This is a genomic window from Streptomyces sp. VTCC 41912 (assembly GCF_045799175.1).
Classification (GTDB): domain Bacteria; phylum Actinomycetota; class Actinomycetes; order Streptomycetales; family Streptomycetaceae; genus Streptomyces; species Streptomyces albulus_C.
The window spans coordinates 1-55,007 of record NZ_JBJMAB010000045.1 but is presented as its reverse complement, the minus strand read 5'-3'; the positions used below and the strand labels follow the sequence as shown (position 1 = coordinate 55,007).

The 55,007-nt window shown below is 70.2% G+C and carries 36 protein-coding genes and 3 pseudogenes; 28 read left to right on the top strand and 11 right to left on the bottom strand.

Annotated elements, in window-relative coordinates; translation table 11 throughout:
• The first annotated feature begins 638 nt into the window (after positions 1-638).
• Positions 639-941, top strand: coding sequence for a DUF4193 domain-containing protein (locus ACJ6WD_RS36370; RefSeq protein ID WP_016575747.1), 303 nt, complete (start codon positions 639-641; stop codon positions 939-941).
• Between the two features lie 98 nt (positions 942-1,039).
• On the top strand, positions 1,040-1,843 hold the full coding sequence (locus tag ACJ6WD_RS36365) for a hypothetical protein (RefSeq protein ID WP_308401830.1): 804 nt from the start codon (positions 1,040-1,042) through the stop codon (positions 1,841-1,843).
• Here ACJ6WD_RS36365 and ACJ6WD_RS36360 read toward each other — a convergent pair.
• Positions 1,762-2,226: a DUF3093 domain-containing protein gene (locus tag ACJ6WD_RS36360; RefSeq protein WP_233661940.1), complete on the bottom strand. Its 465-nt coding sequence runs from the start codon at positions 2,224-2,226 to the stop codon at positions 1,762-1,764. The two genes, ACJ6WD_RS36365 and ACJ6WD_RS36360, sit on opposite strands and share 82 nt — an antisense overlap.
• 58 nt (positions 2,227-2,284) lie before the next feature.
• On the opposite strand from ACJ6WD_RS36360, the gene ACJ6WD_RS36355 reads away from it, so the two are divergent.
• From ACJ6WD_RS36355 to ACJ6WD_RS36320, 8 genes are all read left to right on the top strand, one after another.
• On the top strand, positions 2,285-2,878 hold the full coding sequence (locus ACJ6WD_RS36355) for a PaaI family thioesterase (RefSeq protein WP_016575744.1): 594 nt from the start codon (positions 2,285-2,287) through the stop codon (positions 2,876-2,878).
• Positions 2,879-2,883: 5 nt separating this feature from the next.
• Positions 2,884-3,396: a dUTP diphosphatase gene (dut, locus tag ACJ6WD_RS36350; protein ID WP_174505053.1), complete on the top strand. Its 513-nt coding sequence runs from the start codon at positions 2,884-2,886 to the stop codon at positions 3,394-3,396.
• Position 3,397: 1 nt separating this feature from the next.
• Positions 3,398-4,156 (top strand): DUF3710 domain-containing protein, encoded by a 759-nt coding sequence (locus ACJ6WD_RS36345; protein ID WP_016575742.1) that lies wholly within the window; start codon positions 3,398-3,400, stop codon positions 4,154-4,156.
• A 327-nt stretch (positions 4,157-4,483) separates the two neighbouring features.
• Complete coding sequence (gene kdpF / locus ACJ6WD_RS36340; protein ID WP_016575741.1) at positions 4,484-4,573, top strand: K(+)-transporting ATPase subunit F; 90 nt, start codon at positions 4,484-4,486, stop codon at positions 4,571-4,573.
• Positions 4,574-4,604: 31 nt separating this feature from the next.
• Positions 4,605-6,281 carry a potassium-transporting ATPase subunit KdpA gene (kdpA, locus tag ACJ6WD_RS36335; protein WP_233661946.1) on the top strand — a complete coding sequence of 559 codons (1,677 nt, stop codon included), beginning with the start codon at positions 4,605-4,607 and terminating at the stop codon, positions 6,279-6,281.
• 32 nt (positions 6,282-6,313) lie between these two features.
• A complete protein-coding gene (gene kdpB / locus ACJ6WD_RS36330) occupies positions 6,314-8,419 on the top strand; it encodes a potassium-transporting ATPase subunit KdpB (RefSeq protein WP_233661947.1) in 2,106 nt (701 codons plus the stop codon).
• A gap of 5 nt (positions 8,420-8,424) precedes the next feature.
• Positions 8,425-9,087: a potassium-transporting ATPase subunit KdpC gene (gene kdpC, locus ACJ6WD_RS36325; protein WP_233661941.1), complete on the top strand. Its 663-nt coding sequence runs from the start codon at positions 8,425-8,427 to the stop codon at positions 9,085-9,087.
• A gap of 400 nt (positions 9,088-9,487) precedes the next feature.
• A complete protein-coding gene (locus tag ACJ6WD_RS36320) occupies positions 9,488-10,177 on the top strand; it encodes an ABC transporter ATP-binding protein (RefSeq protein WP_407617366.1) in 690 nt (229 codons plus the stop codon).
• Between the two features lie 109 nt (positions 10,178-10,286).
• On the opposite strand, the gene ACJ6WD_RS36315 is transcribed toward ACJ6WD_RS36320, so the two are convergent.
• Positions 10,287-10,874 carry a GNAT family N-acetyltransferase gene (locus tag ACJ6WD_RS36315; protein ID WP_376557739.1) on the bottom strand — a complete coding sequence of 196 codons (588 nt, stop codon included), beginning with the start codon at positions 10,872-10,874 and terminating at the stop codon, positions 10,287-10,289.
• Positions 10,875-11,232: 358 nt separating this feature from the next.
• Between ACJ6WD_RS36315 and ACJ6WD_RS36310 the strand changes: the two genes are divergently transcribed.
• The 4 genes from ACJ6WD_RS36310 to ACJ6WD_RS36295 all read left to right on the top strand — a co-directional run bounded on the left by ACJ6WD_RS36310 (position 11,233) and on the right by ACJ6WD_RS36295 (position 16,083).
• Positions 11,233-13,788, top strand: coding sequence for an ATP-binding protein (locus ACJ6WD_RS36310; RefSeq protein ID WP_376557737.1), 2,556 nt, complete (start codon positions 11,233-11,235; stop codon positions 13,786-13,788).
• A 193-nt stretch (positions 13,789-13,981) separates the two neighbouring features.
• Complete coding sequence (locus ACJ6WD_RS36305) at positions 13,982-14,665, top strand: response regulator (protein ID WP_016570936.1); 684 nt, start codon at positions 13,982-13,984, stop codon at positions 14,663-14,665.
• Between the two features lie 161 nt (positions 14,666-14,826).
• Complete coding sequence (locus ACJ6WD_RS36300) at positions 14,827-15,225, top strand: OB-fold nucleic acid binding domain-containing protein (protein WP_052286700.1); 399 nt, start codon at positions 14,827-14,829, stop codon at positions 15,223-15,225.
• 3 nt (positions 15,226-15,228) lie between these two features.
• The gene (locus ACJ6WD_RS36295) at positions 15,229-16,083 is read left to right on the top strand and encodes a DUF3159 domain-containing protein (protein WP_016574660.1); all 855 of its coding nucleotides are present in this window, start codon (positions 15,229-15,231) and stop codon (positions 16,081-16,083) included.
• A gap of 87 nt (positions 16,084-16,170) precedes the next feature.
• Here the strand turns inward: ACJ6WD_RS36295 and ACJ6WD_RS36290 are convergent, their stop codons facing one another.
• Both ACJ6WD_RS36290 and ACJ6WD_RS36285 read right to left on the bottom strand, forming a co-directional pair.
• Positions 16,171-16,842: a TrkA family potassium uptake protein gene (locus ACJ6WD_RS36290; protein ID WP_016574661.1), complete on the bottom strand. Its 672-nt coding sequence runs from the start codon at positions 16,840-16,842 to the stop codon at positions 16,171-16,173.
• On the bottom strand, positions 16,839-17,507 hold the full coding sequence (locus ACJ6WD_RS36285) for a TrkA family potassium uptake protein (RefSeq protein WP_016574662.1): 669 nt from the start codon (positions 17,505-17,507) through the stop codon (positions 16,839-16,841). The genes ACJ6WD_RS36290 and ACJ6WD_RS36285 overlap by 4 nt, the downstream gene beginning before the upstream one ends.
• Before the next feature lie 331 nt (positions 17,508-17,838).
• Between ACJ6WD_RS36285 and ACJ6WD_RS36280 the strand changes: the two genes are divergently transcribed.
• The 4 genes from ACJ6WD_RS36280 to ACJ6WD_RS36265 all read left to right on the top strand — a co-directional run bounded on the left by ACJ6WD_RS36280 (position 17,839) and on the right by ACJ6WD_RS36265 (position 26,521).
• A complete protein-coding gene (locus tag ACJ6WD_RS36280) occupies positions 17,839-19,827 on the top strand; it encodes an NAD-binding protein (protein WP_407617365.1) in 1,989 nt (662 codons plus the stop codon).
• A gap of 272 nt (positions 19,828-20,099) precedes the next feature.
• On the top strand, positions 20,100-22,151 hold the full coding sequence (locus tag ACJ6WD_RS36275) for an APC family permease (protein ID WP_233661945.1): 2,052 nt from the start codon (positions 20,100-20,102) through the stop codon (positions 22,149-22,151).
• Between the two features lie 108 nt (positions 22,152-22,259).
• Entirely contained in the window at positions 22,260-23,600 is a 1,341-nt protein-coding gene (locus tag ACJ6WD_RS36270) for a class I SAM-dependent RNA methyltransferase (protein ID WP_376557733.1), read from the top strand.
• An 803-nt stretch (positions 23,601-24,403) separates the two neighbouring features.
• A complete protein-coding gene (locus ACJ6WD_RS36265) occupies positions 24,404-26,521 on the top strand; it encodes a DUF2075 domain-containing protein (protein ID WP_366408576.1) in 2,118 nt (705 codons plus the stop codon).
• A 56-nt stretch (positions 26,522-26,577) separates the two neighbouring features.
• Here the strand turns inward: ACJ6WD_RS36265 and ACJ6WD_RS36260 are convergent, their stop codons facing one another.
• The 3 genes and pseudogenes from ACJ6WD_RS36260 to ACJ6WD_RS36250 form a co-directional block, all read right to left on the bottom strand.
• Positions 26,578-26,706: a DUF6408 family protein gene (locus tag ACJ6WD_RS36260; protein ID WP_222517947.1), complete on the bottom strand. Its 129-nt coding sequence runs from the start codon at positions 26,704-26,706 to the stop codon at positions 26,578-26,580.
• A 267-nt stretch (positions 26,707-26,973) separates the two neighbouring features.
• Complete coding sequence (locus ACJ6WD_RS36255; RefSeq protein WP_376557730.1) at positions 26,974-28,845, bottom strand: DNA/RNA helicase domain-containing protein; 1,872 nt, start codon at positions 28,843-28,845, stop codon at positions 26,974-26,976.
• 146 nt (positions 28,846-28,991) lie between these two features.
• A pseudogene (locus ACJ6WD_RS36250) lies at positions 28,992-29,564 on the bottom strand (ATP-dependent helicase); the annotation flags it as partial.
• 240 nt (positions 29,565-29,804) lie between these two features.
• Here ACJ6WD_RS36250 and ACJ6WD_RS36245 point away from each other — a divergent pair.
• The 4 genes and pseudogenes from ACJ6WD_RS36245 to ACJ6WD_RS36230 all read left to right on the top strand — a co-directional run bounded on the left by ACJ6WD_RS36245 (position 29,805) and on the right by ACJ6WD_RS36230 (position 37,981).
• Positions 29,805-31,367 (top strand): TIGR02677 family protein, encoded by a 1,563-nt coding sequence (locus tag ACJ6WD_RS36245; RefSeq protein WP_376557728.1) that lies wholly within the window; start codon positions 29,805-29,807, stop codon positions 31,365-31,367.
• Entirely contained in the window at positions 31,364-32,611 is a 1,248-nt protein-coding gene (locus tag ACJ6WD_RS36240; RefSeq protein ID WP_044379834.1) for a TIGR02678 family protein, read from the top strand. The genes ACJ6WD_RS36245 and ACJ6WD_RS36240 overlap by 4 nt, the downstream gene beginning before the upstream one ends.
• Before the next feature lie 83 nt (positions 32,612-32,694).
• Positions 32,695-36,752: pseudogene (locus tag ACJ6WD_RS36235) on the top strand (TIGR02680 family protein).
• The gene (locus tag ACJ6WD_RS36230) at positions 36,749-37,981 is read left to right on the top strand and encodes a TIGR02679 family protein (RefSeq protein ID WP_407617364.1); all 1,233 of its coding nucleotides are present in this window, start codon (positions 36,749-36,751) and stop codon (positions 37,979-37,981) included. The pseudogene ACJ6WD_RS36235 and the gene ACJ6WD_RS36230 overlap by 4 nt, the downstream one beginning before the upstream one ends.
• Positions 37,982-38,213: 232 nt before the next feature.
• Here the strand turns inward: ACJ6WD_RS36230 and ACJ6WD_RS36225 are convergent.
• From ACJ6WD_RS36225 to ACJ6WD_RS36215, 3 genes and pseudogenes are all read right to left on the bottom strand, one after another.
• Positions 38,214-39,182: pseudogene (locus ACJ6WD_RS36225) on the bottom strand (IS5 family transposase).
• 352 nt (positions 39,183-39,534) lie between these two features.
• Positions 39,535-39,771 carry a helix-turn-helix domain-containing protein gene (locus ACJ6WD_RS36220; protein ID WP_376558793.1) on the bottom strand — a complete coding sequence of 79 codons (237 nt, stop codon included), beginning with the start codon at positions 39,769-39,771 and terminating at the stop codon, positions 39,535-39,537.
• A gap of 35 nt (positions 39,772-39,806) precedes the next feature.
• Positions 39,807-40,493 (bottom strand): hypothetical protein, encoded by a 687-nt coding sequence (locus tag ACJ6WD_RS36215; protein WP_407617363.1) that lies wholly within the window; start codon positions 40,491-40,493, stop codon positions 39,807-39,809.
• Positions 40,494-41,325: 832 nt separating this feature from the next.
• On the opposite strand from ACJ6WD_RS36215, the gene ACJ6WD_RS36210 reads away from it, so the two are divergent.
• Positions 41,326-44,019 carry a tetratricopeptide repeat protein gene (locus tag ACJ6WD_RS36210; protein WP_407617362.1) on the top strand — a complete coding sequence of 898 codons (2,694 nt, stop codon included), beginning with the start codon at positions 41,326-41,328 and terminating at the stop codon, positions 44,017-44,019.
• Between the two features lie 30 nt (positions 44,020-44,049).
• On the opposite strand, the gene ACJ6WD_RS36205 is transcribed toward ACJ6WD_RS36210, so the two are convergent.
• A complete protein-coding gene (locus ACJ6WD_RS36205) occupies positions 44,050-44,952 on the bottom strand; it encodes a serine/threonine protein kinase (protein ID WP_376558799.1) in 903 nt (300 codons plus the stop codon).
• Positions 44,953-44,991: 39 nt separating this feature from the next.
• Here ACJ6WD_RS36205 and ACJ6WD_RS36200 point away from each other — a divergent pair, with 39 nt between their 5' ends.
• The 5 genes from ACJ6WD_RS36200 to ACJ6WD_RS36180 all read left to right on the top strand — a co-directional run bounded on the left by ACJ6WD_RS36200 (position 44,992) and on the right by ACJ6WD_RS36180 (position 54,390).
• Positions 44,992-46,557: a PD-(D/E)XK nuclease family protein gene (locus ACJ6WD_RS36200; RefSeq protein ID WP_376558801.1), complete on the top strand. Its 1,566-nt coding sequence runs from the start codon at positions 44,992-44,994 to the stop codon at positions 46,555-46,557.
• Positions 46,554-47,678, top strand: a complete 1,125-nt coding sequence (locus tag ACJ6WD_RS36195) for a hypothetical protein (RefSeq protein ID WP_407617361.1) — start codon at positions 46,554-46,556, stop codon at positions 47,676-47,678. Before ACJ6WD_RS36200 ends, ACJ6WD_RS36195 begins: the two co-directional genes overlap by 4 nt.
• Before the next feature lie 11 nt (positions 47,679-47,689).
• Positions 47,690-51,199, top strand: a complete 3,510-nt coding sequence (locus ACJ6WD_RS36190) for a hypothetical protein (protein ID WP_407617360.1) — start codon at positions 47,690-47,692, stop codon at positions 51,197-51,199.
• 32 nt (positions 51,200-51,231) lie between these two features.
• A complete protein-coding gene (locus tag ACJ6WD_RS36185; protein WP_407617359.1) occupies positions 51,232-53,982 on the top strand; it encodes a pPIWI_RE module domain-containing protein in 2,751 nt (916 codons plus the stop codon).
• A 240-nt stretch (positions 53,983-54,222) separates the two neighbouring features.
• Positions 54,223-54,390, top strand: coding sequence for a hypothetical protein (locus ACJ6WD_RS36180; RefSeq protein ID WP_407617358.1), 168 nt, complete (start codon positions 54,223-54,225; stop codon positions 54,388-54,390).
• Positions 54,391-55,007: the final 617 nt, after the last annotated feature.

The following is a 55,007-nucleotide window of genomic DNA, read 5'->3' as shown; positions in this document are numbered from 1 at the left end:
GTCCGCTCCGTGGTCCGCGCCCACGACGGCACCATCACCGCCGAACCCCGCGAGGGCGGCGGCCTGGACATGCGCGTCGTGCTCCCCCTCTGACACCCCCGTCGCGGCCCCTGTGCGGCTGCTGGAGGCGTCGCAGGGGTGGCCGGAGGGTTCCGGGCTACCGACGCGTACGGTCGCCCGCACGGCGGCCGTACGCCTCGATCCCGGCCGTTCCCGTCCGGCCTTTCGGTTTGACGGGACGGGGGGTCTCCGGGGATCCTTCGCCGAGTTCGCTTTGCGCTGAATTCGGCGGGTCCGCCCGCCGCCTTGATCGTGTGTGATCCCTCACAGGGGCCCCTTTCCGGCCATCTACCCTCCGTGATCGAAATGCCTGGTGGAAAGCCGGGAAAATCCGGGTTTCCCAAGGCCCTGATCACGGGAAGTACACGTGATGGGCTGCGCGAGGTGCGACATTCGGACCGTGTACGGTCCTGATCGCCATCCAAACCGATCACCTCTTCAGGGGTGCGGTTGGGTGTCGATTGAGTAACAGACCTTGATGTGAGGCAAAATCTCCGCCTCAGGTCGGGCACAAGTCCGGCCTCTCACGCGTTACGAGCGCTGAGACACCGCAGACACCCAGAGGGGGAGAGCGACAAATGGCTACGGATTACGACACTCCACGCAAGACCGATGACGACCTCAACGAGGACAGCATCGAGGAACTGAAGTCGCGGCGGAACGACAAGTCCGCCTCGGCCGTCGACGTCGACGAGTTCGAGCAGGCCGAGGGCCTGGAACTCCCCGGCGCCGACCTGTCCAACGAGGAACTCGCGGTCCGCGTCCTGCCCAAGCAGCAGGACGAGTTCACCTGCATGAGTTGCTTCCTGGTCCACCACCGCAGCCAGCTGGCTGCCGAGGACAAGAACGGCAACCCGATCTGCCGCGACTGCGCGGCCTGACCGGTTACGCCGTGCCAGGCGTGAACCCGTTCCGTAAGGGCCGCAAGGGCGGCCACGGTCCGGCGGCAGGCGCACGATCACGCGAGGAAACCGCGCCCGTGCCCGCCGACCCGACCGCCCTCCCCGAGGAACGGTCGACCGGTGCACCCCAGCGGCGTGGCCGCCCGGCCGCGCTCGCGGACGCGGCCGTCCGCGGCGCCAGGAAGGGCCGCGACGGCGTACGGTCCGCGCTCGGCGCGATCGCCGACCGGATCATCGCCACCGCCCCCAGGATCCCGGTGCGCGACCTCGCCACCCTGCGAGCGCACTTCCCCGGACTGACCGCCGAGGAGCTCGCCGACAAGCTGGTGGCGGGTGCCTGCACGGGGACCGCCACGGTGGGCGCCGGCGTCGGGGCGGCCGCCATGCTGCCCGCCCCGCCGGCCATGCCCGCCGAACTCGCGGCCGAGGTGGCGGGCGTCGCCTCGGTGGAGATCAAACTGATCGCCGAACTCCACGAGGTCTACGGCCTGCGGCCCCCCGGGAACCGCACCCAGCGCGCCACCGCCTACCTGACGTCCTGGACCCAGGAACGCGGCATCGACATCGCCAAACCCGCCTCGCTGAACGTCGCGCTCGGCGGTCCGATGCGGCGCGAACTACGCCAGCAGATCATGAAGCGCACGCTGCGCAACCTGCCCAACCTCACGCCGTTCCTGATCGGCGCCGCGGTCGGCGCGTTCCTCAACCGCCGCGACACCAGGAAACTCGCCGACAAGATCCGCGTGGACCTCCGGCGCCGCCAGATCCCCTGGGACACCCTTCCCGGCGCCCCGAGCGATCAGCCGCGCGCCGACGACGCCGCCGACGCCGCCGACGACAAGGCCGCCAGCAGCCGCTCCGGCTCGCGCGTCGACAAGTAGGCGTACGGCGTCGGGTCCTCGGGGTCGCTGATCTCCACCCGCACCGCCGTCGGCACGTAGCTCCGCAGCAGCATGAACGCGCGCGCATCGGCCTTGTGCGTCCGCCAGGCCATCGCCTCCGCCGCGTCCAGTGCCTGCGCCTCACCCAGCGCCGACACCGGGATCTTCGCCTCCCCGGCGATCAGCGCACCGCCCACCACCCGGATCCGCACCGAGCCGTACGAGCTCACCGCCACCGCGGACAGCGCCCCGCCGCCGATCAGCCCGCCGAGCATCGGGAGCGTCCCCAGGGGGAGCAGCATCAGGGCACAGGCGATGCCGATGAGCGCGGCGATCACCCACCAGGAGCGGGGCGCGGTGAGACGTTCTTCGTACGACTGCATGCCCCCAGCTTGGCACGGCGGCACTCGGCCCTTATCCGCGCGGGTAGGGTCTGCACTCGTGAGTGGAACTGACCAACCCAGGACGCGGCTGACGCCACCCGCGGACGCCACGGCCCCGGTCCGGCACCCGGACGCGCCGGCCCCCGGAGAACTGCTCGGCGCGCACTACGAACGGTGCTTCGGCTGCGGCACGGGCCAGCCCCACGGGCTGCACCTGGAGGCCCGGGCCGGCGACGGCGTGCGCGTCACCGCCGAGTTCACCGTCAAGGAGGCCCACCAGGGCGCCCCCGGTCTGGCGCACGGCGGAGTGCTGGCCACCGCGCTCGACGAGACGCTCGGCTCGCTGAACTGGCTGCTGCGGGTGATCGCGGTGACCGGACGGCTGGAGACCGACTTCGTCACGCCGGTGCCGCTGGGCACGGTGCTGCACCTGGAAGCGCAGGTCACCGCCGTGCACGGCCGGAAGATCTACTCGACCGCGGTCGGCCGGATAGGCGGGCCCGACGGCCCGGAGGCGGTCCGCGCCCGCGCCGTGTTCATCGAGGTCAAGGTCGACCACTTCATCGACAACGGAAGGACCGCGGAGATCGAGTCGGTGCTGGCCGACCCGGACCAGGTCAAGCGCGTGCGTGCCTTCGAGGTGAACCCGTGAGTCAGCTGCGGAATCCGGTCGACGTGCTGCTGCGCCGGCTCGACCCCGACGTCCCCGTCCCGTCCTACGCGCACCCGGGCGACGCCGGCGTCGACCTGGTGACCACCGAGGCCGCCGAACTGGCACCCGGCGAGCGCACCGTCCTGGCCACGGGAGTGTCGATCGCCCTCCCCGACGGCTACGCGGCGTTCGTGCACCCCCGCTCCGGGCTGGCGGCCCGTTGCGGACTGGCGCTGGTGAATGCCCCCGGGACGGTCGATGCCGGGTACCGTGGAGAGATCAAGGTGATCGTGGTCAATCTGGACCCGCGCGAGAGCGTGCGGTTCGAGAAGTACGACCGGATCGCCCAATTGGTCGTCCAGCAGGTCGAGAAGGTGCGCTTCCACGAGGTGGCGGAACTTCCCGGCTCGGCGCGGGCCGAGGGGGGATTCGGATCCACCGGCGGTCACGCGGCGGTGGACGGCTCCACGGGCGGGAATGAATACGCATCGGTCGGTCGCGACCGGGAAGGACAGTGACGTGTTCGGACGTCGCAAGAAGAACGAGGCTCCTGTAGAGCCGGCCGAGGACGCGGCGCTCGCCGACGAGGCGGAGACCGGCGAGGACGACGCGACGCAGCAGCGGCTCAATCTCCCGCCCGCGCCGCGCCCCGACGGTCCCTGGGACGTGTCGGAAGTCAAGGAGCCCGGCCAGGGCCGGGTGGACCTCGGCGGCCTCTACGTACCCGGTGTCGAGGGCATGGAACTGCGCGTCGAGGTCGCCGGTGACGCGATCGTCGCCGCGACGGTCGTCCTCCAGGACAGCGCCGTGCAGCTCCAGGCGTTCGCCGCCCCCAAGAACGAGGGCATCTGGGGCGAGGTCCGCGAGGAGATCGCCGCGGGCATCACCCAGCAGGGCGGCGTCATCGACGAGGTCGACGGCCCGCTGGGCTGGGAACTGCGCGCCCAGGTCCCCGTACAGCTCCCGGACGGCGCCAACGGCGTCCAGGTCGTGCGCTTCGTCGGCATCGACGGCCCGCGCTGGTTCCTGCGCGGGGTGATCTCCGGGCAGGGCGCCGTGCAGCCGCAGGCCGCGGGCGTGCTGGAGCACATCTTCCGGGACACCGTCATCGTCCGCGGCGAGGGCCCGATGGCGCCCCGCGACCCGATCGTCCTCAAGCTGCCCGACGACGCCCAGATGGTGCCCGACGGCGTGCAGCAGGACCAGGCCGGCGGGTCGCGCTTCGGCGGCGGCGTGGAGCGGCTGGAGCGCGGACCGGAGATCACCGAGATCCGCTGACCCACCGCGCAAGGCCGCACGGTGCAGAAACGCCGTTGCGGCGGCTCAAACGTGACGGTCACGAGGGGCCGTACTCCCGGACAGGGGGTACGGCCCCTCGTCGTTTATGCAGGTCAGGTCGGGAAGCGTAAGAAAACCGTCAACGGAACGCTAATGGCCGTAAGGGAGGCGTCAACAGCGTTCAAGCGACGGAAGAACGACGGTTTGCTCTAGGGGTCCCATTCCGTCTGCCCATCTAGGAGCAACGATGGCCGACGTGGCCTTCGTCGTCGTCACCCTCGCGGTCTTCGCCGCGGTGGCTCTCGTCGCCAAGGGGGTGACGAAGCTGTGACCATCGAGAACATCGTCGGCCTCATCGTGGCCGTCGCCCTCCTCGGCTACCTGGTCCTCGCCCTCGTCTTCCCGGAGAGGTTCTGAGGTGTCGACAGCTGCCACCGCAGCGGGCCACATGAGCCCCGCTCTCGCGGGCGTCCTCCAGCTCACAGCGCTCATCGCGGCGCTCGCCCTGGTCTACCGCCCCCTCGGCGACTACATGGCCGCCGTCTACAGCTCCCCGCGCCACCTGCGCGTGGAGAAGGTCATCTACCGCTGCATAGGCGCCAACGCAGACACCCAGATGCGCTGGCCCGCCTACCTCCGCGGCGTCCTGGCCTTCTCCCTCGCCGGGATGCTCTTCCTCTACCTCCTCCAGCGCCTCCAGGGACACCTACCGCTCTCCCTCGGATTCGCCTCCATCAGCCCCGACCAGGCCTTCAACACCGCCGCCTCGTTCGTCGCCAACACCAACTGGCAGTCGTACAGCGGCGAACAGGCCATGGGCCACGTCGTCCAGACCGCCGGCCTCGCGGTACAGAACTTCGTCTCCGCCGCCACCGGCATGGCCGTCGCCGTCGCCCTCGTCCGCGGCTTCGCCCGCTCCCGCACCGGCGAACTCGGCAACTTCTGGGCCGACCTCGTACGCGGCACCATCCGCGTCCTGATCCCCCTCGCCATCGTCGGCGCGGTCATCCTCGTCGCCTGCGGCGTCATCCAGAACTTCGCCGGCATCCACGAAGTCGGCCAGTTCATGGGCGGCGCACAACAGACCAACGGCGGCGCCGTCGCCTCCCAGGAAGTCATCAAGGAACTCGGCACCAACGGCGGCGGCTACTTCAACGCCAACTCCGCCCACCCCTTCGAGAACCCCACCGCCTTCACCAACCTCTTCGAGATCTTCCTGATCCTCGTCATCCCCTTCTCACTCACCCGCACCTTCGGCAAGCTCGTCGGGAACGTGAAGCAGGGCTACGCGATCCTCGCCACCATGGGCATCATCTGGCTCGGCTTCACCGCACTCATGCTGTGGACCGAATTCGCCCACGGCGGCCCCGCGCTCCAAGCCGCCGGCGCCGCCATGGAAGGCAAGGAAGACCGGTTCGGCATCGGCGGATCCGCCATCTTCTCCGTCGCCACCACCCTCACCTCGACCGGAGCCGTGGACTCCTTCCACGCCTCCTACACCGCATTCGGCGGCGGCCTCCAACTCCTCGGCATGATGCTCGGCGAAATCGCCCCCGGCGGCGTCGGATCCGGCCTCTACGGCATGCTCGTCATGGCCGTCATCTCCGTCTTCATCGCCGGCCTCATGGTCGGCCGCACCCCCGAATACCTCGGCAAGAAGATCGGCACCCGCCAGATCAAACTCGCCGCCTGCTACATCCTCATCACGCCCACCCTGGTACTCGGCTTCACCGCCGCCGCCATGGTGCTCCCCGACGCCCTGGGCTCCATGCTCAACACCAAGGCACTCGGCGCCGGACCGCACGGCTTCTCCGAAGTCCTCTACGCCTACACCTCCGGCGCCAACAACAACGGCTCCGCCTTCGCCGGACTCAACGCCAACACCCCCTGGTACAACACCACGATCGGCCTCGCCATGCTGCTCGGCCGCTTCCTCCCCATGGTGTTCGTGCTCGCCCTCGCCGGCTCGCTCGCCGAACAGCAGCCCGTCCCCGAGACCGCGGGCACCCTCCGCACCGAAAAGCCGCTCTTCGCGGGGCTGCTCGTCGGCACCATCCTGATCATCACCGGTCTGACCTACTTCCCGGCGCTCGCCCTCGGGCCGCTGGCGGAGGGCCTGTCATGACCGCCCCCGTGAAACCGGAGGAGCACGGCTCCATGTCCACCGCCACACCGACCCGCGCTCCAGAACAGGACGCCGACGGCGGCCAGCAGCCCGGCGGCGGCCGCGTGGGCGGCGGCCTCTTCGACCCCAGGCAACTGCTCACGTCGCTGCCCGACGCCCTGCGCAAGCTCGACCCGCGGGTGATGATCAAATCCCCCGTCATGTTCGTCGTCGAGGTCGGCTCCGTCCTCACCACGATATTCGCCTGCGCGGCACCCACCGACTGGTTCGGCTGGGCCATCGCCGTCTGGCTCTGGCTCACCGTCATCTTCGCCAACCTCGCCGAAGCCGTCGCCGAAGGCCGCGGCAAGGCACAGGCCGACACCCTCCGCAAGGCCAAGACCGACACCGTCGCCCGCCGCCTCAACGGCACCGACGAGGAACAGGTGCCCGGCACCGAACTCCGCGTCGGCGACCTCGTCGTCTGCGAGGCCGGCGACGTCATCCCCGGCGACGGCGACGTCGTCGAAGGCGTCGCCTCGGTCGACGAATCCGCGATCACCGGTGAATCCGCCCCCGTCATCCGGGAATCCGGCGGCGACCGCTGCGCCGTGACCGGCGGCACCAAGGTCCTCTCCGACCGCATCGTCATCAAGGTCACCACGAAGCCCGGCGAGACCTTCATCGACCGGATGATCAACCTCGTCGAAGGCGCCGCACGCCAGAAGACGCCCAACGAGATCGCGCTGAACATCCTCCTCGCGTCCCTCACCATCGTCTTCCTGCTCGCCGTCGTCACCCTCCAGCCGTTCGCCATCTACGCCGGCGCCGAACAGCCCATGATCGTGCTGCTCGCCCTGCTGGTGTGCCTCATCCCCACCACCATCGGCGCGCTCCTCTCCGCCATCGGCATCGCCGGCATGGACCGCCTCGTCCAACGCAACGTCCTCGCCATGTCCGGACGCGCCGTCGAAGCGGCGGGCGACGTATCGACATTGCTGCTCGACAAGACCGGCACCATCACCTACGGCAACCGCCGCGCAGCCGAGTTCGTGCCCGTCCACGACGCCACCGAAGAGGAACTCGCCGACGCCGCGCAGCTGTCCTCACTCGCCGACGAGACCCCCGAAGGGCGCTCCGTCGTCGAACTCGCCAAGGAGAAGTACGCACTGCGCGAGGGTGAGTTCAGCGCCGACACGTTGACGGGCGCCGAATGGATCCCGTTCACCGCGCAGACCCGCATGTCCGGCGTCGACGTCGACGGCCGCAAGATCCGCAAGGGCGCCACCGGATCCGTCCTCGCCTGGGTCCAGGAACGCGGCGGCAACGTCACCGACGACGCCCGGGAACTCGCCGACACCATCTCCCAGGCCGGCGGCACCCCGCTGCTCGTCGCCCTCGAGGACGAGCGCGGCCCCCGCGTCCTCGGCGTCATCCACCTCAAGGACGTCGTCAAGGACGGCATGCGCGAACGCTTCGTCGAGCTCCGCAAGATGGGCATCAAGACGGTCATGATCACGGGTGACAACCCGCTGACCGCCAAGGCCATCGCCGACGAGGCCGGCGTCGACGACTTCCTCGCCGAAGCCACCCCCGAAGACAAGATGGCCCTCATCAAGCGCGAACAGGCCGGCGGCAAACTCGTCGCCATGACCGGCGACGGCACCAACGACGCCCCCGCCCTCGCGCAGGCCGACGTGGGCGTGGCCATGAACACCGGCACCTCGGCCGCCAAGGAGGCCGGGAACATGGTGGACCTGGACTCCAACCCGACGAAGCTCATCGAGATCGTCGAGATCGGCAAGCAACTCCTCATCACCCGAGGCGCCCTGACGACCTTCTCCATCGCCAACGACGTCGCGAAGTACTTCGCGATCATCCCCGCGATGTTCGCCGTGGCCTACCCCGGCCTCGACACCCTCAACATCATGCGGTTGCACAGCTCCCAGACCGCGATCCTCTCCGCGATCATCTTCAACGCGCTGATCATCGTCGCCCTGGTGCCGCTGGCCCTCAAGGGCGTCCAGTACCGGCCCGTCAGCGCCGACAAGATGCTCCGCCGCAACCTCGCCGTCTACGGCCTCGGCGGCCTCATCGCGCCCTTCATCGGCATCAAAATCATCGACCTGCTCATCTCCCTCATCCCCGGAATCGGGTGACCGCCATGAACAACTCGGTACGCAACACCGCCCGGTTGCTGACGGCCGGCCTGCGCGCACTGCTCGTCCTGACCGTGGTCTGCGGCGTGATCTACCCCCTGGTGGTCACCGGCGTGGCCCAGGCAGCCTTCCCCGGCAAGGCCAACGGCTCCGAGGTCACCTCCCACGGCAAGGTCGTCGGCTCCTCCCTCCTCGGCCAGCGCTACGACAAGGGCACCGACAAGAAGGGCAACCCGATCCCCGACCTCCGCTACTTCCAGCCCCGCCCCTCGGCCGGCCTGGGCAGCAACCGCACCAACGGCGTCAACACCCAGTACGACCTCCAGGTCTCCGGCGCCTCCAACCTGGGAGCCACCAACACCGACCTCGTCAAGGCCGTCGAGGAACGCAAGCAGTGGGTCGCCACCACCTACGGCGTCCCCCAGTCACAGGTACCGGCCGACGCCGTCACCTCCTCCGGCTCCGGCCTCGACCCCGACATCTCACCCGCGTACGCGCTCCTCCAGGTCAACCGCGTCGCCAAGGAGAACCACCTCCCCGCCGACCAGGTCCAGCGACTCGTCGAAGACCGGATCCAGGGACGCCAACTGGGCTTCATGGGAGAGCCCCGGGTGAACGTCCTGGACCTCAACGTCGCGCTCCGGGACCTCGCACAGGCCCACCGGTGACGGACGACGACTTACCGAGACACCCGAGCGGTGCACCACCGCCACCCACGACGGCGGCCCCGGGGACGACCCTCCCCGGGGCCGCCCCTTTTGCCTGCCCCTTCTGCCTGCACCGCGCACCATCGGCAGGCCCGTTCCACGAGTTATCCACAGGCATTGCCGGCCCGAACGCCCGCTCCGCATACTGTTTCGCACCTGACACGCACCACACGCACAACGCCCACCGACCGCCCCTCGGGAAAGGACAACCAGAGCTCACCCCCACACAGCAAGTTGACGGGCCGAGCGGCCTCGACGCACGACCACACCGGGGGAACGCACCATGAACGGACAGCGCGAGCCGAACGACGGAACGACGACCACGGGCACCGCCGTCTCCGACGCCGCACCGGCGACGACGATGATCCGCGTCGAAAACCTGCACCGCAGCTACGGCACCGGAGCAGGAGCCGTACACGCCCTGCGCGGGGTCACCTGCAGCGTCCCGCGCGGCGAACTGGTCGCCCTCCGAGGCCGTTCCGGATCCGACAAGACCGCCCTCCTCAACCTCATCGGCGGCCTGGACACCCCCGACTCCGGGCGGATCACCGTCGACGGCACGCCCCTCGCCGACCTCACCGAGAACGAACTCCTCGCCACCCGCCGCGACCGCATCGGCTTCGTCTTCCAGTCCTTCGGACTGATACCGATACTCAGCGCCGCCGAGAACGTCGGAGTACCACTGAGGCTGCGGAAGGTCCCACCGCGGGAGCGCGAAGCGCGCGTCGCACTCCTGCTGTCCCTCGTGGGCCTCGCCGACCACGCCGCCCAGCGCCCCGGCGAGCTCTCCGGCGGCCAACAGCAGCGCGTCGCCCTCGCACGCGCCCTCGCCAACCGCCCCGCCCTGCTCCTCGCCGAGGAGCCCACGGGGCAACTGGACGCCGAAACCGGCCTGGAGGTGAGGGAACTGCTTCGCGCGGTCGTCCGCAGCGAGGGCGTGACAGCCCTGGTGGCCACGCACGACACCGCCCTGCTCACCCTCGCCGACCGGGTCCTGGAACTGGACGACGGGGTGGTCACGGAGGCGGGGGCGGAGCCGGGGGAGGGGTGACGGGAGGGGAGCGGGGCGGGGGAAAGCCCCCCAGGAAGCCGGGAGCAACAGCGCCCCACCTCGACCCACCTCCCCGCTCCCCAAGCCCCTCACCATGGATCCAGTCCCCTCACCAAGCATCCCCCTCACGCCAGTCGCACGTCAGCTCGCCGCCGAGGTCCAAGGTCGCGGAGGTGGCCAGTACGTAGAGGGAGCCGTCCTCGTCGGGTGTGCGGTGGATGCCGTGGGGGGTGAGGGCCGAGGAGGGGCCGCGCCAGGGTTGCCAGCCACGGGCGGCGTAGAAGGTGGCGGCGTCGTCGGCGGCGCCGAGTGCGCCGAGGTCGTACGCGTTGTGGATCACTCGTTCCAGGGCGGTCATCATCGCCGCGCCGTGGCCGCGTCCGCGGCGGTCCGCGCGGACGCCGACGCCCTCCACGTAGCCGCACCGCAGTGCCCGGCCGTTGTGCAGCAGTCGGCGTTGGACGACGGAGGCGTGTCCGATCAGTTCGCCGTCTTCGTGGACGAGGGCGTGCATGCCGCCGAGGGCGTGTTCCCAGTCTTCGGCGGTCATGTCGTCGAAGACGTCGTAGAGGAGGATCCGGGCGGCCGTGAGGGTGGCGGCGTCCAGGTCGGCGGTGTGGGCGAGGCGCACCTCGGCGGTGCCGGCGGGGTGTTCGGCGGGAGAGGGGGAGGGGGAGGGGGAGGGGGAGGGGGTCATGCGAGGCATCGTCGCAGGGCCCGTCGGTGGGGAGCGAGGGCTTTGTTTCGGCCAAGCGGAGACCGGGCCGCGGTCAAGGACCGGCCAAGAAGTGGTCGGATGGCGCGTCGCGCGCCGGTGTGGGCGGGGCGGTCCTGGCCGGGTCCGCGAGGCGTGCCGGCACGCCCGTGGGGTGGCCGTGGCGAGGCGTCGCGGGGTGGTTCGTGACGCCCGATCGGCCCCCTGTCGCGGCCTGTATCAGAGTCGCGTCAAGACCGGGCGGAAAGCCGCTACCTGGGCGTTTTTTGAGGTGAACGGTCGGTAGGGTCGCATCAGGTCAAGCCCGGTGGGGGCGACCTTCACGTAAGACAATGGGGCCATGGCACGCGGCAAGCTACGGATATATCTCGGCGCGGCACCGGGCGTCGGCAAGACGTACGCGATGCTGTCCGAGGCACATCGCCGTGTGGAGCGCGGTACGGACGTCGTGGTGGCGTTCGTCGAGCACCACGGCAGGCCCCGTACGGAAGTGATGCTCCACGGGCTGGAGCAGGTGCAGCGGCGGGAGCTGGAGTACCGCGGTTCGACGTTCACCGAGATGGACGTGGACGCGGTTCTGGAGCGCAAGCCGGAGGTGGCGCTGGTCGACGAGCTGGCGCACACCAACGTTCCGGGGTCCCGCAACGGCAAGCGGTGGCAGGACGTCGAAGAGTTGCTGGAAGCCGGGATCACGGTGATCTCGACGGTGAACATCCAGCATCTGGAGTCGCTCGGCGATGTCGTCGAGTCGATAACGGGGGTGCGGCAGCGGGAGACGGTGCCGGACGAGGTCGTGCGGCGGGCCGATCAGATCGAGCTGGTCGACATGTCCCCGCAGGCGATCCGGCGCCGGATGGCGCACGGCAACATCTACCAGTCGGACAAGGTCGATGCGGCGCTGTCGAACTACTTCCGGCCGGGCAACCTCACCGCGCTGCGGGAGCTGGCGCTGCTGTGGGTGGCCGACCGGGTGGACGAGTACCTCCAGGAGTACCGGGCGGAGCACTCGATCCGTTCGACGTGGCAGGCGCGCGAGCGGATCGTCGTCGGACTGACCGGTGGGCCGGAGGGGCGGACGTTGATCCGTCGGGCCGCCCGGATGGCGGCGAAGGGCTCGGGCAGTGAGGTGCTCGCCGTCTACATCGCGCGCAGCGACGGGCTGACGTCGGCGTCGCCGAAGGAGCTGGCCGACCAGCGGACGTTGGTGGAGGACCTGGGCGGGACGTTCCACCACGTCATCGGCGACGACATACCGGGTGCGCTGCTGGAGTTCGCGCGGGGGGTGAACGCCACCCAGATCGTGCTGGGGTCGAGCCGCCGCAAGACCTGGCAGTACGTCTTCGGGCCGGGTGTGGGGGCGACGGTGGCCCGCGAGTCGGGCCCGGACCTCGACGTGCACATCGTGACGCACGACGAGGTCGCCAAGGGCCGGGGGCTGCCGGTGGCGCGGGGGGCGCGGCTGGGGCGTTCGCGGATCATCGCCGGCTGGATGGTCGGCGTGGCGGGTCCGGTGTCGCTGTCGCTGTTCCTCACCAAGCTGTCGAACGGTCCTGGGCTGGCCAACGACGTCCTGCTGTTCCTGTTCCTGACGGTGCTGGCGGCGCTGCTCGGTGGGCAGTTGCCGGCGCTGGCGTCGGCGGCGGTCGGCTCGCTGTTGTTGAACTTCTACTTCACGCCGCCCACCCACACGCTCACGGTCAGCGACCCGAAGAACATCGTGGCGATCGCGATCTTCTTCGCGGTGGCGGTGTCGGTGGCGTCGGTGGTGGACCTGGCCGCCCGGCGGACGCACCAGGCGGCGCGGTTGCGGGCGGAGTCGGAGATCCTGTCGTTCCTGGCGGGGAGCGTGCTGCGGGGCGAGACCACGTTGGACGCGCTGCTGGAGCGGGTGCGGGAGACGTTCGGGATGGACACCGTGGCGTTGCTGGAGCGGCGCAGCGACGTGGATCCGTGGACGTGTGCCGGTCGGGCGGGCGGTGGTGACAACACGCCGCCGCTGGCGCGCCCGGAGGACGCGGACGTCGACATGCCCGTGGGGGACCACATGGCGCTGGCGTTGACCGGTCGGGTGCTGCCCGCGGAGGACCGTCGGGTGCTGGCGGCGTTCGCCGCGCAGGCCGCGGTGGTGCTGGATCGTCAGCGGTTGGTGGGGGAGGCCGAGCGGGCGCGGGAGCTGGCGGAGGGCAACCGGATCCGGACGGCGTTGCTGGCGGCCGTCAGCCATGACCTGCGGACGCCGTTGGCGAGCATCAAGGCGTCGGTGACGTCGCTGCGGTCGGACGACGTGGCCTGGTCGGAGGAGGACGAGGCGGAGCTGCTGGAGGGCATCGAGGCGGGCGCCGACCGGCTCGACCATCTGGTGGGGAACCTGCTGGACATGTCCCGGTTGCAGACCGGGACGGTGACGCCGTTGATCCGGGAGATCGACCTCGACGAGGTGGTGCCGATGGCGCTGGGCGGGGTCCCGGAGGGCAGCGTCACGTTGGACATCCCGGAGGAGCTGCCGATGGTGGCGGTGGATCCGGGGCTGCTGGAGCGGTCGGTGGCCAATCTGGTGGAGAACGCCGTGAAGTACAGCCCGGACGGCGAGGTGGTGCTGGTCTCGGCCAGTGCGCTCGGCGACCGGGTGGAGCTGCGGGTCGCGGACCGGGGCCCCGGGGTGCCGGACAGTGCCAAGGACCGGATCTTCGAGCCGTTCCAGCGGTACGGGGATGCCCCGCGGGGCGCCGGGGTGGGGCTGGGGTTGGCCGTGGCCCGTGGTTTCGCGGAGGCGGTCGGCGGGACGTTGGCTGCGGAGGACACTCCGGGGGGCGGCATGACGATGGTGCTGACGATGCCGGCCGCCGCGGGGCTGCCGCCGGTCCGTCCTGATCTGCCGGCGCAGGCGACGACGTGAGGCGGGACCCTGGCAGACGTGGCTGCGGCGGGTCGCGGCCGTGCTCCGGTGACGGTGCGGTCCCGCCGCGTGGCCCGGGAGGGGGCCGTGGTCCGGGAGCGGGCCGTTGCACCGGCCGGCCGGCACCGGCCGCACTCTTGACTTGGTCGGCGGGCTTCTCCCGTCGGCGACCGACACCGCGAGGAGAACGCCAGTGAACCGGGTGCTTGTGGTTGATGACGAGCCGCAGATCGTTCGCGCCCTTGTGATCAACCTGAAGGCGCGCAAGTACGAGGTGGACGCGGCCCCGGACGGGGCCACGGCCCTGAAGCTCGCCGCGGCCCGCCACCCCGACGTGGTGGTCCTGGACCTGGGACTGCCCGACATGGACGGTGTGGAGGTCATCAAGGGGCTGCGCGGCTGGTCGCGGGTGCCGATCCTGGTGCTGTCCGCGCGGCAGACCTCGGACGAGAAGGTGGAGGCGCTGGACGCGGGTGCCGACGACTACGTGACGAAGCCGTTCGGGATGGACGAGCTGCTGGCGCGGTTGCGGGCGGCCGTGCGCCGGGCGGAGCCGACCGGGCCGGCGGACGACGAGGTGATCGTGGAGACCGAGGGCTTCACGGTCGACCTGGCGGCGAAGAAGGTCAACCGGGGCGGTCGGGACATCCGTCTGACGCCGACGGAGTGGCACCTGCTGGAGGTGCTGGTCCGCAACCAGGGGCGGTTGGTCAGCCAGAAGCAGCTGCTGCAGGAGGTGTGGGGTCCGTCGTACGGGACGGAGACCAACTACCTGCGCGTCTACATGGCGCAGCTGCGGCGGAAGCTGGAGGGTGACCCGTCGCACCCGCGGCACTTCATCACGGAGCCGGGAATGGGATATCGGTTCGAGGGGTGAACGCGGACCGGTCGTGAGCCGGCTGCCCGTGGGGGTTGTCCTGGGGGACGGCGCGGGGGGACGGGGCGGTGGCGGGGTGTCGCTTCGAGGGGTGAACGCGGGCGTCGGGGTGCTGGTACGGGGTGCGGGGGAGGCCGTGCGGGCCCCGGTACGCTGGGGTTATGAGTGCTGGGACCCGACCCGAGAAGCCGGCCGGCCGGTTTCGCCGGATGCTCGACAGGCTGTCGTCCTCCGAGGAGGAGCTGCAGTCCGCCGAGCTGCAGGAGGACGCGCAGGCGACCGGGTGTACGCGGATATGCGACTGCGACGACCGTCAGATAGTGAAGGTCTCCGGCACCCTGCGGCACGTCACGCTGCGGCCGCGTGCCGGTGTGCCCGCGCTGGAAGCGGAGCTGTTCGACGGCTCCGCGGCGCTCGACGTGGTGTGGCTGGGTCGCCGTTCCATCGTCGGCATCGAGCCGGGCCGTAAGCTCATCGCCTCGGGCCGGATCTCCTTGAGTCACGGGCGCCGGGTGCTCTTCAATCCCAAGTACGAACTGCGACCGCTCGGACAGGAGTAGCCGGTGACGTCGTACGACCGACCGACCACTGACCCTGAGGCTTCCGCTTCCCCGCACCGTCCGGCGGGCGTTGCGGCGGCCGCCGGTGCCCCGCTGGAGTCCGGTACGGGCTCCACCGCCGACGGCAGGGAGGTGACGGAAGCGGCGCTGTTCGAGGCGTTCGGCGGCGTGCGCGGCATGGTGGAGACGGTGCTGCCGGGTCTGCTGTTCGTCGCGATCTTCACGGTCAACAAGGACCTGCACGTGTCGGCCATCGCGGCGCTCGCGGTGTCGCTGGTGTTGTGCGCGGTGCGGTTGGTGCGCAAGGACACCGTCAAGCACGCCTTCAGCGGGGTGTTCGGGGTCGCCTTCGGCGTGGTCTTCGCGATGATGACCGGCAACGCCAAGGACTTCTACCTGCCGGGGATGCTGTACACGCTGGGGCTGGCGCTGGCGTACATCATCACGACGCTGGCCGGGGTCCCGTTGATCGGGTTGATCCTGGGGCCGGTGTTCAAGGAGAACCTGTCGTGGCGGACGCGTAATCCGGGCCGCAAGAAGGCGTACGCGAAGGCCAGCTGGGCGTGGGGGCTGATCCTGCTCGCCAAGTGCATGATCTTGTTCCCGCTGTACTGGTGGGCGGACACCACGCAGCTGGGCTGGGTGCTGGTGGCCCTGAAGATCCCGCCGTTCCTGTTGGCGCTGTACCTGACCTGGATGTTCCTGGTGAAGGCCCCGGCGCCGATCGACGTCTTCGCGGAGATGGAGGCGCAGGAGAAGGCGGAGGAGGCCGAGCGGGAGCGGCAGCGCGGGCAGTCGGCGGCGCCGGACGCGGCGGCCGCGGACGCTCCGCACGAGGGGCCGCGACACCGCCGCTGACCTGCGATGCGAGCGGTGACGGAGGACAAGAAGGAAGGGCCCGGGAGCTGATGGCTCCCGGGCCCTTCGTGCGCCGTGCCGGCGGTGTCAGCCTTCGCTGCGGCGGACCGACAGCAGGTCTTCCAACTGCTCCTCACGGGACTGGGCGGCGACGAAGAGCAGTTCGTCGCCGGCTTCGAGGGCGTCGTCCTTGTTGGGGGTGAGGACCCGGGTGCCGCGGATGATCGTCACCAGCGAGGTGTCCTCGGGCCAGTCGACGTCGCCGACCCGGGTGCCGGCCAGGGCGGCCTCCGGGGGGAGGGTCAGCTCGACGAGGTTGGCGTCGCCGTGGCTGAAGCGCAGCAGCCGCACCAGGTCGCCGACGCTGACCGCCTCTTCGACCAGGGCGGACATCAGCCGCGGGGTGGAGACGGCGACATCGACGCCCCACGCCTCGTTGAACAGCCACTCGTTCTTGGGGTTGTTGACCCGGGCGACGACCCGCGGCACGCCGTACTCCGTCTTGGCGAGCAGGGAGACGACGAGGTTGACCTTGTCGTCGCCGGTGGCGGCGATGACGACGTTGCAGCGCTGGAGCGCGGCCTCGTCGAGCGAGGTGATCTCACAGGCGTCGGCGAGCAGCCATTCGGCGAGCGGGACCCGTTCGACGGAGATGGCGGTGGGCGCCTTGTCGATGAGCAGGATCTCGTGACCGTTTTCGAGCAGTTCACCGGCGATGGAGCGGCCGACCGCTCCCGCGCCCGCAATGGCGACCCTCATGCGTGCGCCTCCTCGGGACCCTGGGCGAATGCCGCCTCGACCTTCTCGACTTCGTCGGTGCGCATCATCACGTGCACCAGGTCGCCTTCCTGGAGGACCGTCTGGGAGGTGGGCAACATGGCCTCGCCCAGGCGGGTGAGGAACGCGACGCGGACGCCCGTCTCCTCCTGCAGCTTGCTGATCTTGTGGCCGACCCAGGAGGGGGCGGTGTGGACCTCGGCGAGTTGGACGCCGCCGCTGGGGTCCCGCCAGAGGGGTTCGGCACCGGAGGGGAGGAGCCGGCGCAGCATCTGGTCGGCGGTCCAGCGGACGGTGGCGACGGTGGGGATGCCGAGGCGCTGGTAGACCTCGGCGCGGCGCGGGTCGTAGATCCGGGCCGCGACGTTCTCGACGCCGAACATCTCGCGGGCGACACGGGCGGCGATGATGTTGGAGTTGTCGCCGCTGGAGACGGCGGCGAAGGCCCCGGCCTCCTCGATGCCGGCTTCGCGGAGGGTGTCCTGGTCGAAGCCGACGCCGGTGACCCGGCGGCCGCCGAAGGCGGAGCCGAGGCGGCGGAACGCGGTCGGGTCCTGGTCGATCACCGCGATGGAGTGGCCCTGGCCCTCCAGGGTCTGCGCGAGCGCGGAGCCCACGCGGCCGCATCCCATGATGACGATGTGCATGCTGATTACCCCGTGCCCTGTACTAGCGCGCTGACCTGCCCAAACACCCTGCTCACTACTTTCTTCTCCGACGTACCGGCGACACGGAGCCGCTGTCCGTGACAGCGGCCCGGTGCGTCAGACGGGAGCGCCGACCGCACCGTGGTCCGGTACAACCGTAGCCGTAATGGCGTGCCCGGTAGGGGGCGCGGTGGGTGCCGGACCGTTGTGGGCGGATGTCGTGCGGGAGCGGGATCGCGCGCTCTGCTGCGTGGGGGCGGCCGAGTAGGGCACGCTACAACGTGTGCCACAACTGCCACATCAGCCCCAACAGGCTTCTCTCCTGCCGCACATGGTGGTGTGCGGCGACGACGCACTGGCCCACCGGCTCGCCGCCGAGCTCCGTGACGTCTACGGCGAACGGGTGACGCTGATCGTGCCGTCCGCGCAGGAGCCGCACCGCCCCCGCGTCCCCTCGCCCTCCCGCGGCTTGGGACGGGCCACCACCGCGCTGCTCGGCCGGGTCTCGGCGGCGGTGGCGCGCGGCGGGCCCGGCGCCCCGCCCGCGCCGCCGTTGCCCGCGGCGGCGCGCGAGGACGGCGGGTCGCCGCCGGAGGCCCTACGGGTCCTGATCGCGGCGCAGGTCGACGACGCGGCCTTGACCGAGGCGGGGATCGCGGAGGCGGGCGCGCTGGCGCTGGTCCACGACGACGACGATCTCAACATCCACGCCGCGCTGCGGGCCCGCCGCCTCAATCCCCGGTTGCGGCTGGTCATCCGGCTCTACAACCGCAAACTCGGCCAGCACTTGGAGGAGTTGCTGGACCAGGCCGCGGCGGTCGCCGCGAGCGGCGGGGCGGACGGGGCGCAGCCGCCGCGGGCCGACGCCTCCACCACGGTGCTCTCCGACGCCGACACCGTCGCCCCGGCGTTGGTGGCCACGGCGGTCGCCGGCACCAGCAAGGTCATCGAGGCGGACGGGCTGATGCTGCGGGCCGTGGAGCGCGCGCCGGGGCAGTCCGGTCCGGCGGGGGCGCGGCGGCTGTGCACGCTGGCGCTGCTGCCGCCGTCACCCGGGGACGTGCCCGCCGGGGCAGCCGGCGAACCGCCCGCAGGCGCCGCCGGGGTGCCGGACGACGACGGGCCGTTGCTCCTGCCGGACGACGTCACCGCCGCGGAGTCCACCGGCTGCGGCCGGATCGTGCTGGAGACCGTCGCCTATACGGGGCGGACGGTGCGACCGCGCCGGCTGCGCGGCCGGGGCGCGCCGCTGGCCTCCCTCTTCTCCCGGCGGCTGCGCTGGTCGCTGGCCGGCTTCGTCGGGGCGGTGCTGGCGCTGGCCGTCGCCGAGTCCCTGATCACCCGGGAGCCGCCGTTGCACGCGGCGTACCTCACGCTGCTGGACCTGTTCGCGATCAACGAACCGGCGCTCAACGACCCGTTGGCGCGCAAGGTGCTCCAGTTGCTGTCCGGCTTGGTGGGGCTGTTGTTGCTGCCGGTGCTGGTGGCGGCGGCGTTCGAGGGGCTGGGCACGTTCCGGAGCGCCTCGGCGCTGCGGCGTCCGCCGCGCGGGCTGTCCGGGCACGTGGTTCTGCTGGGCCTGGGCAAGATCGGGACGCGGGTGCTGGCGCGGCTGCACGAGATGCGCATCCCGGTGGTGTGCATCGAGGCCGATCCGGAGGCGCGCGGGGTCGCGCTGGCGCGCCGGCTGCGGGTGCCGACGGTCGTCGGCGACGTGACGCAGGAGGGGGTGCTGGAGGCCGCGTTGGCCGACCGGGCCCGCACCCTGCTGGCGCTGACGAGCGAGGACACCACCAACCTGGAGGCGGCGCTCTACGCCCGGTCGGTCAACCCCCGCCTGCGGGTGACGCTGCGGCTCTTCGACGACGGGTTCGCCACCGCCGTCTACCGGACGCTGCGCGCGGCGCACCCGGCCGCGCGGACCCGAAGCCGCAGCGTGTCGTTCCTGGCCGCGCCGGCCTTCGCCGGGGCGATGATGGGCCGCGAGATCCTCGGAGCGATCCCGGTGGAGCGGCGGGTGCTGCTGGTGGCCCGGGTGGAGGTGCGCGGCCACGCCGCCCTGGAGGGACGGAAGGTCGGCGAGGTGCTCCGTCCGGGCCGGCTGCGGGTGCTCGCCGTGGACAACTCCGCGCCCGACGAACCCGCCGACCCTACGACGGGCGCGCCGCAGCCGGACGAGGACCCCGCGCCGGCGCAGCTCGCCGACGTACTGGACGACCACGTCCTGCGCCCGCAGGACGTGGTGCTGCTGGCGGTGACCCGGGAGGGACTCGGCGAACTGCTCTCCCGTCGGCCGCGCCCGGCAGCGCAGGGGGAGTGAGCCGGCGCACCCGCGACGCACCGGGCGGCGCACGCCGCGCGCCTCCGTGCTCCCACGACACGCCCGGGCGTCGTGACATCGACCACGACGTGCGGGCCCGTGGAGTTCCCTGCATCGACGGCGCCGCCGTGCGCTTATCGTGCAGATGCTGTAGAGGTCCCGCGTAGTGGATGCGTAGTCGGGTCGCTATGTGCATGGTGGCGCATTCGCGCGCTCGCACCCGTCCGGGTGGCGGGTGGGCGGGGACCTTGACGAAGGCTTAGCATCCTCTGGTGTCCAAACTGACCGACGTGCCCAAACGGATCTTGATCGGGCGCGCACTGCGCAGCGACAGGCTCGGGGAGACCCTTCTCCCCAAGCGCATCGCACTCCCCGTCTTCGCCTCCGACCCGCTCTCCTCCGTGGCCTACGCGCCCGGCGAGGTGCTGCTGGTCCTGTCCGTGGCAGGGGTCTCCGCGTACAGCTTCAGCCCGTGGATCGCGGTCGCGGTCGTGGTGCTGATGTTCACCGTCGTCGCGTCGTACCGGCAGAACGTGCACGCCTACCCGAGCGGCGGTGGTGACTACGAGGTCGCCACCACCAACCTCGGGCCCAAGGCGGGCCTGACCGTCGCCAGCGCCCTGCTGGTCGACTACGTCCTGACCGTCGCGGTCTCCATCTCCTCCGGCGTGGAGAACCTCGGCTCCGCCGTCCCCTTCGTCGTCGAGCACAAGACGTTCTGCGCCATCGCCATCATCGTGCTGCTGACGCTGATGAACCTGCGCGGCGTCAAGGAGTCCGGCAAGCTCTTCGCGATCCCCACGTACGTCTTCGTGGCCGGCGTCTTCATCATGATCTTCTGGGGCGCGATCCGCGGACTGCTCCTCGGCGACACCATGAAGGCCCCGACCGCCGGCTACACCATCCACGCCGAGCAGGGCGGCCTCGCCGGCTTCGCCCTGATCTTCCTGCTGCTGCGTGCCTTCTCCTCCGGCTGCGCCGCGCTCACCGGCGTCGAGGCGATCTCCAACGGCGTGCCCGCCTTCCGCAAGCCGAAGTCGAAGAACGCCGCGACCACCCTCGCCCTCATGGGCGGGCTGGCCGTCACCATGTTCTGCGGCATCATCGCGCTGGCCATGACCACCCACGTGCGGATGGCGGAGAACCCGGCCACCGACCTGTTGAACAACGGCAAGCCGCTGGGCTCCGGCTACACCCAGAACCCGGTCATCTCGCAGGTCGCCGAGGCCGTCTTCGGCAAGGGCAGCTTCCTCTTCGTCGTCCTGGCAGCGGCCACCGCGCTGGTCCTGTTCCTGGCCGCCAACACCGCCTACAACGGCTTCCCGCTGCTCGGCTCGATCCTCGCCCAGGACCGCTACCTCCCGCGCCAGCTGCACACCCGCGGCGACCGCCTGGCCTTCTCCAACGGCATCGTCCTGCTGGCCGGCGCGGCCACCGTCCTCGTCTACCTCTACGGCGCGGACTCCACCCGCCTGATCCAGCTCTACATCGTCGGCGTCTTCGTCTCCTTCACGCTCAGCCAGATCGGCATGGTCCGGCACTGGAACCGCCACCTGGTCAGCGAGAAGGACCCCGCCAAGCGCCGCAAGATGCAGCGCTCCCGCGCCATCAACGCCTTCGGCGCCTTCTTCACCGGCCTGGTCCTCGTCGTCGTCCTCCTGACGAAGTTCACCCACGGCGCCTGGGTCGCCCTCCTCGGCATGGTCATCTTCTTCGTGACGATGACCGCGATCCGCCGCCACTACGACCGGGTCGCCGACGAGATCGCCGCCCCGGACACCCCCGACGACGACGTGGTCCGCCCCTCCCGCGTCCACGCCATCGTCCTGGTCTCCAAGCTCCACAAGCCCACCCTGCGGGCCCTGAACTACGCCAAGCTGATGCGCTCGGGCACCCTCGAAGCCGTCAGCGTCGACGTCGACCAGGCCGACACCCGGGCCCTGCGCGCCGAGTGGGAGCGCCGCGGCATCGAGGTCCCGCTGAAGGTCCTCGCCTCCCCCTACCGCGAGATCACCCGGCCGATCATCGACTACGTCAAGTCGCTGCGCCGGGAGAGCCCCCGCGACGCCGTCTCCGTCTACATCCCCGAGTACGTCGTCGGCCACTGGTACGAGCACCTGCTCCACAACCAGTCCGCACTGCGCCTCAAGGGACGCCTCCTCTTCACCCCCGGGGTCATGGTCACCTCCGTCCCCTGGCAGCTGGACTCCTCCGAGGCCGCCAAGAAGCGCGCCCGCAAGCGCGCCGAATGGAACGCCCCCGGCTCGGTCCGGCGCGGCCCGGTCTCCGCACCCAAGAAGGAATCCGCGGCCACCAAGAAGTGATCGTGGCGGCCGTCGCACGGCACCGCACCCCGTAGAATGGACGGCTGGCCTCCACCCGGAGACCAGCCGTCACGGTTTCCACCCACCTCTCCCCAGGAGCTCCTCGCCATGCAGCCGGACACGCCGCCGGAATCCAGGAAGTCGCTGGTCGGCGAGGAGTACGAAGTCGAGATCGGCCCGGTCGCGCACGGCGGCCACTGCATCGCCCGCACCGACGCCGGCCAGGTCCTCTTCGTCCGGCACGCGCTGCCCGGCGAGCAGGTGCGCGTGCGCGTCACCGACGGCGAGGAGGGCGCCCGCTTCCTGCGCGCCGACGCCGTCGAGATCCTCAGCCCCTCCAAGGACCGCGTCGAGGCCCCCTGCCCGTTCGCCGGCCCCGGCCGCTGCGGCGGCTGCGACTGGCAGCACGCCGCGCCCGGCGCCCAGCGCCGCCTCAAGGCCGCGGTCATCAGCGAGCAGCTGGCCCGCCTCGCCGACCTCACCCCCGAGCGGGCCGGTTGGGACGGCACCGTCGAACCGGCCCCCGGTGACAAGGTCGCCAAGGGCGAGGTCCCGGCCTGGCGCACTCGCGTCCAGTACGCCGTGGACGCCGAAGGCCGCCCGGGCCTGCGCAAGCACCGCTCGCACGACGTCGAACCGGTCACCCACTGCATGATCGCCGCCCCGGGCGTCTCCGAACTCGGCATCGAGAAGCGCACCTGGCCGCAGATCGCCACCGTCGAGGCGATCGCCGCCACCGGCTCCCACGACCGTCAGGTGATCCTCACCCCGAGCCCCGGCGGCCGCCTCCCCCTCGTCGAACTCGACAAGCCGGTCTCCGTCCTCCGCGTCGGCGAGAAGGACGGTGGCGTCCACCGCGTGCACGGCCGCCCCTTCGTCCGCGAACGCGCCGCCGGCCGCACCTGGCGGGTCGGCAACGGCGGCTTCTGGCAGGTCCACCCGAAGGCCGCCGACCTCCTCGTCGAGGCCGTCATGCAGGGTCTGATGCCCAAGAAGGGCGACATGGCCCTCGACCTCTACTGCGGTGTCGGCCTCTTCGCCGGGGCCCTCGCCGAACGCGTCGGCGACAAGGGCGCGGTCCTCGGTATCGAATCCAGCAAGCGCGCCGTCGAGGACGCCCAGCACAACCTCGCCGACCTCGACCGGGTCCGCATCGAACAGGGCAAGGTCGAGCAGATCCTGCCCCGCACCGGCATCACCGACGTCGACCTCGTCGTCCTCGACCCGCCCCGCGCCGGCGCCGGCAAGGCCACCGTCCACCACCTCGCCTCCCTCACCCCCCGCCGCATCGCCTACGTCGCCTGCGACCCGGCCGCCCTCGCCCGCGACCTGGCCTACTTCCACCAGGCCGGCTACGCCCCCCGCCGCATGCGAGCCTTCGACCTGTTCCCGATGACCCACCATGTCGAGTGCGTGGCGATCCTGGAGCCGGTGAAGAAGGACGCCTGACCTGGGATTTCCTGGTCTTCGTGAGCTGCTCGACCTGTTTCCGGGCCAGCAACGCGTGAAGGCGCGTCGGTGCTGCTGAAGCAACCTGACCTGCAGTTTCAGTACGGGACGTCGCGGTCCTAGCTAGCGGCATCAGGGCTCTCCTCGGGCTGCTGACGCTCAATTGACGCACGTTCTGAAGCCCCATCACGTTGGCCCGGCCGCGTCCACGGACGCGACCGGGCCAACGGCTTGGTCGCCGACCCGCAAGCCGCTGGCCTTATGACATCGCGAATGCCAAGCCTGACTTTTGGCTAATGACACTCACTCGTTGCCGGGTGGCGCCCCAGTAGCGGTTTCTCAGCGTCACTGACCGCAGCCGTTCTCGACGAGCGGCTGCTGGACTTCGAGGTCCTGTCCGTTAAGGCGTTGCTCGCTGGCTTCAGGACTTGCGGCCCGTGGCCCGAGAACATGCCGCCGTCGGACTGGTGGGCGGATCTCTGACTGCCCGCGACAGGGTCGACGGAGCCCACCGGGAACAGCGGTGGGCAGCTGGCGGCGGTCGCCCGGGAGTTTCCGGCCCGCGCAGTCGGCGCCCCGAGAATGAGCTGACAGTTGCCGGCTCGAGATCTAGGGTCCATGACCCGTACTGCGTGATCCAGCCATGATCGACGCAGTTCTCGCCGACAGCCGAGGTGTCGTTCTTCGGCAGGTCGGGCCTTACTAGGATTACTCCAACCGATTGCGGCCCGACGGGCTTCCTGAACAGGACATGCCCCCACCCGCACGAGTCACTCGTGCCCTGGGGGAACCACCTCGTGTCCATGCTCCTGCTGAAACTGTCGGCGGAGGACCTGCTCACTCTGAATTCGCGTCGCAGAATGGTTCCGCACCTTGCTGCCCGATGGCGCCACTTCAGGGGCGCGGACGCCTCGTTGTCGGAACGTTCCGCGTGGGCGGAAAGCCTGGTGAGCCTGGCGAACGACCTGGTCGCGGCGGAGCGCGGCAACGTGGAGATGATCGTCGAATGTGCCGCCACGCTCGACGAGGTGAACCGTTCCGAGAACCCACGCCTCATCGACGTCGTTCTGGTGGGCCGACACCCGGAACGCAACGTGCCGTCGGTCCAGTTGGTCGAGCTGAAGCGCTGGTCGACGGTGACCAGGGTGGAGCAGGCCACGGCAGACCTGCTCTACGTGCCGGCCATGGACGAGGTGAAGCAGCACCCGGCACTGCAATTGCGCTCGTATTACGAGGCGTTCACGAGTGACAGGGGCCCCTTCCGGCGCTCGGACTTCGAATGCGGAGGTTTCGCCTACCTGCACAACGCCGCGGATGATTCGGTTCGGCCCTTGATCGACGTGGATGCGCCGACAGGTGCCTACGCCCGCGTGTACACGAGCGACCGGCGCGCACAATTGCTGTCCGACCTCCAGCGGCACTTCGCCGTTGAAGGCGCGGCCTCAGAGGCCGAGAGGATGCTGCAGAACATGGGGTTGCGCAACACTCCGCTGCTCGACGCGATGATCTGGTCCCGCGGGGCCGACACCGTCTTCACCCTCCGTGGGCGCCAGAAGGCAGTGGCCGACCAGGTCCTGGAATCGGCCGCCAAGGTTCTACCGGATCCCGAGCGTCCCACCTTGGTCCCGGACGAACAACGGGTGATCTTCCTGGTGACCGGTGGCGCCGGAACGGGAAAGAGCGCGATCGGACTGCAGATCAAAGCGGAGCTGGAGGCACAGGGCCGCACGGTCAACTACGCCAGCGGAAGCAGGGCGTTCAACGGCGCGCTCCAAGAGCACGTCGGATACGGAGACCGGGAGTTCAGGGAGTCGTTCACGTACTTCAGCAATTTCGTCAAACCACCGGAGCCACCCCTGGACGTGTTGATCTGCGATGAGGCACACCGGCTTCGCGACCGCTCGACGAATCGATTCTGGAAGCCCGAGGACTGGGGTACGGGCCCGCAGGTGGACGAGCTCCTCGCCGCTTCGCGACTGACGGTCTTCTTCATGGATGAAGGGCAGTCGGTGAGGCCGAACGAGGTCGGTACCGTGCAGCTGATCAAGGAGGCTGCTGCCCGCCACGATGCCCGCCTCGTTGAGGTCGGGCTTCGCGAGCAGTTCCGCTGTGGCGGCAGCGACGCCTACCCCCGTTGGGTGCGCGCCGTGCTCGGTGTGACGGACGAGGAGACCGAGTGCTGGCGCCCGGACGGCCTGATGCACGTCGAAGTGGCGGACACCCCTGAGGAACTCGAACGGATCATCCGTGCCGAAGCGCTGGCCGGTGCGTCTGCGCGCATGGTCGCCGGCTATTGCTGGCCCTGGACCAAGCCACTCGGCAAGGAGAGGCGGCTGGAGGCCGATGTGCGCATCGGCGACTGGCACCGGCCGTGGAACGCGGACAGCGACACCTTCTGCGCTGACGACGTACCCCCGTCCAGGATATGGTCCGTGCACGAGAACGGCCTCGGCCAGATCGGTTGTGTCTATACGGCGCAGGGCCTCGAATGGGACTGGTGCGGCGTCATCATGGGCGAGGACATGGTGCGCCGAGACGGCCAATGGGTGTTCCGTCGGGGCAAGGAGCGCAAGGACGAGGAGTCCGACACCAAGCGAGTGGCTCGCCCCGGCTCGTTCGACCCGAAGGTGAAGGCGGGCAGTGTCGACGACGAGGAATTCGCCCGACTCGTCCGCCACGCCTATCACGTGCTGATGACCCGGGCCAGCCGGGCAACAGTGCTCTACTCCACAGACGAGGAGACCCGGACCTACCTCAAGGAACTCGTCGGACCGGTCGAGCTCCACGCATTGCGTCCTACGTGGGAGAATCTGCCCGCGGAGGCGCGCAAGCCGCACCTGCCCCGACCCAGCAGGGGAAGACGCGGCAAGAGGAATCGGAAGGCGCGCAAGTCGCAGGGGCCCGATCTGACGCTGTTCTGACACGCTTTCGCGTTCGGTGTGAGTGGCGGGCTCACCGGGCCCGCCACCCGCCCGCTCTAGAAGAGCAGACCCGCAATCGACAGCAAGGCCGTCACCACAAGATTGGTGACGACTCCGACGGCGATTTCGATCAGGATCTCGCGGATCCGTTCACGACGCGCAGGCTTGTACTCGACCGAGGTCATGGCCGCTCCAATGCAGTGAGATCGGAATGGCAGGGGGACGCCCTGCGGGCATCCACGCTCGCGTCGTGTGTCGCCACACGACGGGCACAACCGTTCGTCGCTCACGGGTCATTGGGGCAGGCGTACCGACCCTTGCCTCGTACCCTCCGGGAAGGTGCGCAGCGCGATCATGCTATCTCGCGGCCCGGCCCGCGCGTCGTGGTTTTCGCAGTGCTCCAGTGGCCGAGAGCGCCCTGATCTCCGCGGCGCCTCGAATGCGGTTGGTGCTCAAGGCGTCGGAGGGATCAGCGTGCGGAGCTTCTCGCGGGTCTCGGGATCCGTCGAATAGACGACCGTCCCGATCATGCCCCGGGTGAGAAGCACCTTGTACGTATTGCGCACGAGGCGATCCACGTCGTCATCCGATGTCGCCTTCGTGAACGAGGGATCCTTCGACGCTGTGCGGTCCACCACCCAGCGGTCGATCCGCCAGACGAGGTCCGGGCCCATGATGACACCCGACCAGTCGTACTCGAAGCCCTGCGCGGTGTACACACATCCGACCTGCCCGAACCCCTCGGGGGCGGTGGCCCACAGTGGCGCCGGCGGTGCGCCGAGCAGGGCTCGGTCACCGTAGAGGTTCCATGGCCTCGCCCAGTCACCGATGACCACGTCGGTGGGCAGCGCATTCATACTGGAAGTGATCTTCGTCGTCCACTTCCAGCAGTAGCCCGCGGACATGCGGGCGCTGTAGCCTTGCGCCCGTTGAGCGGCCAAGAAGTCTTCGAGCTCCTGCGGGGTGTCGACGGTCATCAAACGGACTTTGTCGTCGGGCTCCCACACGGTGGGAGCTCGACCTTCGAGCCCCAGAAGGTCAACGACCCACCGCAGGTATGCGTCGCTGCCACCGCATCGGAACTGACTGTCCAGTTCCACCACGGTGCATGCGAGCCCCAATGCGGCGGCTGCTTCCCGAATCTGCTCCTCCGTCCCCATCTCGCCCGGTCGGACCACTTGGTGCTGGTCCAGCAGGAAGACCGGAACCCGAGCCGCTGCCATCAGCTCCGCCACCTGCGGTCGGCCCGTGCGGAGCGTCGCCTTCGTGTAGCGGTTGGCGGAGGTCTTGCGCAAGCGGTGCGCCTCGTCGCAGACAAGGACGTCGAGATCGTTGGGCTCAGCCTCCATGAAGCTGTTGAAATAGCGGAAGAGCCGCTGCACTTCGGGCTTGCGGGTGCCGGCGATCTTGCGCATCGTCTTGGTGAACGACTGCGAGCCGGTGGCGTGCAGGGCGGGCACCCCGCGCCGGTAGAGGTCTCCGAGGAGAGACAAGGCGATCACACTCTTGCCGGAGCCCGGCCCCCCGGTCACCACGACGACCTGTTTGTGATCCGCTTGTCGCGCCCGCCGCACTGCGGCCATGACCGTCTCGTAGGCGAGCCGCTGTTCATCGAGCAGGATGAACTGTTCCCGGTCGCGCACCTCTGCGGCAGCAACGGCCATCAGCTGCCTCGACGGCCTGACCTTGGCCTGCAGCAAGGCATCGGCCGCATCCGCACCGGGTTTCGCGGCCAGGCGTGAACGCAGGTAGTTCAGGAAGGCGCCGCGCTGATCACCGGTGAACATCCGGCCGCGATCGCCTTCTGCGACATGGCGCAGGCCCGCCACTTTGGCCTCCGTCGCGTTGTGCAGGTATGCCACGCCGACGACCGACTTCGGACTGTTCTCCAGAGCCCCATTGAACGAGACCAGGTAGTCGCAGTAGCCGCGCACCTGCTCGATCGGATTGAGGGTCGGATGGTCGTAGGCGTCGATATGGCAGAGCAGCGGATCCTCCGGCTCGGGGTGGGCTTCGCTCCACTGCTTCAGTTCGACCACCACGTACGACGCCTCACCGGTGGCTGGATGTACCCCGGCCAATATCACGTCAGCGCGCTTGCTGGTCAGCGGCAGCCCGTACTCCAGCAGCATTTCGACCTCGCCGAGTCCGGCTTCCACGAGCACGTTGGTGAGTGCCGGAATGCTGTGCTCCCACGCCCGAACCTCCGCCGGCTGGGGTCGATGACGGTGTTGGTGCAGGAAGTTCTCGGTCAGGAGCCGCGCCAACCGACCCTCGACGTGGGTGCGGGTGGCCAGTGACGCCGCAGACTCACGGAACAGCAAGAGAATGCCCCCAGGCAGCACGAAGTAGCTCGTGCGGGTGGGGGCATGTCCTGGTTCCGCAGATGCGGAGCGGAAGCCTGTCGGGCCGCTGAGTCTGTCGCGGCCATTCTAGAACAGGCAGTGGATCAAGAGCCTGGCCTCACGTTTCAACTGGTGGACGCGGTGTGGAACCGTACGGTGTCGTGCAAGGCCGCTCGCGCGCCGTCGAAGTCGGCCAGTCGCGCGGCAACGGTGGCCACCGCGAGACGCTGGGGGAGCGCTGCTGAGAACTTCAGGCCGTGTACGGCTCGGTGATCGACATCAGGCAACACCAGCGCGTTTCCGCCGTCGGCATCCGCACGCGCCACTCGCCACATGTCGGGTGTCAGGTCTTCCCTCAGCCGCACGTAGCAGTCCGTCGGTCGTTGAACGGGATCACTGATCGACGGAAGGGTGGCGGCCAGTGTCGCGTTCGCTCGGTAGCCGGCCCACGTCCACCAACGCACATCCGTTCCCAGGCGGGTGATCAGGGAGCCGTCAGCATCCGTGATCTGTGGAGCTTCCTCACGCCACTCGGTCAGGCACGCCTCGGCCCGACGGGTCAGAGAAACCAGGGGGTCTGCTCCGAGAAGTACGTCGCGCATCGAGCGGGTCAAGGCGTACGAGAGACCGGCGAGGGAACCGCCCGTCCATTTGGCGACGCCACCACCGTCGGCCGGCTCGACGAAGGCCCGCTTGCGGCCCCCGCTTCGTCGCTGCGTGCTGAAGAGCTGATTGACTCGGCCATCCGGCGGTAGACAAAGCTCTTGGGAGATCCTAACGGTGGGGCCTTGACATCAGGGGCACCTGCGACGAAGCGGGCAGCGCCCGGGCTTGCGGATGCCGCGAGTGCAGGGCAGGCGCGATCAAGAGCGGTGCGAATCGGTCAAGTACTTAAGTCCCTGCCGATCTCGGAGAACGGTCCGGGAGGATTGCAGGCGATGGACATGACTTCTTCCCGGCCGGAGGGCCCTCCAGCCGGCTACGGGCCCTTCGCGCATCTCACCGCCCCGAACGTGCTGCTCTACCGCTCGGTGATGCGCGCCTTCCTCGTGGCCAAGGAGCGGTTCGCCGTACACCTGCGGCCCGAGGACGTCTACGCCGGGCTGCCCGCCGCCGTACGGCCCGGCGAGTTGGAGGGTGTCGTCGGCGTACTGGACAAGCTGGTCGAGTGGGGGAACCTGCGCGCCGACCCGGACACCGGGCGGGTCACGGCCGTCGAGGACTTCTACCGCAAGCGGTACATCTACCAGCTCACCCGGGAGGGCGAGGCGGCCGAGGAGGCCCTGTCCGCCTACGACGAGGCGCTCGGGCGGCGGGGTGCGCTCCAGGCCGTCGCGCTGCACGACATCGTCACCCAGCTCCGCGCCCTCCTTGTGCTGGCGGCCGAGGAAGCGCCGGATCCGGCCAAGACGCATCTCGCGCTGGACGGGCTCGCCAGTCGGTTCGGGGCGCTGGCCGACAACGCCCGGGCCTTCATGGGGTCCCTGCAGCGGACCATCGACCTCCACGACGTGGCGGAGGAGGTCTTCCTCGCCTACAAGGACCAGCTCATCCAGTACCTGGAGCGGTTCATCCAGGACCTCATCACCCTCGGCGGCCGCATCGCCCGGCTGATCCTGGAGCTGGAGGAGGGTGGCAGCATCGAGGCGCTGCTGTGGGCCGCTGCCGCCCGTGAGGCCGCCGATGCCACCCCGCAGGAGGCCGCATACGCCGAGCAGGCCGCGTACGAGCGGTGGGCCGGCCGGTGGGCCGGGCTGGCGGCCTGGTTCCTCAGCCGGGACGGCCGGGAATCGCAGGCCCGGCTGCTGCGCGGCCGTGCGCTCGGGGCCGTACCCCAGCTGCTGGCCGTCGTACGGTCGCTGAACGAGCGCCGAGCCGGGCGTTCCGATCGCTCCGCCGACTTCCGTACGCTCGCCCGCTGGTTCGCCGAGGCTCCCGACGACGACGCCCGGCACCGGCTTTGGCGCACCGCCTTCGGGCTGTACCCGGCCCGGCACCTCACGGTCGACGCCGAGACGCTGGCCGCCCGCGCCGCCCGTCCCGATCCGGCGTCCACCCCATGGGCCGACGCCGAGCCGCTGCGCATCAGCCCGCAGCTGCGCCGTACCGGCAGCTACGAGCGGCGCGGCAAGCCCCGCAAGGTGGAGGACCGGCAAGAAGCGCGCCGCAGGCTCACCGAGGTGGCCGTCAAGCAGGCCGCGGAGATCGCGGCCGCGCGGGCCCGGCTCGTCACCGACGGCATCACCCGCCTGTCCGGGCTCGGCGAGCTCGACCCCGTCAGCTTCCGGCTCTTCCTCCAGCTCCTCGGGGACGCCCTGGCCACCTGGCGGCCCGGTATGACGCACACGGTGGCCACCAGCAACGACGGGTCCATGGAGATCCGACTCACCGCCTTGGCCGATGGATCCGCGGCCGAGGTCCGCACGCCGGGCGGCGTCTTTCGCGGCCCTGACCACACCATCGAGATCATCGATCTGGCGGAAGGAGACGACGGACTGTGAGTACTCCGCTCGCCGAAGTGCTGGACGGGCAGCATGCCGCGGAACTGCGCAAGGCCGCCCGCGCTCTGCTGAAGCAGCCTCTGCTGCTCGCCGTCGGCGCGTACGCCGACGAGTTCCGTCTCGTCCGGCGGCACGCCTCCGACCTGCGCGAGTGGTTCGACCGCAACACTGGCTGGTCCCTCCAGGTCGACGCCGAGACCGCCCGGCTGGGCAAGATCCCGGCCCACCTCGCCGATGCCACCCACCCCGCCCGCGAGGCCACGCGCAGCGCCGCCCCCTTCCCCCGCCGCCGGTACGTCCTGCTCTGCCTCGCCCTCGCCGCGCTCGAACGCGGCGAGGCGCAGATCGCGCTCGGCCGCCTCGCCGACCAGGTCGTCCTCGACGCCACTGATCCGCAGCTGGCCGCGACGGGCATCCAGTTCACCCTGGACCGCCGCGACGAGCGCCTCGACCTCGCCGCCGTCGTACGCCTCCTGCTCAGCCTCGGAGTGCTGCGGCGCGTCGCCGGCGACGAAGAGGCGTACGTCAGCGGCGCCGGAGACGTCCTGTACGACGTCGAACGGCGGGTGCTCGCCGGGCTGCTCGCGACCCGACGCGGCCCGTCCACCATCCGGGCCGCCACCCTGGACGAGCGGCTCGTCGGGCTCACCGCCGAAACGGCCCTCGACAGTGACGAACTCCGGTTCCGGGCTATGCGCCGCTCGCTGACCCGCCGACTGCTGGACGACCCCGTGCTCTACTACGACGAACTGACCGACGCCGAGCTGGGCTACCTCACGCGGCAGCGCGGTTTCCTCACCGCACGCATCACCGAACTGACGGGCCTGGTGGCCGAGGTCAGGGCCGAAGGCATCGCCATGGTCGACCCCGACGACGACCTCACCGACCTCCGCATGCCGGAATCCGGCACCCACGGTCACGTCACCCTGCTGCTCGCCGAGTACCTCACGAGTGCCGAAGGTCCGGTCGTCTCCACAGCAGACCTTGAACGCCGTGTTGCCGCACTGGCCGCCGAACACGGAGGCTTTTGGGCGAAGTCGGCGCGTGAGCCGGGAGCCGAGGGGGAGCTCGTAGAGCAGGCCGTCAGTCGGCTCGCCGCCCTCGGCCTGGTCTCCCGTACTCCTGACGGGGTGGTGCCACGCCCGGCGCTCGCCCGGTACGCGGTCGGCGAGACCGTCGTACTCGAACCCCGCACAGTCGGCACCGCTCAGGTGCCCGCGCAGCGAAAGGCTCATCAGCGTTGACCCCCCGTGCCGTACTCCCGGTCCCCGCGCGCGCCCGCTGGCAGCCCCTGCGGATCGGTCTCGTCGATCTTTTCCACTACGACGTGGAGGAATTCCACTTCCGCGACGGGCGGCTGCTGCTCCGGGGGAACAACGGCACAGGCAAATCCAAGGTGCTCGCCCTGACCCTGCCCTTCCTCCTGGACGGGGACCTCAGCGCGCGCCGGGTGGAGCCCGACGGAGACGCCGGAAAGAGGATGGAGTGGAATCTGCTGCTCGGCGGAGAGCACCCCTACTCCGAACGGCTCGGCTACACCTGGGTGGAGTTCGGCCGCCGCGACGAGGTGAGCGGCGAGGAGCAGTTCCGTACGCTTCTCTGCGGGCTCAAGGCCGTCAGCGGGCGCGGCATCGCCCGGCACTGGTGGGCGGTGACCGCCCAGCGGATCGACCACGCACCGGCCGGGGCGGTGTCGGAGGGGTCGCTCAGCCTCCTCGACACCACCGGCACGGTGTTGTCCCGGGACCGGCTCATCGAGGCGGTCGCGGGACACGGAATGGTCTACGACCAGGCCAAGACCTATCGCCGGGCCGTCGACGAGGCGCTCTTCGGGCTCGGGGAGCAGCGCTACGGCGCCCTCGTGGACCTGCTCATCCAGCTGCGCCAGCCCCAACTGTCCAAACGCCCCAACGAAGCCGCCCTCTCCCGCGCGCTCACCGAAGCGCTTCCGCCCATAGACCAGGCCGTCATCGCGGACGTGGCCGAGGCATTCCGCTCCCTGGACGAGGAGAAGGAGGAGCTACGGGCCGCCGGCGCGGCCGAGCGCGCGGCCTCTGCGTTCCTCGACCACTACCGGCGCTATGCCCGCATCGCCTCCCGCCGGCGCGCACGCCTCCCGCGCAGCGAGCACTCGAAGTACGAGCACCTGCTGCGCGACCTCGCCGAGGCACAGGCCGAGAAGGCCGCGGCCGAGGAGGAGCGGGCGGCGGCCGACGAGCGGATCGCCGCGCTCACCGAGACACAGGCCCGACTGGAGGCCGTCGACGCAGCCCTGCGTGAGGGCCCGGAAATGCGCAGCGCTCATGAACTGGAGCGGGCCGCCAAGGCGTTGGAACGGTGCGGGCAGGACAGCGCACGCGCACGCGCCGACCGGGAGGAGGCCGCGCTGCTGCACACACGGGCGCTCGGCCGCCTCACGGCGGCGGAGAACCGGTTCCAGGCCGCCGGGCACCGAGTCGAGGACACGCTTCGCCTCGCGCGGGAAACCGCCGAGGCGGCCCGGCTGGACCTGCCCGGGGACGAGGGGCTGACGGCGGCCGAACTGCGTGCCGCTGTGACCGAGGCGACCGACCGCCGACACCGCACCCTCGCGCACGTCGAGGAGCTCGCGGACCGCGCCGAGGCGGCGGCGTCCGAGCGCCGGGCCGCCGCACTGCGGCTCGACGAGACGGAAACCGACCTGGCGCACGCCGCCGAGGAACAGGGCGCGGCCGACGAGACGGTGACGGCCGCGGGCCGGGCCCTGGTGGACGCCGTGCGCGAGCACGCGGGCCGGTGCGAGGAGCTCGCGTACGCCGACCCGGTCGGACTGTTGGACGAGCTCCAGGAGTGGACCCGGCACCAGGACGGGCCCTACCCGGCACGCCGGCATGGATCGGACGCGCACAGCGCCACGGCAGCGGTACTCGCCGACCAGGCTGCGCAATCAGCGCAGCGCGGGGCGGCCCTGGCGGCCCGTGCCCGAGACGCGGAACAGGAACTCGCCGAGCTGGAGGCCGGCGGCCGCCGTGGACCGCAGGCCCCGTACACCCGGAACCCCGGTCTGCGCGATCAGGCGCCCGGCGCCCCACTGTGGCGGCTGGTCGACTTCCGGGACGAGGTCGCGGACCGGGAGCGCGCCGGCCTGGAGGCGGCCCTGGAGGCGGCCGGGCTGCTGGACGCTTGGGTGCGCCCCGACGGCGCGGCCCTGGCAGCGGACGGTCACGACGTACTCCTCGACGCGCGGACGGGTCCGGTCGACGGGCCGTCGCTCGCCGACGTGCTGCGCCCGGCCGTCGACTACGGCGATGCCCAGGCGACCCACGTGGGTGAAGAGACAGTGGGCCGACTCCTCTCGGCGATCGGCCTGGGCGCGGTCGCTGGGGACGCGGAGGCGGGTGCCGGGCCAGGGGGCACCGAGCCGACAGCCGGCACATGGGCGGCTCCGGACGGCCGCTACCGCGTAGGCGTCCTCATCGGTCGGTGGGCCAAACCTGCGGCCGAGTACATCGGCGCGGGCGCCCGGGAAGCCGCGCGGCGCAGCCGTATCACCACCTTGCGCGCCGAACTCTCCCTTCTCCAGGGAGAGGAGGCAGCCGAGGCCGTGCACGCGCAGGCTCTGGAGACCCGGCGCCGTACGCTCGACGCCGAACTGGCCGCGGTGCCCGACGACGGGCCGCTGACCCGGGCGCACGCCCGCGCGGCGGCTGCCGCCGACACCGCGCGCCGGGCCAGGTCCCGTCGTGAGGGACGGGCCGCCGACGCGCTGGCCGCAGCCGAGCGGTCGGAGCTGGCGAGCGCCGAGCTACAGGAGGCCGCCGCCGATCTGGGGCTGCCCCGGACCGGCCGGCGCTGGCCGTCGTACGGCAGGCCCTCGTCGAACTCGCGGCCGTCCTGGCCGCACTCTGGCCCGCCCTGCGCGAACGAACCGAAGCGGCACGGCAGGCACAGGAGGAGCGTGAGGAAACCGGCCGGGCAGGGGAGCGCACCGCCGAAATCGCCCTGCGCGCGGAGGAGGCCGCCCGCGAGGCGGCAGCCGCGGACGAGCGGCTCACCACGCTGCGCTCGACCGTGGGCGCGGCCGTGGCCGAGCTGGAACGGCGGCTGGCGGAGACCGCGGAGGCCCTGCGCGGCTGCGCTGCCGATCAGCGGTTGTCCCAGGACCGCCGCACGGAGGCGGACCGGCGGGCCAACCGGGCCGAAGGCCGGATCGAACAGCTGGAGAAGGCCGTCACCGAGGCTGCCTCCGCGCGCTCCGAGGCCATCGCCGCGCTCCAGCGCTTCACCGCCACCGGGCTGATCACGGTCGCGCTTCCCGAACTTGCCGTACCGGCCGCCGCCGACGGCCCGTGGGCGGCCACCCCGGCCATCGCCCTCGCCCGTTCCCTCGAAGCGGAGTTGTCGACGACGGACGACTCGGACGGTGCTTGGGAGCGCGTACAGCGGCGTCTGAGCGAAGAGCTCAAAACCCTTCAGGACGCGCTGTCCCGGCACGGCCATACCGCCTCGGCCCGGATGGTCGAGGACGGGATGATCGTCGACATCGTCTACCAGGGCCGCGAACGCGCCGTACCCGAACTCGCCGAGGCGCTGGCGGTCGAGGTCGGCGAACTCACCCGCATCCTCTCCGCGAATGAACGCGAAATCCTTGAAACCCACCTCATCACCGAGGTCGCGGGCACTCTTCAGGAGCTGATCGCGACCGCCGAACGGCACGTGCTCGCCATGAACGCCGAGCTGGAGGACCGTCCGACCTCCACCGGCATGACCCTGCGCCTGGTGTGGCGGGCCTCCCGCAAGGCACCTGCCGGCCTTGCCCAGGCCCGTGGCCGACTGCTCCAGACCGCCGACGCCTGGACTCCCGAGGACCGGGCCGCGGTCGGGGAGTTCCTGCAGACGCAGATCGCCCGCCAGCAGACCGAGGACGCGGCCGGCAGCTGGCTGGAACACCTCACGGCGGCGCTCGACTACCGTTCCTGGCACGAGTTCGCCGTCGAGCGGCAGCAGCACGGTCGCTGGGTGCCTGCCACCGGTCCCGCGTCCGGAGGCGAACGCGTCCTGGCGGTCTCCGTGCCCTTGTTCGCCGTGGCCTCCTCGCACTACGCGAGCGCGGCCAGCCCGTACGCACCACGACTCGTCACCCTGGACGAGGCGTTCGCGGGCGTCGACGACGACTCGCGCGCCAAGTGCCTCGGCCTCCTGCACGCCTTCGACCTGGATGTGGTCATGACCAGTGAACGGGAATGGGCCTGCTATCCGCAGGTACCGGGCATCGCCATCGCCCAGCTGTCCCGGGTCGACGAGGTGGCCGCCGTTCTGGTCACCCGCTGGGAATGGGACGGCACGGCTCGTACCCGTCACGAGGACCCGGTGCGCACGCCGGACCCGGAGCCCCTGTGGACGTGAACAGGACTCCGGTTGACGAAGCCCGCCTGCGCCGCCTCCTCGGCGGGCCCGATCTGGCCTGGCTGCTGGAGCGCGTACGCCGTCGGCTGGAGCGCGGACAGTCCCTCACCGGACCCGTCTCCCTGGCCGCGCCGACCCCGGCCCAACGGGCCGCGGCCGAGCGGCTGCTGGGCCGGGCCCCGGGTGATGGCAAGGCGCTGACGGTCCGGCTCGACGCCGTGGACGCCGTGCTGGTCAGATCAGGCGTCAGCCCCGAGGGCCTGACGGTGGCCGTGACGGCGCTCACCGGGCCCGTCGTCCCTCTCGAAGAGGTCCGCCGGAGTGAGGACCAGGCCTGGGCGGAGGCCTACGCTCCGCTCACCGGGCTCGCCGGAGAGGTTCCGTCCCTCGAGGAATGGGTCGGCCGGGTACGCGAAGACGGCCTTGTGCGGCGTCTCGCCCGTACGCCTGAGGCCGCCCGACCGCTGCTCGATCAGGTGGCTCGCGTCCTGCGGGAACTGCCGGCCGAGCCGCCGCGCTCCCTCTCCGTGTTCGCCGCGGACATCCTGGGCAGCGCCCACGCACTGGACGACGGCACACCCCCGGCGACGCTCTGCCTCTCCGGCATCCGTGCCCTCACGGGACATCCGGACGGGGCGGGCGCAGCCTGGCGACGGGCCGCCTGGGCCTCCGCCGGCCTTCTCCGTGACGACGTCTCTTCCACGGTCCTCACCCTCAACCTCCGGGGGACCCCCGCTCTGGACTGGATGGCTGACATGGGGGAACCGTGCGTACTCACCCTTCGCCAGCTCGCCCACCGTCCGCTCCGGACCACACCGCCGGTGGTCCACATCTGTGAGAATCCCGCCGTCCTGTCGGCCGCGGCCGACACCTACGGCCCGGATGCCCTCCCGCTGGTCTGCCTCCAGGGCCAGCCGTCGGCTGCCGCCCTGGCCCTCCTGGCGCACCTCCACGAGCTCCGTGCCGAATTCCGCTACCACGGCGACTTCGACTGGGGCGGCCTGCGCATCGCCACGACGCTGCACCAGCACGTGCCGTGGCAGCCATGGCGCTACACAGCCGAGGAATACCGTGCGGCGGTAGCCGCTGCCGGTTCTGCTCCCCGGCCTCTGACCGGGATGTCGGCTCTGTCGCCATGGGATCCGGATCTGGCGACTGCCCTCGCTGAGCACGGTGTGCGTATAGAGGAGGAGGCTGTTCTGTACTCGTTGCTGGCAGACCTCGGGTAGGACGTGCGGCTGATGAGACATGCGACGTGCCGAGACCGGGACCGACGCCAGGACCAGTGACGCTCGTTTGACGCACGGACCCTCACGAGGGGCTGTGAATGGCGATCCATGTGGCCTTTGACCTGCTGCTTTGCTGGCCGGCCTCGATTCGTACGTGCTCTCGATGACGCATCACGTGGAGTGTGTGCTGATCCTGGAGCGGGTTAAGTAGGGCTTCTGGCCTGCGGTTTGCCTAGGGCGTTTCTGATGGCTCTTGGACGGTGTCGCGGAGCCAGATGACGATCGCTGCGACGGCGAGGGTGCCGTTGAAGATGTAGTCACGTTTGTCGTACCTGCTGGCCACTGCGCGGTACTGCTTCCATTTGCTGACGCACCGCTCGACGGCACTGCGGTGGCGGTACTGGGTCTTGTCGAAGGCCGGAGGGTGTTCGCCGGCCCGGCCCTTGCGCTGGCGGTTGGCCCGCTGGTCCTCGGGCTGGGCAATGGTCGCCTTGATGCCCCGTCGTCGCAGGTAAGCACGGTTGTCGTAGCTGGAGTACGCCTTGTCACCGCGGACACGATCCGGTCGACTGCGGGGTCGGCCCGGTCCACGCCGCCGGATCCGAAGGCCCTCCAGCACAGGGATGAACATAGGGCTGTCGCCCCGCTGGCCTGGGGAGGTCAGCCAGGTCAGCGGGCGGGCCCGGTCGTCGGCCAGCAGATGGACTTTGCTGGTCAGCCCGCCTCTTGAGCGTCCCAACGCCTCACGCCCATCGGCTTCCACACGCGAACCGCCCCCTTGTGCGGAAAGTCCCGCGGCGGCCGGCGGCCGGCGGCGGGCACCGGCCGCATGCTGGTGCGCCCGGCAGGACGTGGAGTCGATGTTCACCGCCCATTCCCGCCTGCATTACACGGTCTCCTTCTGAACGGCCTCAACCAGGGCCCCGTCGGGGTCGGCGGCATCGGCCTCGATCTGTAACTCGGTCAGGATCTGCTGCCAGGTTCCGTCCGCTGACCAGCGACGGTGCCGTTCATAAACGGTCTGCCAGGGGCCGTACCGTTCGGGCAGATCCGGCCAGGGAACGCCGGTACGGGCCCGGAACAGCACCCCGTTGACCACTTTCCGGTGATCCGCCCACTGCCCGCCCGGCTTGCCGTTGGCGGGCAGTAAAGCCTCGATCTTCTGCCACTGCGCGCCCGTGAGCTCATGTCGCCGCACCATAGAACGCACCTGCCCAGCCGGAGCACTGATCCACCCACCCCAGCAAGAGCCATCAGAAACGACCTAGGTCGCTCAGGTATGGCAGACGGTGATCGACTTGTTTCCCAGAGCGTATGGCGTCGGACTTCTGCTGTGTACGGATCCCAAACCCTGCGTCACCACTGGCACTGAGGGTTCTCCTCAGGTCGACCAGGCCACTCCGTAATTGAGCGCGTCATCCGGGCGCGGCGGCTCAGCGGACCACCATCGGCGGATCAGGCGGGGTGAGGAGAAGCCGGGCCGTGTGGCCCCGTGGCGTCAGCCACGGGGCCACACGGTGGTGGGGGATACGAGGAACCCCTCTTCTTGCTGGTCAGCAGCTGGCCCCCGGGCTGTCCGTGTCCAGTTCCAGGTCCACGCTGTACACCGGACGGTCCTCGATCCCCAGGGCGCGCATCAGCTCGGTGGTCGGAATCCTGTACTTACGTCCGACGCGGAGGACAGGGCAGGGGAACTCGTCCTCGCGGATCAGCCGGTACGCGGTCGTCGAGGCGATTCCGAGCGCTCGGGCCGCCGTCCGCAGGTCCACTGCGACCGGCAGGTCGAACATCTCGGTGAAACTAAGTCGGCCCTGTGCCGGGTCCTTCACGCTCGCCTCCCCGCAGGGCGGACCGGCCGGGCGCCCGCGCGGCGCCTGGACTGTCGCTTCCGCCGGGGGGCGTGGTGTGTAGGACGGTTCCTCGTCCTGTCGTCGGTGTCGGCGAAGGCGCCCTTGCGCAGATGCTCCGGGCGCACCCGGAAGCGCAGCGGGGCGCGCAGCCCGTCCGGGCCATCCGGACGGTCAACCCGTACGTCCAGTCCCTCCTCGGCCGGAGCGTCTGCCTTCCCGTCGGACGCGGCGAGGGCGTGGTCCTGGGCGATGCGCTCGACCTGCGTGGAGGGGTACTCCCGCAGGCCGTTGCGGGCGAAGTGCCACGCCCTGGTGCGCGCCGCGTGGATCAGGGAGGAGCCGGATACGCGGCTCGCGGCGTCCGGGGACGCCAGCTCTTCCAAGAGAGCCAGGACCATCTCGGCCTCCACGTCCGACCGGTCGGCACGTAGACGCGTGCAGACGCGGTGGACCGTCCCGGTCAACCGGGGCAGCGCAAGCCAGATCACCAGGAGCTTCCTGGTGCCGTGTGAACCGAGGTCACTCAGCGCGGTGCGGAGCACCTCCTTCCAGACCGCGGTGGCGAACTGCGGGTCGGAGCCCGGCCCGTACAAGGCATCGTGCGTCTCGGTGGCGGTTAGCCGGACCGGCTCTGCCCCCTCGGTGTCCGCAGGAACGGTCACGAGGACCGCCTCGCCGACTCGAGGTTCGTCGAAGTGTCGCCTCACCGAGGCAAACAAACCACTGGATGGTGGGTACATCAGGAAATATCCTCTCTCTGGGCTGGGGGCGGAGGCAGCGGGGCACTGAACGGGCTTAAGTGCTCAGGGGTGGTTGCATCACCCAGATGCGGAAGGAACGGGCATAAGTCCCAGGCGCCCCACTTTGATGCGTACGTATGCGGTGTTGGTCTTGTCGACCAGGAAACGCCGCCTTCGACCACGAGCGTGTGACCGGTGCGGAAGGCCGAGGCCGCTAGCTCGCCGGTCGGAGCAGTTCGGAGGGGTGGGGTCGAGGGTGGGTGCCCGCCCGGGACAGGCACCCACGAGCTGTGGAGCTCAGGTGGTCTCGGAGGGCGAGGTGTCCGGCGCCTCGGTCTGCGGGGTCGCCGGCGTGGTGCCCTCGGTCCGGTCTGCCGCTCGTCGGCGGCGGCTCGGCGGCCAGCCGGGGGACAGGCGCAGACGGCTCGTTCGACGGTTTCGCTGACGGTTGTTCATAGGGCTTGCGGTTCCTTCCTGATCGGTCGATGGATGCGTCGCCGTCTCGCGTTTCTGCGAGCGGCTGGTGCCATCGTGCCCGGGGCCGGCAGGAGGCCGCAGAGCGAAAACTGAGGGAGAACTGAGACCTGGGGGGCGTGAAGGAGTGAGCGCGTGTGAAGCGGCGCACCGCAGCCCACAGATGAAGGGGGTGCCGACGAAGGGGCGGACCATTGCTGCCGGTTCGGAGAGAGGAAGGGCGATGGAGGGGCACGTGCTAGGCGCGGTCCGAGCCGAAGGGGGCGACGGCGGAAGGGACTTGGCAGGTTCGAAGGCGGCCGCACTGTTCGCACTCCTGGTGATATCACCGGGCTGCAGATGCACCAGGAAGGAGATCGCCGAAGTCCTTTGGGAGGGCGACGAGAACGCCGGCGACCGGGTGGACCGTGCCGTCTCCGACCTGCGGAAGCACTTGGGCCGGGAGGCCGTGCCGCATGGTGGCAGGTCGGGTTACTGCACGCTCCGCGTGCCGCAGGACGGAGTCGACCTGCTCCGCTTTCGCGACGGGGTGGCGAAGGCCGCAGGGCTGAACCATCCGGAGCGGTTCGAGCAACTCGGTACGGCCTTGGATGAGTGGGACGGCGACGAACCGCTGAGCGGGCTGACCGAGAGCGGCTTCCAATTGCGCCGGGAGGAGTTGCGAGCCGAGTTGATGGCCGCCGTGTATGCCCGGATGGACGCCGCTTGGAAGTCCAGGGAGGAGAAGTGGCTCCGCGAGGAGACGGAGAAGTGGTTCGAGCGCGCATCGGAACTGCCCCAGGTCTTCCGGTTCTACCTGCTCGCCCACTACGACCTGCCGGAGCGTCGGCGTGAACGGCTCATCGAGGAGTGGACGAAGCGCAACGGAATGCCGGACGCCGACGTGCAGAGCGCCATCGACGAGGTCCGGGGGGTCACCCACCGACCGGGCGGGACGCTCCTGCCGCCTGTACCCGACCAGCTGCCCGGCAGCCGACGCAGGCCGGTCGGGCAGGACGAACTGATCGGCAGCCTCGTCGAGGCCGTGTGCGAGGAACAGGACGACGGCAACCTGGCGCTGGTCCTCATCAGCGGCATGGCGGGTGTCGGGAAGAGCATGGTGGCCCACCATCTCGCCCGTCGGCTGCAGGAGCGGTATCCCGACGGAGTGCTCTACGCCGGACTGAACGGGTTCGCCGACGGAGACCTGCGGCCCGCCGAACCGGACGAGGTGCTGGACGGGTTCCTGGCCGCGCTACCGCCCTACGCCACGGTGACCGGACTGGAGAGCAAGAGCAACGCGCTGCGGTCGGCACTGGCCCACCGTTCGGTACTCATCGTCCTCGACGACGCGCTCAACGCGCAGCAGGTGCTGCCGCTCCTCCCCGGAGACGGCACCTGCGCCGTGATCATCACCAGCCGCAACGACCTCTTGCGCCTGCAGTCCGAGAGAAAGGTGCTGTTCCGGAAGATGGAGCCGCTGCAAGAGGCGGATGCCCTGGAGGTGCTCCAGGAGAAGGTGCGGGTCAAGGACCGGGCGATCTACGCCCAGGCATTCAGCGATCTGGTCCGTCTCTGCGGCCGGCTGCCACTGGCCCTCGCCGTGGCGGCCCGGCTCCTGGAAGGCGGTGCGCGTCCGCTGCGTACCATTTCCGCCCTGGTGCGGGAGATGGAGGAGGAGCGGGCGAAGCTGGACACCTTGCATCTGCCGGAGCACGAACTTTCGGTCCGTGCTGCACTGAACTGCTCCGTACGCGTGCTCAGTGAGGAGGCCCGGTTGCTGCTGTGGCAGCTCGCCGTCCACCCCGGACCCAGTGCCTCCTGGGAGGCGGTGATGGACCTCGGGAGGGTGGCGGGCGAAGGTGCGCGCACCGACCGGGCCCTGATGGAACTCGTGGCGGCCAACCTGGTGGAGCTCCAGGGCGACCGCTACGGGCTGCACGACCTCGTGCGGGCGTTCGCCCGCCAGTACGTGCAGCCGGGGCCGGACGGAGAGACGGCGGAGATCGAGCGGGCGACCGTACGGCAGGTGCTGGAACACCAGCTGCACAACGTCCGCGCCTGCGACCGGGTGCTCGACCAGGAGCGCACGCTGCCCATCGGCGAGCCCGACGGGGTCACGGTCACCGACCCCGCGGAACCGGGACAGGCGATGGCGTATCTGGACGAGGAGTACGCCGCCGTCCAGCGAGGGATCCGATTAGCCATCGGCCAGGGCATTGGACGGTACGAATGGCTGCTTTCGATGGCCCTGGTCACCTATCAGTGGAGCCGCCACCTCCTTGACGACGCGCTGAGGAACCTCTGGTACGCCGCCGACGCAGCGGAATCCGCCGCCGCTCCGGTCGATTGTGCAACGGTCCACCGGATGCTGGCAGGAACGCAGTGGCGGCTCGGCAAGTACGACGCGGCCGTGGGCCACCTGCGGCGGGCCGTCCGCCTCAGCAAGGAGGACCACAGCGAGGAAGGCCGGCTGAGTCTGGCCCGGTCGCTGCACCGACTCGGGCTCACCCTGCGCAAGCAGGGTGAGCGGACGGGAGCGGAGGAAGCGCTATGCCAGGCACTGGAGTTGTGCCGGGAGGTGTCTGACCCGGTCGGGGAGGCGGCTGCCCTGAACGCCCTCGGCGCGCTCCACCACGACCGGGGCGATCACGAGCAGGCGCTCCGCCTGTGCGCCGACGCCCGAGGTGTGGTGGGGCGCACGGGGGAGCGCGGCGGCCTGGCCGACGTGTTGTTCACCCTGGCCAAGGTGCACCTGGCCCGCTCCGAGCGGAATGAGGCCGTCTCCCTGTACCGGCGGGCCTGCGACATATACCGCGAACAGGAGAACTGGCCCAGCGAAGACAAGGCGCGGCTGCTCTTCGCGGACGTCCTGGTGTCCGCTGGCAAGACCGACGAGGCGGTACGGGAGCTGGAGAGAGTCATCGTGCTACGCGAGTTGATGGGCGGCGAAGGCGTACGTGAGGTGCGGGAGTTGTTGGAAGGGTTGAGGTGACCCACCCGGCCGGCGACCGTCGGCTCACCGTCACAGCCGGGGCGGATGGGTGCGGTAGTACTCGGTCGGGTCGGGGCGCGGCCGCTTCGACGGCCGCCGCGAGCCCAGCCGGGGCAGGTAGGGGCGGAGCCCGTCGAATACTTCACGGACATCCGCCGGGCGATCCTCCGCCTCCCACCGGACCATCCGCAGCGCGAGGGAGGCGAACTCAGGGGGAAGCTTGGCGAGCAGGTCGGCTGGCAGCACCGGGCCGCCCGGTTGCGCCCGCTCCTCCAGTCCACCGTAGGGCAGCCGCATGACGGTCATCTCCAGCAGGATGCAGCCGAGTCCGAAGATGTCCGCCCGTGGCGTCAGGCCTGAGGGGCAGGCATCGGACTGCTCGGGGGAGGCCCAGCCACGCGTACCCCGCTCGTGGGATGTCGGCTCACCTGCCATGATCGCGTGGCCCATGTCGATGAGACGGAGACAGCCGTCCGGTTGCACGATGACGTTCTCGGGTTTGAGGTCGCAGTGCACCAGATTCCGGTCGTGCACTTCCCGCAAGATTTCGCACAGCTGGCCGATGACGGATGCGATGGCCCCCGGATGCCTGATGGGCCGGGCCGCCAACAGGACGTTCTGTAGTTGGCGCCCCTCGACGAATTCCATGACCAGGCATCGGCGCCCTCGGTGCGTCCCTGTGGCGATGATTTCTGGAATCGCCCGAATTCCCGTCAGCATCATCATGCGGGAGCCCTCTTCGAGGAGATTTCTGCCGGCCCAGGAGAAATCGCTCTCTGGGCCGAGATCCCGGGGCTTCTGGAGCTTCAACGCCACCCTCTCCCCGTTCCTGTGGTCACGGCCGAGGAAAAGGTCGCCCTGCCCGCCGTCGCCGACCATGTTCAGCACTTCATAGCGCTTTTCCACATTGCCGATCTCCTCGATTTCCCTCATGGTCAACGTTCTTTCCTCCGCGCAGAAATGGAGCAGGAAATGTCACAGCCATGGCTGCCTCCGGACGGGGTGACCCGCGCCTCCCAAGTCATCACGGTATCCGCCGGAATGTTCAAGGGAGGAGAATTCCGGTGCCCCGCCGCCGACGCCCTCAAGACCCGCGGCTACCACACCGCCGACCCCGTACCGCGCCGCCGCGAGCGGTTGGAGCACTTCGCTCTGGCCCCCTTCATGGCCGCCTGCGACGCCCGCTCCAGGCACTCCGGCAACCCGCCCCGGACACGTACCGCGCCCCTGCACGACGGTCTGAGGACCTGGTCGGACCATGGCGTGAAGGCGTACGCAGCGGCCTTCCCCGCCGACCCGGAACGCCCCCTGAACGAGGTCCCCGAGCCATGGACGTACCGCCATCGGCCGTCAGGCCCCGACCCGCGGAACGCCAAGGAGTACCGCTTCACCGTGTGGGGCCGCTGCCTGGCCTCCGCCGACGGTGCCTACCGTGAACTCCGTCTGCCCGTGCACCGCCTGAACCGGGACCTACCACCCGACGGGTTCACCGCCGCCGTTGCTCTGGTGCTGGCTGAGGGCACCCCCGGTCCGCCGCCGGAGCATGTACGGATCGTGGAGTTCGCGCTGTTCGACGGCCGTACGCGAGAGCTCTTCGCAGGCAGCCGGGAGCAGGCGCTCGCCCGGTATCGCGAGCAGGGCCCCGACGCACTGGCGGGCGTACTGGACGGACGGGAATACCGCCCTGGTTCCGCCTGCGGCGGATGCCCCTACCTTTCGGTCTGCCCGGCGCTGCGCGCGGCGCCCGGACTACTGGGCATCGAGGCGAAGGACCGGCCCCGCCGAACCTGGTCGGTGACCAACGGACGCAACTACCGGGCCTGCCCGGCCCGCGATCACATGCGCCGGCTGCACCTGCCCATGGCGGACTCCGTCGAGCGCGAGGTGACGGCCGAGCGTGGCCGAGCCCTGCACGCCTACCTCGCTGACCGGCACAGCCACGGGTCACTTCGACCGTGCACGGTCGAAGTGCCCGAGGAATGGGTGCCGGACGGATTCGATCTGCCCGACCACGAACGGACGCTCGGCACCCGCCTGTTGCGGCGGCACGCAGCGGTCTGCCCGCTGCGCTGCGTCAGGGACCGCACGGACGTGCGGACCGAACCCCGCGTGGTGCGGCACGACACCGCCGCTGACGTGGTGGTGATCGCCGCACCCGATCTGCTCTATCGGGACGTCGACTCATGGGTATGGCGTGAGACCAAGACCTCCGCCACCGCCCGGCGGTCCAACCGTCCTCTGCTGGAGCTCTACCCTCAACTGGCCCTGGCGGTCGTGTTGGTCGCCCGCGGCGACCTGGGCGGCGCTCCGTCCCGTGCCCGGGTCGAGCTGGAGGTGTTGCGCCCCGGTGGTGCAGACCTGGAGATCATCGACCCCTTTGCCTCAGCTAACCGGACCGCGGCGGAGGGAGTCCTGCGGGCGATGGTGGCCGACTGGCACGGGGACGACCGCTACGCGGCCGTGCCCGGACGCTCCTGCGAGCGGTGCGAAGTGGCCCGCTGGTGCTCGGCGTCGCCTGCCACCGAGGCCGCGGCATGAGGGCGGGGGCGGCCTGCCGGGCAGGCCGGCCGAACACCGGGGAGGCCTCCGAGGGAGTAGGGAGCGAAATCTTCCGCGAGCTCGCCCGCATGGTGGCGACCCTCGCCGAGGTCCAGGGGCTCCGCTCGTTCGCCCTGCCTTATCCCGGCCTCGCCCAACGTGCGCTGGACCGCACGGTGATGCACTGCCTCGACGTCGGTGAGACGCCGCCGAGGAGCCTTCCGGAGCTGTGGGAGTGGTGCCGGACCAGGCCGGCGGGCGATCCGCTCTTCGCGGTTCCCGCCTCTCTGGTCACCCCCGGCGCGACACTGGTACACCCGGTGGGCCGGATGCCGACCCGGTCCTGCCTCGAAGTCGCCTCGCACGGGCCGGACGGAGGCGTGGCAGCGCACGCCCACGCGCTTCTGGGCGAGCTGGAAGCGCGGTGCGGAACGGACGAGCGCTATCAGCAGTGCCGGAGGTTCCTGGCCCGCCACCCGGTGGTCCACCAGCGGGACCGCTTCGGACTCGGCTGGAGCAAGGCCGTGTGGAGCCGGGTCAAGGACCTCTACGGGCCACTGCCCGAATCCCTGCTTGTCGACGGGGACTTCCTGGGCTGCCCCTCGTGCGGGCTCCCTGCGCTGTCCCGGGACGGGACCGTGCCTGTACCCGGACCGTCCGCCACCGACGCGGACATCTGGTGCGAGGGGGAGGAATGTCCGCGCGACGCCCCTCCAGAACTGATCCGCGAGCCGGACCAGGCGCGGATCCTGCGGCGTTCGCTGCGGACGTTCCTCGCACTGCCGCACCGGACGGAAGAGGTCGCCCTGGACGCACTGGATCGCGCCGGGATCGACCACGAGGCCCTGTCGGGTCCGCTGTCCGCCTACCGGCTCAGGGACACCGGTCCCGAAATCGTAGACATCCAGGTGTATGACCGCCTGCAGCCGGCCCTCCTGGCCGCGCATCTCACCGACAGCGCACCCCCCGCGGACCGCACCCTGGTCGTGGTCCCTAACGCGCTCGCCGGGCGGAACTGCTACCGGGAGGCCTTTGCCGACGCCCTTCCCGCGCTCCTGCGGAAGCGGCTGGTGCTCACCACACCCGTGGACCTCGTGCCCGACCTGAACGGGCCCGGATAGAGGAGAAGACGATGCGTAGCATCACCCCGCCGCTGAATGACGTACTCCGCGCACTCCAGGCGTTCCTGGGGCCGGCCGCCCCCAAGCCCGCTCTGGAAGCCCTCTGCCAGGTGGAACTCGGCCTGTATCTCCAGCAGAAACTGATGCCGGGCAGCCCCGCGGGCAGCGCCTGGGTGCTGTTCAGCGGGTACGGGTTCGCCGAGGCGCACGGAGTGCCGCTGCCACCGGACACCGCGCAGACGCTGCGTGTCGCCCGGTACTCGCTATGGACGCTGCGCAGGAGCCGTACCTGGCGCGAGGCGCTGGAGAGTTACCAGATGTTCGACTCCAGGGTGCGTGGATACGAAGTGCCGGACACCGAGTCGCCCGCCACCCGCCGCGAACTCTCCGTCGCCGGCGACCGTTTCCCTGCCTACGAGCAACTTCTGCGTGCCGCACCGCCACTGGCGGGCAAGCGCATGCCGGTCGCGGGCCAGGGCCCGCACGCCTTCCCCGTCAGCCGCAGCATGGCCGTGGTCGACCTGCCACCCGTTCCCCACGCCCCTCTCGTCGCCCACGACCTGGACCTGGAACCGGCCGGCGGTGGAGAGCCCTTGATCTTCACCAGGAAGAGCCTGGAGCGCACGGCGGCGGAGATGGACGCCATGCACGCTCGTGCCGGCGAGGGGAGGTCGCCGCGCTGGCTGGAGCGGCTGCGGGCCTTCGACCTGTCCACCAAGGAGAACGGAACGTTCCGCAAGGCCGGCAAGGACGAGGACTTCACGTTCACGGTCGACGGGATCCAGCACCTGCTCGGCATCGTCGGCGCGGGCAAGAGCACGCTGCGCGACATTGTCGCCGTCCATCTCACCAAGCTCGGCAAGCGCACCACCATCGTGGTCACCGACGTCACGGAGGTGCTGAAGCTCGTCCGGCTCTACAACCTCTACACCAACGACGCCGCTGCACCCGTGCTCGGCTCCTCCGGCCGGGAGCGGCACGCCCAGCGGCTGCACCGCCGACTGGCGGGCCGGGGCGAGCATCGGCTGCTTGCCCACGACGACCCCGCCTTCGCCTACCTCGGGACCTCCTGCGTACTCAACGTCAGGCGGCAGGGCGCTACTTCGTCCACCGAGCCGCTCGCCTTCGGCGAGGCACCCTGCTCCCGGCTCCGCCCACCGTCGGACCCCCGGCGTGACAAGGGCGGAGGACGGGCTTCCGAATGGCAGAAGAGGACGACGAGCTGCCCGTACTGGTCCGCCTGTCCCCGACACCACGGAGCCCGCACCCTGGTCAACGCCCTGATCTGGGTGGCCACGCCGGCCGGGCTGATCGACGCCTCGCCACCCCGTCCCCAGAACGGCGAGCGCATCCGCTATCTCGAACTAGCCTGCCGCCGCAGTGACCTCGTGATCATCGACGAGGCCGACCGCGTGCAGATGCAGCTCGACCAGACCTTCGCACCCGCTGTCGTCCTCGCCAGCGACGAGGACAAGGGCCTCATCGACCAACTGAGTCGGCACAAGATCAGGGAACTCGCGGCGAGCGGGCGCACCCAGCTCTCCGAACGGGACGTGGAGACCTTCGCCGCCGCCCTCAACACCGCTGGATCGGCCACCGACCGGCTGTACGCGATGCTCGTCGCAGGGTACGAGCTGCGCAACTGGGTGCGGACGGGCTACTTCAGCGCCTGGACGCTCCAGCTCGGACTGCTCGACGAACGGTACGAACTCCCTGAAAGCAGCGGGCCGGAACACCCGAACCACACCCCCAGACAGGCCCTCGGCAAGCTTCTCGACGCCTTCCGCGACAACCCCTTCGGCGACCGCCACCGCAGGACGGAGGAGGACTTCAGCCGGCTGACCGCCCTCCTCAACGAACTGCTCCACACCGGCAACCCGGAGAACACCCGCCGCCACCTGACCGAGGTCATGGACGAGATCTTCCACCTCGACCCGCAGCACATGGCCGCCCGGAAGCAGAAGTACAAGGAGAAATACGACGAGTGGCAGCGCGAGGAAGAGGGACGGCAGAAGAAACGCGGGCGCCGCCGGAAGCCCAAGCCACCGCCCGAGACCCCCGAGCAGTGGCGGCAGAAGCTCGCCGAACGCTTCGAGTTCACACTGCTGCTCAGCGCCCTGGAACCGCGGCTCGCCATGATCAACGCCATGTGGCCTCGCGTCGAGGCCGCCCTCAGCCTGGGCTACAACACGATGTACCGTCGGCCGCTCGACTACGGCCCTATGGTGCCCGAGGCCCCGATGGGCAACGTACTCGGCTTCCAGTTCCGGGTCCCGGGCGAGGACGAGGGCGGCGTCCGCAGTGGCGAGCTGTCCTTCTTCCGCTGCAGCGGCGTCGGACGTGAGCTGCTGCGCGCCATGCCTCACCTCGCATCCGTCGACGGCAGGCCCGGCGCCCATCTGCTGCTCGTGTCCGGTAGCAGCTGGGCGGGGATGTCCAGCCGCTACCACATCTGCGTCCCGGTCGGTGTGATCATTGAGCCGCCGACCGAGGTGACCGAACGCATCGCGGACGAGAGCCTGATGCGCTTCGAGTTCATCGACGACGGCGACGAGAAGCTGCGCTTGTCGGGAACCCACCCGGACGACCGCCCCGAGAAGCTGCGCCGCATCGCTACCCACCTCGGCGCGGGGGAGTACGAAGCCCCCGAAGGAGGTCCACTGGAGCGGGAGTTGCTCTCCCTTCCCCCGGACCGCAACCAGATCCTCCTGCTGGTCGGCAGCTACGCCGAGGCACGCATCGTGGCCGACACCCTGCACAACCTCAACTCCCGCTGGCGAGACAGCGTGCTGTGCCTGGTCTCGGACGATGAAGAGATCGCTCCGGAGGACGAGGCACCGTCGGCCTACCGTGCCCGGTCACTGCGCCGGGGCGACGTCGAGCACCTGAAGGACCTCGGCGCGGACATCCTCGTGGCGCCCCTGCTGGCCGTGGAGCGGGGCCACAACATCCTCAACGATGACGACGAGGCGGCCATCGGCACGGTCTACTTCCTGGCACGGCCCAATCCGCACCCCGAGGACCTGTCTCTGGCCGTCCACGCCGTCAACGACTGGATCGTCCGCGCCGTCACCGGCGGTGACTTCGACTCCTGGGTACGGGGGCAGGCCACTGTAGAGGAAGGTGCCGACGAGGTCCGCCGCCTCGCCCGTTCGCGCTGGTACCAGGTGCTGGCCCGCGCGATGGCGTGGAGCCGCCTCGACGACGAGGCGCGGGAGCAGGTCACCTGGGACATGCTGGTCGTGATGTGGCAGGTGATCGGCCGGCTGGTGCGCGGTGGCGTACCAGCCCGGGTGGTCTTCGTCGACGCCGCCTTCGCCCCGAACCGCGGGGCCGTACCAGCACGAATCGACACGCCCGCGTCCAGCCTGCTCCACAGTGTGCTGGACGTGCTGGACCCGTACTTCGACGGCGGTGCGAAGAGTGCAGAAGAGCAGTTCATCGTCCGTGCCCTGTACGAGCCGCTCCGGCGCATGCTCACCCGCCTGCTCACCCCTGCTCCCGCCCCGGCCCAACCGTAAGCGCCGAACTCCAGCTCCCAGGAGGCAATTTCGTGTATCACACCATTCGCGTCGCGGCCTACGAGCCCGACCCGCTCCATGGGCCATGGCGGGAGGAGATGAGGGTGCTGCGGCTCGGCGAGGAGTTGCACACCGAACTCGCCAGGATGCACGCCGCCGCCGGCAAGGGCTCCGTCCGCCCCGACCGACTCCCCGTACGCAGGCTCAACTCCCTGCTGCAAGCGATGGCCCCGGGTGTCATCGCAACCGGCCGCAACGCCGGAAAGGACGGCCGCCTGCCGTGGCTCTACGCGCGGGAATTCGTCCCGCCAGAGGTGACGGCCCCGGTGATCGGTGCCTGGGCGGCGGGCATGTACCGGGAGGAGGACGACACCGAAGGCACCGATCTGGAGGAGAGGCTCCGCTCCGACGACCCGGCCGAGGTTGTCCAGCTGCCACGCTGGGAGACCGAATCGGTCGACTTCGCCGAGACCGTGACCTCGGCGGGCGGAACCGCCGAACCCGCCCCACGGCTCTACAGCCTGCTGCCCGAGTGGATCGCCTTCCGGCTGGCCGTCCGGACGTTCCGTACCGGGGGCACCACACTCCACTTCCGAGTCGAGAGCTCGGGCAACGGTGCGCGACTCGTCTCTTGGCCGCCCCAACGGTACGAGCGGCGTGGGCAGACCTGGTATTACTCGGCCTGCCTCAACATCACCGTCCACACCGTGCCGTTCGCCCCACGGTTCCGTGTCCATGTGTCCACCCAGGTACGCCGGTGGGCCACCCGGCTTGACGTACGCCCCCACCAACTCGGCGGCACGACAGTGCTCCTCGATGCTCCGCTGCCGTGGCCGGGAGGGCCGGACCGGGGCCACCGGCTGATGGTGAACACCCTCGGCTACGACCGACGGATGAAGGAACTTGCCTGGCGCCACCACAGCCCCGTACCCCTCCTGCCTGAACTGGATATCGTACGCAACTACCCGCAACCTGCTGAGCTCTTCGCCCACCCGGATCGCTGGATCAACGGGTCCGGGGACGTTGCCGCCGGCATCGTCTACCACCCGTCGATCGGCCCACACGAGGTCGGGCCCGGACTGATGCCACGGGAGCGGGCGGATCTGGATGCCTGGGTCGAAGAAGGGTTGCGCCCCATGCTGACCAGGGTCCCCGACCTCACGCGGGTGACCCGCAGCAACACCCCCTCGCTGTTGCCTCGTTCGGGTGCCGGACGTGGTCCGGGCGTCCGTGACGCGCAGCTGGCCTTGCAGCGGCGGGCCGCGCTGGCACGCGCACTGGACGGCCGTCCCCTGGAGATCGATGTCTTCTGGCAGTCCCCGGAGACCCGTGCTGCACTGCTCGCAGAACTACCGAAGCTCATTGGCTTCCCTCCCGGGGAGAGGCTGGGGCCTGCCGACGACGACACCTGGCGGTGGCGAGGCGAGGGGATCGAGATCCGCGTGCGAGCCCGGCCCGCGGGGCCCCTGGCCGATGCCCTGCCGGTCTCCCGGGAGCGAAGGCGCCCCAGGGCCGTCCGACTGGCTGAAGCCATCGAGGGACGCTGCCGGCTCGTGGCGGACCGAATGGTCCCGCGACCCGACGGAGCCGGAGTCGTGATCGCAGAGATCGCCGGCAAGGAGCGCTTCGCCGCCGTCCCCGACTCCGACCCCAAGCACGCGCTGCGCATCGCCTTGGCGCGACAAGGCCGGCTGAGCCAGTTCGTCAACCTGTCCGACGACACCGACAGCAGTCTGGAGCACCGGGCCAGGTGGACCTGGCTGGACGCCTTTCGGCAGCTCGGCGCCATCAGCCCGCCCGCCCACCGGGTGGGAGCCGGAGTTCCGGGTGACCTCCAGTACGCAGCGCTCTGGCTCGTACGCCACACCAGGAAGGGCCCCACGCGGTGCCCCGTCCGCCGGCTGGTTGCGGTGCGGGTTCGCCCCGGGGACGGCCCGGGCGTCATCGAGGGGTGGGACGCCGAGCGCTCCGAATGGGCGCCGTACCCGAAGATGCTGCTGCGGCTCTCCGAGGCAGTGGAACCGGTGGCGGAGGAGGGGGCGGATACGGGAGGCCCTGGCGATGGCTCGGCCGCCCGGGAAGGCATCCGGCCCGCTGCCCGCTCGGGCGTGGAGCAGCACAGGCAGCAGGAGACCGAGCGGCAGATCCGCGCGCTGCTCTTCCAACTCCGCGACCGCCCGACGCTCCTGCTGGCGGACGCTGGCAACCTGCGGCAGTGCTGGCCTGGCCTGCGCAACGGTGAACTGGACCGCGACATGCTCGGCTTCGGCACCGAACCCGCCCAGCGCCACACGCTCTACGGCGACGATCTGCGGGTTGTGCTCGTACGCGACGCCAATGCGCGGGAGGAAGTAGCGGAGTGGTACGCCCATGACGCCAAGAACAGGGTCGGCTTCTCCGAGGGAGTTTGGGGGACGACGGAGCCGGAGAGCCGTGTCTTCGCGAGTACGGCCTCGACTCCACACACGGTGGCGAAACTGCCGAAGGGACTCATGAAGCTGGCGCCGACTGCACAGGGCCGGACCGCACCCGGGAAGACCGCCTGGAATCCCGGGCAGCTGGAGGTCACCGTGCTCGGCTGCCTGTCGGAGAAGGCGCTGGCGGACTCGGGGCGTGAAGGGGACCTGCCCGACCGGCCCGCGGAGTGGGCGACGCTCACGCACCAGTTGCGCTACCACGACGACTACCCACCGCTCGCCCGGCCTCTCCCGCTGCACCTGGCCCGTCTAGCCGGTCAGTACGTGCTTCCGGTGGCCGGAACGAAGGAGGAGGAGAGCACGTGATCCGCCCCATGAGCGAGTCGCCGCCGGAATGGGGAGCCCGAACGAACGACGCTGTCAAGGTCACCGTGCGTCCGTCGCAGAGATTACGACGTGGCGGGTGCTGAACGTGCGCGGACCGCGGCTCGGTATCCCGGCGGATCCGCGAGCTGGCGCAGTACGTTTACAGCGCGCGCTCATCGAGGTCGGTTGGCGCCTGCGGGGCCGAGACTACGGAAGGTAGTCGACTGGGAACTCAAGGTTGTGGACGAGATGATCACCGCGTCCGAGTTTCAGGGGCGGGCACGGATCGAACTTCTGGCGACAGCCCATGCGGCCGCCCGCCCCTCACGCGCTCTCAACGGCCGCGTGGAGGTCCTGCTCGACGAGGACATCGGAAACCAGGGAGTCGCACACAAGAGCGTCCTCTAGCTCACCGAGGCCCCGAGCAGTACAGCGCCCCCGGACCGGTTGCCGCCCGCTCAGCAACCACCGCTCTCGCCTTGGCCCGGCGACTTCGCCCGGCTGGTGGACCAGATCACCTCTGCAGCGAGGGCTTGGCGCCGCGATTGGAGGACATCCTTTCCGGTTCAAGGTCTGCGCGCCGCTGGACGAGGTGCCCGAAGCCACCCAGCACGGCGAGCGACGAGGGTTCGGCACTGTCGCACGGTTGAAGATCCGCTCGCAGCCAGGTGAGCCCGGACCCAGCTCGGTGAGAAGAGGCACCAGTGCCCGCTTGGGCTCCGGCGCCCCAGCGGTCCGGATAGGCCCCAACGACTGCGAGCGGACCCCCGAGTCGCGTCGCACCCCTGGGATCGTGTAGATTCCTCGAGTTGCCCCGGAGCCCACAGGTCCCGCGGCAGCCAATCCCGCCGCTTCAGCGGCACACCACTACTGAACGGCCCGTCACCGGGAACGATTTCGGCATGCCGAAATTCGGACCGGGACTCGATTATGAGTCACTGAGGGAATCCGCTAAAGTAGTGGACACGCCGAAAGGCAAATCATTCCGACAAGAATTCGGAGCCGAATTCGAGACGGTTGCGCCT

Excerpts from the sequence above, each read along its gene's own strand:
- ACJ6WD_RS36265 (WP_366408576.1), top strand. The coding sequence starts at position 24,404 with ATGCTCCTGCTGAAACTGTCGGCGGAGGACCTGCTCACTCTGAATTCG.
- ACJ6WD_RS36290 (WP_016574661.1), bottom strand. The coding sequence starts at position 16,842 with ATGAGGGTCGCCATTGCGGGCGCGGGAGCGGTCGGCCGCTCCATCGCC.
- ACJ6WD_RS36270 (WP_376557733.1), top strand. The coding sequence starts at position 22,260 with ATGCAGCCGGACACGCCGCCGGAATCCAGGAAGTCGCTGGTCGGCGAG.
- ACJ6WD_RS36190 (WP_407617360.1), top strand. The coding sequence starts at position 47,690 with ATGCGTAGCATCACCCCGCCGCTGAATGACGTACTCCGCGCACTCCAG.
- ACJ6WD_RS36200 (WP_376558801.1), top strand. The coding sequence starts at position 44,992 with ATGTCACAGCCATGGCTGCCTCCGGACGGGGTGACCCGCGCCTCCCAA.
- kdpB (WP_233661947.1), top strand. The coding sequence starts at position 6,314 with ATGTCCACCGCCACACCGACCCGCGCTCCAGAACAGGACGCCGACGGC.
- ACJ6WD_RS36300 (WP_052286700.1), top strand. The coding sequence starts at position 14,827 with ATGAGTGCTGGGACCCGACCCGAGAAGCCGGCCGGCCGGTTTCGCCGG.
- ACJ6WD_RS36310 (WP_376557737.1), top strand. The coding sequence starts at position 11,233 with ATGGCACGCGGCAAGCTACGGATATATCTCGGCGCGGCACCGGGCGTC.
- kdpC (WP_233661941.1), top strand. The coding sequence starts at position 8,425 with ATGAACAACTCGGTACGCAACACCGCCCGGTTGCTGACGGCCGGCCTG.
- ACJ6WD_RS36245 (WP_376557728.1), top strand. The coding sequence starts at position 29,805 with ATGGACATGACTTCTTCCCGGCCGGAGGGCCCTCCAGCCGGCTACGGG.
- ACJ6WD_RS36280 (WP_407617365.1), top strand. The coding sequence starts at position 17,839 with ATGGTGGTGTGCGGCGACGACGCACTGGCCCACCGGCTCGCCGCCGAG.
- ACJ6WD_RS36285 (WP_016574662.1), bottom strand. The coding sequence starts at position 17,507 with ATGCACATCGTCATCATGGGATGCGGCCGCGTGGGCTCCGCGCTCGCG.
- kdpA (WP_233661946.1), top strand. The coding sequence starts at position 4,605 with ATGAGCCCCGCTCTCGCGGGCGTCCTCCAGCTCACAGCGCTCATCGCG.
- ACJ6WD_RS36195 (WP_407617361.1), top strand. The coding sequence starts at position 46,554 with ATGAGGGCGGGGGCGGCCTGCCGGGCAGGCCGGCCGAACACCGGGGAG.
- ACJ6WD_RS36220 (WP_376558793.1), bottom strand. The coding sequence starts at position 39,771 with ATGTTCGACCTGCCGGTCGCAGTGGACCTGCGGACGGCGGCCCGAGCG.
- ACJ6WD_RS36370 (WP_016575747.1), top strand. The coding sequence starts at position 639 with ATGGCTACGGATTACGACACTCCACGCAAGACCGATGACGACCTCAAC.
- ACJ6WD_RS36360 (WP_233661940.1), bottom strand. The coding sequence starts at position 2,226 with ATGCAGTCGTACGAAGAACGTCTCACCGCGCCCCGCTCCTGGTGGGTG.
- ACJ6WD_RS36205 (WP_376558799.1), bottom strand. The coding sequence starts at position 44,952 with ATGAGGGAAATCGAGGAGATCGGCAATGTGGAAAAGCGCTATGAAGTG.
- ACJ6WD_RS36260 (WP_222517947.1), bottom strand. The coding sequence starts at position 26,706 with ATGACCTCGGTCGAGTACAAGCCTGCGCGTCGTGAACGGATCCGCGAG.
- ACJ6WD_RS36320 (WP_407617366.1), top strand. The coding sequence starts at position 9,488 with ATGATCCGCGTCGAAAACCTGCACCGCAGCTACGGCACCGGAGCAGGA.
- ACJ6WD_RS36315 (WP_376557739.1), bottom strand. The coding sequence starts at position 10,874 with ATGACCCCCTCCCCCTCCCCCTCCCCCTCCCCCTCTCCCGCCGAACAC.